The 57,671-nt window shown below is 39.1% G+C and carries 49 protein-coding genes, 5 tRNA genes and 1 other RNA gene (2 of these 55 running past the window's edge); 31 read left to right on the forward strand and 24 right to left on the reverse strand.

Going from position 1 to position 57,671, the window contains the following annotated elements; genetic code table 11:
* Positions 1 to 1,008: the 3' end of an outer membrane beta-barrel family protein gene (locus DQ356_RS03080; RefSeq protein ID WP_114302997.1), read on the forward strand. 1,191 nt of this gene lie to the left of the window's left edge; 1,008 of the gene's 2,199 nt are visible here — the last part of the coding sequence; its start codon lies beyond the left edge, outside the window; the stop codon is at positions 1,006 to 1,008.
* Between the two features lie 83 nt (positions 1,009 to 1,091).
* The gene (locus tag DQ356_RS03085) at positions 1,092 to 1,415 is read left to right on the forward strand and encodes an MGMT family protein (RefSeq protein ID WP_114302998.1); all 324 of its coding nucleotides are present in this window, start codon (positions 1,092 to 1,094) and stop codon (positions 1,413 to 1,415) included.
* A gap of 61 nt (positions 1,416 to 1,476) precedes the next feature.
* Here the strand turns inward: DQ356_RS03085 and htpG are convergent, their stop codons facing one another.
* The 7 genes from htpG to hutI form a co-directional block, all read right to left on the reverse strand.
* Complete coding sequence (htpG, locus tag DQ356_RS03090; protein WP_114302999.1) at positions 1,477 to 3,366, reverse strand: molecular chaperone HtpG; 1,890 nt, start codon at positions 3,364 to 3,366, stop codon at positions 1,477 to 1,479.
* A 194-nt stretch (positions 3,367 to 3,560) separates the two neighbouring features.
* A complete protein-coding gene (gene recA, locus DQ356_RS03095; RefSeq protein ID WP_114303000.1) occupies positions 3,561 to 4,562 on the reverse strand; it encodes a recombinase RecA in 1,002 nt (333 codons plus the stop codon).
* Between the two features lie 126 nt (positions 4,563 to 4,688).
* Positions 4,689 to 5,327: a hypothetical protein gene (locus DQ356_RS03100; protein ID WP_126723228.1), complete on the reverse strand. Its 639-nt coding sequence runs from the start codon at positions 5,325 to 5,327 to the stop codon at positions 4,689 to 4,691.
* Positions 5,328 to 5,360: 33 nt separating this feature from the next.
* Positions 5,361 to 6,170 (reverse strand): oxygenase MpaB family protein, encoded by an 810-nt coding sequence (locus tag DQ356_RS03105; RefSeq protein ID WP_394337243.1) that lies wholly within the window; start codon positions 6,168 to 6,170, stop codon positions 5,361 to 5,363.
* A 462-nt stretch (positions 6,171 to 6,632) separates the two neighbouring features.
* Positions 6,633 to 7,928 (reverse strand): aldehyde dehydrogenase family protein, encoded by a 1,296-nt coding sequence (locus DQ356_RS03110; protein WP_114303003.1) that lies wholly within the window; start codon positions 7,926 to 7,928, stop codon positions 6,633 to 6,635.
* A 76-nt stretch (positions 7,929 to 8,004) separates the two neighbouring features.
* Complete coding sequence (gene hutG, locus DQ356_RS03115) at positions 8,005 to 8,922, reverse strand: formimidoylglutamase (RefSeq protein ID WP_114303004.1); 918 nt, start codon at positions 8,920 to 8,922, stop codon at positions 8,005 to 8,007.
* A gap of 2 nt (positions 8,923 to 8,924) precedes the next feature.
* The gene (hutI, locus tag DQ356_RS03120; protein ID WP_114303005.1) at positions 8,925 to 10,169 is read right to left on the reverse strand and encodes an imidazolonepropionase; all 1,245 of its coding nucleotides are present in this window, start codon (positions 10,167 to 10,169) and stop codon (positions 8,925 to 8,927) included.
* Between the two features lie 118 nt (positions 10,170 to 10,287).
* Between hutI and ruvB the strand changes: the two genes are divergently transcribed.
* The 3 genes from ruvB to coaE all read left to right on the forward strand — a co-directional run bounded on the left by ruvB (position 10,288) and on the right by coaE (position 12,951).
* Positions 10,288 to 11,310 carry a Holliday junction branch migration DNA helicase RuvB gene (gene ruvB, locus DQ356_RS03125; protein WP_114303006.1) on the forward strand — a complete coding sequence of 341 codons (1,023 nt, stop codon included), beginning with the start codon at positions 10,288 to 10,290 and terminating at the stop codon, positions 11,308 to 11,310.
* Between the two features lie 43 nt (positions 11,311 to 11,353).
* On the forward strand, positions 11,354 to 12,220 hold the full coding sequence (locus DQ356_RS03130; protein ID WP_114303007.1) for an MBL fold metallo-hydrolase: 867 nt from the start codon (positions 11,354 to 11,356) through the stop codon (positions 12,218 to 12,220).
* A gap of 92 nt (positions 12,221 to 12,312) precedes the next feature.
* Positions 12,313 to 12,951: a dephospho-CoA kinase gene (gene coaE, locus DQ356_RS03135; protein WP_114303008.1), complete on the forward strand. Its 639-nt coding sequence runs from the start codon at positions 12,313 to 12,315 to the stop codon at positions 12,949 to 12,951.
* 53 nt (positions 12,952 to 13,004) lie between these two features.
* Here the strand turns inward: coaE and ssrA are convergent.
* Together ssrA and DQ356_RS03145 are read right to left on the reverse strand one after the other, a co-directional pair.
* Positions 13,005 to 13,405: a transfer-messenger RNA gene (gene ssrA, locus DQ356_RS03140) on the reverse strand.
* A gap of 92 nt (positions 13,406 to 13,497) precedes the next feature.
* The gene (locus DQ356_RS03145) at positions 13,498 to 17,184 is read right to left on the reverse strand and encodes a choice-of-anchor L domain-containing protein (RefSeq protein ID WP_114303009.1); all 3,687 of its coding nucleotides are present in this window, start codon (positions 17,182 to 17,184) and stop codon (positions 13,498 to 13,500) included.
* A 205-nt stretch (positions 17,185 to 17,389) separates the two neighbouring features.
* Here DQ356_RS03145 and rpsU point away from each other — a divergent pair, with 205 nt between their 5' ends.
* From rpsU to DQ356_RS03235, 18 genes are all read left to right on the forward strand, one after another.
* The gene (rpsU, locus tag DQ356_RS03150; protein ID WP_114303010.1) at positions 17,390 to 17,587 is read left to right on the forward strand and encodes a 30S ribosomal protein S21; all 198 of its coding nucleotides are present in this window, start codon (positions 17,390 to 17,392) and stop codon (positions 17,585 to 17,587) included.
* Positions 17,588 to 17,658: 71 nt separating this feature from the next.
* Positions 17,659 to 18,531 carry a tyrosine-type recombinase/integrase gene (locus DQ356_RS03155; protein ID WP_114303011.1) on the forward strand — a complete coding sequence of 291 codons (873 nt, stop codon included), beginning with the start codon at positions 17,659 to 17,661 and terminating at the stop codon, positions 18,529 to 18,531.
* 51 nt (positions 18,532 to 18,582) lie between these two features.
* Entirely contained in the window at positions 18,583 to 18,873 is a 291-nt protein-coding gene (locus tag DQ356_RS03160; RefSeq protein ID WP_114303012.1) for an HPF/RaiA family ribosome-associated protein, read from the forward strand.
* Between the two features lie 103 nt (positions 18,874 to 18,976).
* Positions 18,977 to 19,050: transfer RNA gene (locus DQ356_RS03165), tRNA-Thr, on the forward strand.
* 23 nt (positions 19,051 to 19,073) lie between these two features.
* Positions 19,074 to 19,154, forward strand: a tRNA-Tyr gene (locus DQ356_RS03170).
* An 85-nt stretch (positions 19,155 to 19,239) separates the two neighbouring features.
* A tRNA-Gly gene (locus tag DQ356_RS03175) sits at positions 19,240 to 19,312 on the forward strand.
* Positions 19,313 to 19,364: 52 nt separating this feature from the next.
* Positions 19,365 to 19,436 (forward strand) — tRNA-Thr (locus tag DQ356_RS03180).
* Between the two features lie 342 nt (positions 19,437 to 19,778).
* On the forward strand, positions 19,779 to 20,966 hold the full coding sequence (gene tuf / locus DQ356_RS03185; RefSeq protein WP_114303013.1) for an elongation factor Tu: 1,188 nt from the start codon (positions 19,779 to 19,781) through the stop codon (positions 20,964 to 20,966).
* Positions 20,967 to 21,018: 52 nt separating this feature from the next.
* A tRNA-Trp gene (locus DQ356_RS03190) sits at positions 21,019 to 21,089 on the forward strand.
* 12 nt (positions 21,090 to 21,101) lie between these two features.
* Positions 21,102 to 21,308 carry a preprotein translocase subunit SecE gene (secE, locus tag DQ356_RS03195; protein WP_114303014.1) on the forward strand — a complete coding sequence of 69 codons (207 nt, stop codon included), beginning with the start codon at positions 21,102 to 21,104 and terminating at the stop codon, positions 21,306 to 21,308.
* 14 nt (positions 21,309 to 21,322) lie between these two features.
* Entirely contained in the window at positions 21,323 to 21,865 is a 543-nt protein-coding gene (gene nusG, locus DQ356_RS03200; RefSeq protein WP_114303015.1) for a transcription termination/antitermination protein NusG, read from the forward strand.
* Positions 21,866 to 21,965: 100 nt separating this feature from the next.
* The gene (locus tag DQ356_RS03205; protein ID WP_114303016.1) at positions 21,966 to 23,243 is read left to right on the forward strand and encodes a Y-family DNA polymerase; all 1,278 of its coding nucleotides are present in this window, start codon (positions 21,966 to 21,968) and stop codon (positions 23,241 to 23,243) included.
* Between the two features lie 163 nt (positions 23,244 to 23,406).
* Positions 23,407 to 23,850, forward strand: coding sequence for a 50S ribosomal protein L11 (gene rplK / locus DQ356_RS03210; protein ID WP_114303017.1), 444 nt, complete (start codon positions 23,407 to 23,409; stop codon positions 23,848 to 23,850).
* 11 nt (positions 23,851 to 23,861) lie between these two features.
* Positions 23,862 to 24,554 (forward strand): 50S ribosomal protein L1, encoded by a 693-nt coding sequence (gene rplA, locus DQ356_RS03215; protein ID WP_114303018.1) that lies wholly within the window; start codon positions 23,862 to 23,864, stop codon positions 24,552 to 24,554.
* 12 nt (positions 24,555 to 24,566) lie between these two features.
* The gene (gene rplJ, locus DQ356_RS03220) at positions 24,567 to 25,160 is read left to right on the forward strand and encodes a 50S ribosomal protein L10 (protein WP_114303019.1); all 594 of its coding nucleotides are present in this window, start codon (positions 24,567 to 24,569) and stop codon (positions 25,158 to 25,160) included.
* Positions 25,161 to 25,208: 48 nt separating this feature from the next.
* The gene (gene rplL / locus DQ356_RS03225; protein ID WP_114303020.1) at positions 25,209 to 25,577 is read left to right on the forward strand and encodes a 50S ribosomal protein L7/L12; all 369 of its coding nucleotides are present in this window, start codon (positions 25,209 to 25,211) and stop codon (positions 25,575 to 25,577) included.
* Positions 25,578 to 25,675: 98 nt separating this feature from the next.
* Positions 25,676 to 26,761 carry a DNA polymerase IV gene (gene dinB / locus DQ356_RS03230; protein WP_114303021.1) on the forward strand — a complete coding sequence of 362 codons (1,086 nt, stop codon included), beginning with the start codon at positions 25,676 to 25,678 and terminating at the stop codon, positions 26,759 to 26,761.
* A gap of 91 nt (positions 26,762 to 26,852) precedes the next feature.
* On the forward strand, positions 26,853 to 27,269 hold the full coding sequence (locus DQ356_RS03235) for a type II 3-dehydroquinate dehydratase (RefSeq protein ID WP_114303022.1): 417 nt from the start codon (positions 26,853 to 26,855) through the stop codon (positions 27,267 to 27,269).
* A 70-nt stretch (positions 27,270 to 27,339) separates the two neighbouring features.
* Here DQ356_RS03235 and pckA read toward each other — a convergent pair whose 3' ends face one another.
* The 6 genes from pckA to DQ356_RS03265 all read right to left on the reverse strand — a co-directional run bounded on the left by pckA (position 27,340) and on the right by DQ356_RS03265 (position 36,147).
* Positions 27,340 to 28,944 (reverse strand): phosphoenolpyruvate carboxykinase (ATP), encoded by a 1,605-nt coding sequence (gene pckA / locus DQ356_RS03240; protein WP_114303023.1) that lies wholly within the window; start codon positions 28,942 to 28,944, stop codon positions 27,340 to 27,342.
* A gap of 120 nt (positions 28,945 to 29,064) precedes the next feature.
* Positions 29,065 to 29,967: a GYDIA family GHMP kinase gene (locus tag DQ356_RS03245; RefSeq protein WP_114303024.1), complete on the reverse strand. Its 903-nt coding sequence runs from the start codon at positions 29,965 to 29,967 to the stop codon at positions 29,065 to 29,067.
* Between the two features lie 11 nt (positions 29,968 to 29,978).
* Positions 29,979 to 30,845, reverse strand: a complete 867-nt coding sequence (gene fabD, locus DQ356_RS03250; RefSeq protein WP_114303025.1) for an ACP S-malonyltransferase — start codon at positions 30,843 to 30,845, stop codon at positions 29,979 to 29,981.
* A 79-nt stretch (positions 30,846 to 30,924) separates the two neighbouring features.
* Positions 30,925 to 32,577 carry a LysM peptidoglycan-binding domain-containing protein gene (locus DQ356_RS03255; protein WP_228420618.1) on the reverse strand — a complete coding sequence of 551 codons (1,653 nt, stop codon included), beginning with the start codon at positions 32,575 to 32,577 and terminating at the stop codon, positions 30,925 to 30,927.
* Between the two features lie 38 nt (positions 32,578 to 32,615).
* A complete protein-coding gene (gene bshC, locus DQ356_RS03260; protein ID WP_114303026.1) occupies positions 32,616 to 34,202 on the reverse strand; it encodes a bacillithiol biosynthesis cysteine-adding enzyme BshC in 1,587 nt (528 codons plus the stop codon).
* Positions 34,203 to 34,212: 10 nt separating this feature from the next.
* The gene (locus DQ356_RS03265; protein ID WP_114303027.1) at positions 34,213 to 36,147 is read right to left on the reverse strand and encodes a putative porin; all 1,935 of its coding nucleotides are present in this window, start codon (positions 36,145 to 36,147) and stop codon (positions 34,213 to 34,215) included.
* A 154-nt stretch (positions 36,148 to 36,301) separates the two neighbouring features.
* Between DQ356_RS03265 and DQ356_RS03270 the strand changes: the two genes are divergently transcribed.
* Entirely contained in the window at positions 36,302 to 36,952 is a 651-nt protein-coding gene (locus DQ356_RS03270; protein ID WP_114303028.1) for a hypothetical protein, read from the forward strand.
* Between the two features lie 298 nt (positions 36,953 to 37,250).
* Here the strand turns inward: DQ356_RS03270 and DQ356_RS03275 are convergent, their stop codons facing one another.
* The 7 genes from DQ356_RS03275 to rimP all read right to left on the reverse strand — a co-directional run bounded on the left by DQ356_RS03275 (position 37,251) and on the right by rimP (position 49,184).
* Positions 37,251 to 38,072, reverse strand: a complete 822-nt coding sequence (locus DQ356_RS03275; RefSeq protein WP_114303029.1) for a hypothetical protein — start codon at positions 38,070 to 38,072, stop codon at positions 37,251 to 37,253.
* A gap of 20 nt (positions 38,073 to 38,092) precedes the next feature.
* Positions 38,093 to 39,562 carry a RagB/SusD family nutrient uptake outer membrane protein gene (locus tag DQ356_RS03280; RefSeq protein ID WP_114303030.1) on the reverse strand — a complete coding sequence of 490 codons (1,470 nt, stop codon included), beginning with the start codon at positions 39,560 to 39,562 and terminating at the stop codon, positions 38,093 to 38,095.
* Between the two features lie 12 nt (positions 39,563 to 39,574).
* The gene (locus DQ356_RS03285; RefSeq protein ID WP_114303031.1) at positions 39,575 to 42,505 is read right to left on the reverse strand and encodes a SusC/RagA family TonB-linked outer membrane protein; all 2,931 of its coding nucleotides are present in this window, start codon (positions 42,503 to 42,505) and stop codon (positions 39,575 to 39,577) included.
* Positions 42,506 to 42,597: 92 nt separating this feature from the next.
* On the reverse strand, positions 42,598 to 44,499 hold the full coding sequence (locus DQ356_RS03290) for a S8 family serine peptidase (RefSeq protein WP_126723229.1): 1,902 nt from the start codon (positions 44,497 to 44,499) through the stop codon (positions 42,598 to 42,600).
* 65 nt (positions 44,500 to 44,564) lie between these two features.
* The gene (gene infB, locus DQ356_RS03295; protein ID WP_114303033.1) at positions 44,565 to 47,369 is read right to left on the reverse strand and encodes a translation initiation factor IF-2; all 2,805 of its coding nucleotides are present in this window, start codon (positions 47,367 to 47,369) and stop codon (positions 44,565 to 44,567) included.
* Between the two features lie 68 nt (positions 47,370 to 47,437).
* Positions 47,438 to 48,673, reverse strand: a complete 1,236-nt coding sequence (gene nusA / locus DQ356_RS03300) for a transcription termination factor NusA (RefSeq protein ID WP_114303034.1) — start codon at positions 48,671 to 48,673, stop codon at positions 47,438 to 47,440.
* 43 nt (positions 48,674 to 48,716) lie between these two features.
* Positions 48,717 to 49,184: a ribosome assembly cofactor RimP gene (gene rimP, locus DQ356_RS03305; RefSeq protein WP_114303035.1), complete on the reverse strand. Its 468-nt coding sequence runs from the start codon at positions 49,182 to 49,184 to the stop codon at positions 48,717 to 48,719.
* A gap of 228 nt (positions 49,185 to 49,412) precedes the next feature.
* Between rimP and DQ356_RS03310 the strand changes: the two genes are divergently transcribed.
* The 7 genes from DQ356_RS03310 to DQ356_RS03340 all read left to right on the forward strand — a co-directional run bounded on the left by DQ356_RS03310 (position 49,413) and on the right by DQ356_RS03340 (position 56,194).
* Positions 49,413 to 50,726, forward strand: coding sequence for a UDP-glucose dehydrogenase family protein (locus DQ356_RS03310; protein ID WP_114303036.1), 1,314 nt, complete (start codon positions 49,413 to 49,415; stop codon positions 50,724 to 50,726).
* Positions 50,727 to 50,728: 2 nt separating this feature from the next.
* Positions 50,729 to 51,811, forward strand: a complete 1,083-nt coding sequence (gene rfbB, locus DQ356_RS03315) for a dTDP-glucose 4,6-dehydratase (protein ID WP_114303037.1) — start codon at positions 50,729 to 50,731, stop codon at positions 51,809 to 51,811.
* Between the two features lie 3 nt (positions 51,812 to 51,814).
* Positions 51,815 to 52,675 carry a glucose-1-phosphate thymidylyltransferase RfbA gene (gene rfbA / locus DQ356_RS03320; protein ID WP_114303038.1) on the forward strand — a complete coding sequence of 287 codons (861 nt, stop codon included), beginning with the start codon at positions 51,815 to 51,817 and terminating at the stop codon, positions 52,673 to 52,675.
* 15 nt (positions 52,676 to 52,690) lie between these two features.
* Positions 52,691 to 53,371 (forward strand): carbonic anhydrase, encoded by a 681-nt coding sequence (locus DQ356_RS03325; protein WP_114303039.1) that lies wholly within the window; start codon positions 52,691 to 52,693, stop codon positions 53,369 to 53,371.
* 93 nt (positions 53,372 to 53,464) lie between these two features.
* A complete protein-coding gene (locus DQ356_RS03330; RefSeq protein ID WP_114303040.1) occupies positions 53,465 to 53,761 on the forward strand; it encodes a hypothetical protein in 297 nt (98 codons plus the stop codon).
* Between the two features lie 146 nt (positions 53,762 to 53,907).
* Positions 53,908 to 55,515, forward strand: coding sequence for a SulP family inorganic anion transporter (locus DQ356_RS03335; protein ID WP_114303041.1), 1,608 nt, complete (start codon positions 53,908 to 53,910; stop codon positions 55,513 to 55,515).
* A gap of 43 nt (positions 55,516 to 55,558) precedes the next feature.
* Positions 55,559 to 56,194 carry a carbonic anhydrase gene (locus DQ356_RS03340; protein WP_114303042.1) on the forward strand — a complete coding sequence of 212 codons (636 nt, stop codon included), beginning with the start codon at positions 55,559 to 55,561 and terminating at the stop codon, positions 56,192 to 56,194.
* 60 nt (positions 56,195 to 56,254) lie between these two features.
* Here DQ356_RS03340 and pth read toward each other — a convergent pair whose 3' ends face one another.
* The gene (pth, locus tag DQ356_RS03345; RefSeq protein ID WP_114303153.1) at positions 56,255 to 56,818 is read right to left on the reverse strand and encodes an aminoacyl-tRNA hydrolase; all 564 of its coding nucleotides are present in this window, start codon (positions 56,816 to 56,818) and stop codon (positions 56,255 to 56,257) included.
* An 87-nt stretch (positions 56,819 to 56,905) separates the two neighbouring features.
* On the reverse strand, positions 56,906 to 57,671 hold the 3' portion of the coding sequence (locus DQ356_RS03350; RefSeq protein WP_114303043.1) for a hypothetical protein. The gene runs 71 nt beyond the window's last position; only the last 766 of its 837 coding nucleotides appear in the window; the start codon falls outside the window, past its right edge; the stop codon is at positions 56,906 to 56,908.

Consider the following 57,671-nt stretch of genomic DNA (forward strand, 5'->3'; position numbering starts at 1 on the left):
TTTGTATACCACGAGAGAATTGCTGCTGCTTATTTTACCGTGGAAAAAACATTTTCAGATGCATTTTCTGCAAAAGTAGGAACGCGGTATGAAAACACCGATTCTACAGGAGAGACCCTAGATACACAGGAAACTTTAAAGAGAAACTATAATAATTTTCTTCCGTTTGCTAGTTTCAATTACCAATTGAATCCTGATAACAGTTTTTCCTTCGCATTTTCGAGTAGAGTGAAAAGGCCGTCCTTTTGGGAAATAAATCCAGTGAGAGTATATTTGACGCCTTCGAATTATATTCAGAATAATCCGTTTGTGAAGGCTTCCAATGTATATAATAACGAGTTGACCTATATGTACAAAAATTCATACTTTTTAATTCTAAGCCACACTCTTCTGAAAGATGACGCAACACAAATTCCATTGCAAAACGGAAATGAACTGCGGTATATCCGAACCAATTTCGGCGATAAAAATATGCTGAATGCTTTTGTGGGAATAAACAAAAATTTCTTTAAAGGCATTCTCAATTCCAACACCAACGCGGGCATACAAACCAATCAGGTAAAAGGTTTTCTGGATACCGATCCTATCACAGGAGATCTTTTTGATCCTTATGTTATGGACAGAACTACCACTTCTTTCCGTTTGCAGAGCAATAATAACATCAGGCTTTCTTCCAAAAAAGATTTATTTCTGGGGGTGAACTATTTTTATATCAGTTCACAAGTGATGAGTATCGGAATGCTGCAACCCATTTCGAGTCTGGATATTAATCTAAGGAAAATTTGGAACGACTGGACCTTTGTTCTACAGGCAAGAGACGTTTTTAACACCAATATTGCCATCATAGAAGACATCCAAGCCAATGGAAATTACAATTCGGTATATAATAAAGGATTTAACAGGAACATTGAACTTTCGGTAACGTATAATTTCGGCAACAGAAAATTGAAAAAAATGCGGGAAATAAACGATGCAACAAGCGAAATCAATTCCAGAACCGGATCTTAACACTAAAGGTTGCTTTTCTGAAGCAACCTTTTGTTTTTAGTTTCATTTTCGAAAAACTACCTGAATAGCTGTACCTTTGAGAAATGGATTCTTTGTTTAATGATCAGGTATATGAAATCATCCGCCTCATTCCCAATGGAAGAATGACGAGTTACGGTGCCATTGCAAAAGCGATCGGATATCCTAAACATGCACGACATGTTGGAAAAGCACTGCGATTTACAGAGGAAGATTTTCCCGCTCACAGGGTTTGCAATGCTTCAGGAAGAATTACCGCAAGCTGCACCCGCAATTTTATGGGAAAACTGAAAAAAGAAGGTGTAGAAGTAAAAGGGAACAAAATTCTGAATTTCAGGGAAGTTTTCTGGGATCCGATGATTGAAATCGATGTCAAAGAAAACGAATAAAAATTAAAAAACCTTGTCAACTGATAATATGACAAGGTTTCTGTTATTAAAATGATTTTTTCTAAACACTCAACTGCTGATAACTTCTTTTGATAAAATCCGAAAGGTCTTTTCCTTTCAGCAGGTTTTGTGAAAGCTTGGCAAGATCTAATGCATGCTTAATTTTAGAAGCTTTTTGCTCTTCATTTTCAGTCTTCAAAAGTTCAGAGGCCAGTTCACTGTTTGAGTTTACTACCAGGTTGTACATTTCGGGAAAACCATTCATCCCAAACATTCCTCCTCCGCCAGTTGCCTGCATATCTTTCATTCTACGCATAAATTCAGGTTGGGTAATGAGAAACGGCGCTTCAGAACTGTCCAGATCTTCCACCTGCACTGTAAAAGTCTTGTCGTTCACAGTTTCTTCTATACTTTTTTTCAACGATTCTTTTTCCGTTTCGTTCAGTTTAGAAATGGAAGTATCTTCTTTCTTAATCAGGTTGTTAATGTGATCGGCATCTACTCGTGCGAAAGAAATTTTCTCTTTGGAAGTTTCCAGTTTTTGAATTAAATGCGGAACAATGGGCGAATCCAACAGCAAGACTTCATATCCTTTTTCTTTCGCAGATTCTATATAACTGTGTTGTTCATCGGCATTTGTGGCATAAAGGATTACAAAGTTCCCGTTGGTGTCTGTTTGCATCGGTTTCAGTTTCTCCTCCAGCTCGTTCCACAGATAAAAATGTCCGTCCGTGTTGGGATACAGTGCAAACTTGTCAGATTTTTCATAGAATTTATCCTCAGAAATCATTCCATATTCAATGACGATTTTGATATCATTCCATTTTTTCTCGTAATCATCACGATTTTCATTGATGAGCGACACCATTTTATCCGCAACTTTTTTGGTGATGTAAGAAGAAATTTTCTTCACAGCACCGTCCGCCTGTAAATAAGAGCGGGAAACGTTCAAAGGAATATCGGGAGAATCAATCACTCCTCTTAGCAACATCAGGAAATCCGGAACAATCCCTTTTACTTCATCCGTTACAAATACCTGATTCTGATACAATTGTATTTTATCTTTCTCAATATTCAACGAATTGCTGAGTTTTGGAAAATATAAAATTCCCGTCATTTTGAAAGGATAATCTACATTCAGATGGATATTGAACAGCGGTTCCTCAAACTGCATCGGATACAACTCATGATAGAATTTTGTATAATCTTCTGCTGAAAGTTCGGAAGGCGTTTTCGTCCATGCAGGTGTTGGATTGTTGATGATATCATCTACCTCAACCGTTTCAGGTTTTGCATCCTCAGCTGCATCTTCCGGAAGCGGCAAAGTTTCTTTTTTTGTTCCAAATTTAATAGGAACCGGCATGAATTTATTGTACTTGGTAAGCAACTCGCGAATTCTGAATTCTTCCAGAAATTCTTCAGAACCATCAGCAATATGAAGGATTATTTCAGTTCCGCGTTCCGTTTTGTCGGTTTCTTCCAGCGTAAATTCCGGGCTGCCGTCACAAATCCAACGCACTGCTGGTTCGTCCTTATAAGATTTGGTAAGGATTTCCACTTTTTCTGCTACCATAAACGCAGAATAAAATCCGAGACCAAAATGGCCGATAATTCCTGAATCCTTGGCGGAATCTTTATACTTTTCCAGAAACTCCTCGGCTCCTGAAAACGCCACCTGATTGATGTATTTTTCCACCTCACCTGCCGTCATACCAATTCCCTGATCTATAATGTGAAGCGTGCGTTCCTCTTTATTGATTTTGATTTCAATCTGAGGATTTCCGTATTCCATATTTGCTTCTCCGATACTGATAAGATGTTTCAGTTTCAGTGTGGCATCGGTGGCATTAGAAACCAATTCGCGCAAAAAGATTTCATGATCGCTGTAGAGAAATTTCTTGATTAGTGGAAAAATATTATCCACGGATACATTAATATTTCCTTTTGTCATTTTGATAAGTTTTAAAATAATGTTTGATGATTCACAAAAAAAACACCATTCTCAAGAAGGTGACAGAGTGGCATTTTTCGGCTATAGAATAGAGAAATTCCTTCCTGATTTGAAGTAAAATTTTCTTTTTTAGAGAAAAAAAAACTTCGGTACACAAAACTGCACCGAAGCCTAAAAATTCTATCAGAAAAAAATTATTTATTCTTTAAAGCTTCTCTTACTTTATTCTCAATTTCTTCTGCCAGTTCGGGATTGTCTTTCAACACATCTTTTACAGCATCGCGGCCCTGCCCGAGTTTGGTTTCTTCATAGCTGAACCATGAACCGCTTTTCTTTACGATGCCCATTTCCACAGCAGTATCCAGAATTTCTCCCGTTTTAGAAACACCTTCGCCATACATAATGTCAAATTCTGCCATCTTGAAAGGAGGAGCTACTTTGTTTTTAACGATTTTTACTTTCACGCGGCTTCCTACAGCTTCGTCTCCCTGCTTTATGGGTGCACTGGCTTTTCTGATGTCAATTCGCACCGAAGCATAAAATTTCAAAGCGTTACCTCCGGTTGTCGTTTCAGGATTTCCGAACATCACTCCAATTTTTTCACGAAGTTGATTAATGAAAATCACGGTACATTTCGTTCTTGATATTGTGGCGGTCAGTTTCCTTAAAGCTTGGGACATTAGTCTGGCATGAAGTCCCATTTTGGAATCTCCCATCTCGCCTTCTATTTCCGCTTTCGGCGTTAATGCTGCTACAGAGTCGATCACCACGATGTCAATCGCTCCTGAACGGATCAAATTATCGGCGATCTCCAAGGCTTGTTCACCGTTATCTGGTTGGGAAATAATCAGATCATCCAGGTTGATTCCTAATTTCGAAGCATAGTGTCTGTCGAAAGCATGTTCCGCATCAATGAAAGCTGCAATTCCACCTTGTTTTTGGGCTTCGGCAATCGCATGCAATGTTAATGTTGTTTTACCGGAAGATTCAGGGCCATAAATTTCAATCACTCTTCCTTTCGGGTAACCGCCAACTCCCAGAGCAATATCTAAACCTAGCGAACCGGAAGGAATTACCTCAATGGAAGCATCTACAGAATCATCGCCAAGTGTCATCACGGTGCCTTTTCCGTAGGTTTTATCTAATTTTTCAAGCACTAAAGCGAGTGCTTTCTTTTTATCGTCTGCTGTACTCATTATTAATTTATTTTTTCAAAAATACGGAATTATAATCTCAAAATTTAGAAATGTTAATAAATATTCGGTTGCGATTTGAATTTAAAAATTCAATATGTTAAACAGTTTACTAAAGTCGGATCGACTTTAGTATCTGCGGTTTCTTAACATGAAATTTAAGAATTGATAAACTTGCTCCGGACTATGTTCACCGAGATAGGAAATATAACGGCCATCTTTCGAGATGATGGTAAAGTTACCATAAAGTGTTTCGGCAGGATAAAAGAGTTTTGAAAAAACAGCGTCTTTGTCTTTGATCCACTTTCGGAATTTATTATCGAATTTGCTGATTTTCGGAAAATTGCGTTCATCACTTACATAATAAAGCTCAGCATTATATTTCTTGGTTATATTTTTAAAATGGTCCTTTTGCAAAACATACCCTCTTAACCCTCTTTTTAATTGCTCCTTTGGCTTCGTGGTTAGGTAATGGATAACTGCAAAATCTTTATCAAGTACTTTATTGCCGTCTAAAGAAAGAAATTCTCTGACTGAATTTAATTGTTCGGCAGTTAAATATCCACTGCGAATTCTATTATAAAGTACTTTTGCAGGCTTTCCATCAATAAATTTTTCTAAATCAATATTTTTAGAATAATCTTTCGTTTCTAAAAATTGAATTAAACTGATTTTCTCTCCAGTTTCTAAATAAAAATCCATCGCGGTTTCATCTTCTTGCTGACTAAAAAACAAGAATGGGAACAAAAGAAAAAAAAGTGTTTTCACAAAAAGTTATTATTTGCTAAAGATAAAAATTTCTCAATAATGAAAATCTTTCGGGGTGTGTTTTATATAGTCATCTAACACCTTCATCTGTTCTTTATTGCCGAAATTCACCAGTTTTTGGTAGCCTTCAGGCGTATTTATTTTCCATATTTTTTCAGAAATCCTGTTCCCCTGAATGATCATTTTTGGGAACAAGGCCGGAAAAGAAACTTCCGGAATTTTCAATCTCTCGTTCAATTCCCTGTCCAGCAAAAACCAATTCATACTCTGGTGAAGTTTAAGCAACAGTTTTCTTTGAAATTTAAATTTGTAAATGGTATTGGTAAGGTTTTCGTCCAGCAAAGCCCGCGACAACTGCACAGAATCCTCATCCGCTTTGTCCTGAAGCGCACTCCATAAATAGAGCTGCTCTACGGCTTCTTGCCTGTTTTCGGGAAGATATTCTGCAGGAATTCCCAGCAGATAACCGATGTATTTCCAAAGATGAAAAACACCTTTCTTCTCTTCTTCGGAGATTTTAATTCCCAGTTTTTTCAGGCCTTGCATAAAAACCATTGAAAATCCGGTATAGGTAGCGATCATATCCCATGAATTGATGGGTTCGCCCCAGTTTTCGTAATCCCAGTTTTCAGCTTTCGCTTTGATGCTCAATCTCGCATAAGAATGCATCAGCCGGGTTCTGACAATCAATTGATACGCATCGGAATTAACTTTCAAAGCGTTTTCCCGTGTCACATGAACCCAGAATTCCAGTGTATCTTTTAAACGTTTCACCGCTCCTTTTTTTAAAGCTCCGGTGAAAATGAGCGGCTTGTTGAGATAGGCAAAATCGTAACCACCCATCAAGGTGAAATCACGGAGAATAATTAAAGCGTTCGTCCCGGTGCGCATGTTGAACCTTGCGCCAATATTGGCCAGTTCGGGATCGAACCACTCCGGAATCTGCTGCATTTGGAGAAACATTTTCTTCAGGCTTTCTGGTATTTCGTCATTTTCCGAGACAGGATTTTGGGAATATTTCTGTACCAACGCACTGGCTTCGTGATACGGCAATTTCAGATAAGTATCTTTTACCACCTGGTCACCCAATTCATCTACTTCGTAATATAAATGGGAATATTTTTCAAAATTTTGAATATCAATAGAGATGCCCGCCATTTCCAGAAGTTCCTTTCCGTTTCCGGAATTCCAGAAAGTTTGGAAATGTAGACTGTTATAAAACTTTGGTTGAACTTTCATGCACTATCCGGTGACAAATATCAAACCACATCAACTTAAATTTGACGACTGGAAAGAATCAGAAAGCTAAACTTCCCCAATAATCGATTTCATTACCGTAAATTCCCGCAATGCATAAAGAGAAAGTTCAACACCATAACCTGAATTTTTTCTTCCTCCGAAAGGCATTCTCCAGTCGGAACGGAAATTCTGATTGATGGCAACGCTTCCGCTTTCCAGATGAGTCGCAAAAAACATTGCTTTATCTCTGTCTTTTGTGTACACTGCATTGGCCAATCCGAACATCGTGCTATTGGCAATTGTTAAAGCTTCGTCGTCATTTTCAGCTTTAAATACCATTCCCAGCGGACCAAATAATTCCTCGTCCAATACCGGATTTCCGGCATTCATCTCCATCAGGCCGGGTTCGAAAGCCATCTCGCCGACTCTTTTCAAAGGCAACAGAATTTTCGCACCATTATCGATGGCTTTCTGATATTGATTTTCTAATTCGGAAGCGAGATCTTCCCTGGCCATAGATCCCAAAACAGTTTCCGGATCCTCAGGATTCCCCGGAATGTATTTTTGATATTCTTCTATAAATTTTGACAGAAATTCATCATAGATTTTATGGTGAATAATGAAACGTTTTCCTGCAACACAGGTTTGTCCGCAATTCTGCAACCTCGCTGAAGCAGCGTCTTCCGCAGCTTTGTTAATATCCGCATCTTCCAGAACAATGAATGCATCGCTGCCACCCAATTCGAGCACACATTTTTTCAGATTTTGTCCTGCCACGGCGGCCACTTTTCTTCCGGCTGCTTCACTTCCTGTTAGCGAAACTGCTTTAATAACAGGACTGGCAATCATTTCTTCAATCTCCGAATGCGAAGCTTTCACATGAGTAAAAGTTCCCACAGGAAATCCGGATTCTTCAAAAAGATGCTGAAGGGTATCGCCGGTTTCTTCACAAATGGAAGCATGTTTTAAAATCACCACATTTCCTGAAAGCATTGCCGGCACAGCAAACCTCAGCGCTTGCCAAAAAGGATAATTCCAGGGCATAATCCCAAGAATAACGCCCATCGGTTCATAATGAATTTCTGAAACGGCATGTTCTGTTTCCACTTTTTCTGTCATCAAAACATCCTTTGCTTCTGCATAATAAGCGCACATTCCAGCACTTTTTTTAATTTCTGAAATTGCCTGCGACACCGGCTTGTTCATTTCGCGGGTAATGATTTGCGCAAATTTTTCTTTATTTTCCAACAGTTTTTCTGAAAGAACCGTCAAAAGTTTTTGTCTTTCCTGAACCGAAGTTTTCTTCCACTCCATGAATGCTTTCTGTGAATTGTCCAGGATATTCTGTAGGTTATTTTCCATAGTGTAAAATTACTAAAAAAAGCATTCTTTGCCGAATGCTCTTTATTTATTGAATAACAAATCGATATTGACAAAGTCAATTTTTATCGCTGTACATCAGCCATTCGTTCACTAAACTGGCTGCCAGACGGGCCGTTTTTTCACCGGTATCCAAACTGGGATTTACTTCAGCCACATCCAGAGCGATCAATTTTTCATTTCGCAGAATATGACGGTACCAAAGCATAAAAACCGGATCAGCAAAAATTCCGTTGTAGGCTGTTGCCGAAACGCCGGGAGCCACAGCCGCATTGAAAACATCCATACAAACGGTGAGATACAACAAATCAATTTTTTCAGAAAGGCGGTCGATTTGTTCATAGATGAAAGGAAGATTTTCATAAAAAAGTTCATCAGCCAGAATATATTTCATTCCGAATTGGTGTGCTGTATCGAACAGTTTCAGGGTATTTGAATTCCTTTGAATACCAATATGCAACGAATGGATTTTTTCATCCTGAGCTATCTGCCAGAACCCTGTTCCCGAAGTTGCACCGACGCCTTCTTCCGGCATTCGGTTGTCAAAATGAGCATCGATATTAATGATTCCAATTCTTTTTTCCGGAAATGCTTTTTTCAGTCCGCGGTAATGGGCAAAAGTAACCTCATGGCCGCCTCCCAAAACCAAAGATCTCGCGCTTTTTACTACAACCTCAGCTACCGCATCAGCAAGTTTTTGTTGTGCAGTTTCCAAATCCTGATTTTCACAGAAAAGATTTCCAAAGTCTTTTAGTATTAAATTGGAATAAACCACTGGAAAATTAGCCATATTTCTTCGGATGCTATCGGGTGCATCCTTGGCTCCGGTTCTGCCTTTATTCCTTCTCACTCCTTCATCCACAGCGAAACCATGTAAAATGAAATCGTTGGGCGATATTTCTTTATCAAAACTGATCATTTGAAATAGCCTTTGATGTAAAGCATCATCTCCGTCATTTCTTCCGGTCCAAACCATGATTAGTATTTTTTTCCATTGATATACACAAAACAGGGCGATATGCTTCCCTGCATGTACAGAACGTTCTGATAGTTATCTGTTTTGTACGCCACGAAATCTGCCTTTTTTCCCGAAATTATTTTTCCCCGATCTTCCAACCCCAGAGCATGTGCGGCCCTAAAAGTAATTCCTGCAAGCACTTCGGCTGTAGACAGTTTTTCATAGGTGGCCAGAATACTGGCCTGTGTAATTAAATTTCCCATGGGTGCTGATCCCGGATTCCAGTCGCTCGCAATAGCCAAAATAGCTCCGGCATCCAGCAGTTTTCTGGCTGGTGTAAAAGGTTCGCCCAATCCGAGACTTGCTCCCGGAAGTGCGACCGCTACGGTATCCGAAGCCGCCAGAAAGGCGATATCTTCATCCACAGTGGCTTCAAGATGATCTGCAGATTTTGCTCCAACCTCCACGGCAACTCTTGAACTGCCCGGCGTGAACTGATCGGCATGTGCGGTGATATCAAAACCGAGAATTTTCGCTTTTTCTAAAAATATTTTGCTCTCCTCAGGCTGAAATGCAGATTTTTCAATAAAAATATCTACTCTGCTCGAAAGATTTTCTTCTTTCACTTTTGGCAAAACTTCTTCCAGAACATAATCCAGATAGCTATTGCTCCCATCACTATCTTCCACAAAATCCTTAGGTTTCATGTGTGCTGCAAGACAAGTGGAAATAAGAGTTGCCGGTGTCAAACCTTGAGCCTGACGAATCACTCGAAGCATTTTCAACTCCTGTGTTTCATTCAATCCGTATCCTGATTTTATTTCGATTGTCGTAATTCCTAAGGATAAAAGAAAATTAATCCGCTTTAAAAGCCCTTCCAGCAACTCTTCTTCCGTTGCTTTTCGCGTATGTTCCACCGAGCTCCAGATACCGCCGCCAGCTGCTGCAATTTCCAAATAAGTTTTTCCCGCATTGCGCATTGCAAAATCATGAGCACGGTTTCCGCCGAAGCAAATATGCGTGTGACAATCGGTAAAAGCAGGTAATAAAACAACATCTTCATCAATTACCTCAATATCACTTTCATAATTTTCTTTCAGAAAAAGTTCTTTTAATTCTTCGAAATTTCCGGCATTTACAATCTCATTATTGTGAATCAAAACACCTCCGTTTTCGATGATTTGAAGTTGTTCATCATTTATTTTTCCACGAAGCGGAAGATCTGCAAGAGTAACAATTTGCCTGAACGGCCCTATTAATTTCATAAGGTAAATGTAAACATTTGGACATAAAATAACAAGAAAGAAGGGTGAAAAAGATGTTCTGATTTTTTGTTTTTCATTTTAAAAATTTTACCTTTGGTAGCTACTGAAATAAAAAGAAATGTCAGATTTTTTACATGCGGACAAGGAAAATTATTCTCAAGATGAACTCCTGCAGGAAGAGAAAATCCGGCCGCAAAGTTTCGGAGATTTTGCCGGACAAAGGAAAACGCTGGACAATCTTGAAATTTTCGTAGCTGCGGCGAAAAACCGAAATGCAGCTCTGGATCATGTGTTGCTTCACGGTCCACCGGGATTGGGAAAGACCACTTTGGCACACATTATTGCCAATGAACTTGAAGTAAACTGCAAAATTACTTCCGGGCCAGTGTTGGATAAACCCGGAAGTCTGGCCGGACTGCTGACCAATCTGGAGGAAAATGACGTTCTTTTTATTGATGAAATTCACCGTTTGTCGCCTATCGTGGAAGAATATCTTTATTCCGCTATGGAGGATTATAAAATAGACATTATGCTGGAGACTGGTCCCAATGCGCGAAGTGTGCAAATAAACCTGAATCCATTCACACTGATAGGAGCCACCACCCGCAGCGGAATGCTCACCAAACCGATGCTCGCCAGATTTGGGATCCAAAGCCGGCTGGAATATTACACGGTGGAACTTCTCGGGATGATCATTGAAAGAAGCGCAAGAGTTTTAGGAGTAAAAATTTATGAAGATGCCGCACTCGAAATTGCCCGAAGAAGCCGCGGAACACCAAGAATTGCTAACGCATTATTGCGCAGAGTTCGGGATTTTGCGGAAATAAAAGGAAATGGCGAAATAGAAATCAACATTACAAAATTTGCATTAAACTCTTTGAATGTAGATGAATTCGGGCTGGATGACATGGACAATAAAATCATGCGGGTGATGATAGAAAACTTCAGGGGAAAACCGGTTGGAATTTCTGCGTTGGCAACCTCTATCGGAGAAAATCCGGAAACGCTGGAAGAAGTGTATGAACCGTTTCTTATTCAGGAAGGTTTTATTATCCGGACTCCACGAGGACGGGAAGCGACGGAAAAAGCGTATCAGCATTTAGGAATTTCAAGACCAAAAAGAACAGACGAACTTTTCTGAGAAAAAAACTTTACTCTGATCACAGATTTATTTTAATCAAAATATGAAACTATATCCTCTACAATGCGGTAAATTCAAATTAGACGGCGGTGCCATGTTCGGAGTGGTGCCAAAATCTATTTGGGAAAGAACCAATCCCGCAGACGAAAAAAATCTTATTGAACTGGGAACGCGTGCTCTTCTGGTGGAAGACGGAAAAAAACTCATTCTGATCGATTGCGGATTAGGCAATAAACAGGATGAAAAATTCTTTGGCCATTATTCACTTTGGGGAGAGGATTCTCTAGAGAAAAATCTTTCCAAGTATGGTTTTGTAAAAGAAGATATTACCGATGTTTTCCTTACCCATCTTCATTTCGATCATTGCGGAGGAGCGGTGGAATGGAACGATGAAAGAAATGGCTATCGTCCCGCATTCACCAATGCACAGTTCTGGACCAATGAAAATCACTGGCAATGGGCTACCGAACCTAATCCAAGAGAAAGAGCAAGTTTTTTGAAAGAAAATATTCTGCCAATGCAGGAAAGCGGACAGCTTAATTTTCTTCCACTTCCTGCAACCGGTAATTACGGTTTCGCTCCGGATTTGAAAATGGATGTCATTTTTGTAGACGGACATACCGAAAAACAAATGCTTCCTGTGTTGCAATATCAGGATAAAACCATTGTTTTCGCTGCCGATTTGATTCCTACCGCCGGCCACATTCCGCTGGTGTATGTCATGGGATATGATACGCGGCCACTTTTGACAGTAGAGGAAAAAGATAAATTCCTGAGGCAATGCATTGACAATGAATATCTTTTATTCTTCGAACACGATGCCCATCATGAACTTGCTAGCCTGAAAATGACGGAAAAGGGAGTGCGCCTGGACGAAACCTTTAGTTTTAATGAAGTATTTGGTTATTAAAAACTTCTTTACCTTTACCAATGAAAATTTTCCGAAATTTTGTAAATATTCATCTTCGTAAAAAATATTATCTTTGAATTTATTTGAAAATTATGGACACAACTGAGGGTGAGCCCCCACCGTCTGAACCCGAACCGAAGATTATCGGGCTTACCGGCGGCATAGGCTCCGGAAAAACTACTGCGGCACAGTTTATAGAAGAATCAGGATTTCCTGTTTATTATTCAGACATCCGTGCCAAAGAAATTGTGAATGAAAATGAGGTTCTGAAGCAAAGCATTCAGGAACTATTAAGCCCAGAATCATATGACGCTGAAGGGCTGTATAACAGAAAAACAGTTGCTGAAAAAGTTTTTGGAAATCCGGTATTGCTTCAGCAATTGAACAGCCTTATTCACCCTGCCGTCCGCGATGATTTTGAGTATTGGGTGCGTCGCCAGCATACTCCTTTCGTTTTTAAAGAAACCGCGTTACTTTTCGAACTTGGCTTAGAGAAAGAATCTTTTCGAACTATTTTGGTTACTGCCGAGGATAATCTTCGAATTAAACGGGTGATGGATCGCGACGGAAAAACTTATCGCGAGATAAAATCCGTTATGGAACAACAGATGCCGGAAAAAGACAAAATGAAAAGAGCCGACTTTATTATTCACAACAACAACGGGATAGAAACCCTGAAAAAGGAAATAGAACAAGTTCTGCAAGCTCTGAATGTGGTTGTAAAACAGTAAGTTACTCTACATAGCAAAAAAAATCCGACGGCATTCCGTCGGATTATCTTTATTAGTGGAGCTGGAGAGATTCGAACTCTCGTCCAAACAAGCAATACGCAAGCTTTCTACATGCTTATTCTGCTATTGATTTTCGACTGTAAACAGAGAGCAAACACCCAATTTACAGCTTATCTTCTGAAGTTTTCGTTCCGGAACCGAAGTTTTCCCGGACTTATTTTCGCTTTTTCTATGCCCCGGACTCAGACGCTGCGAAACAGAGCTTCTGCGGGACATCTTGTTTCCTTACTATACTTCGGGAAAAACGCTTATCCTACTATGATTCAGATTAAGCAGCAAGAGCATACTCTTGGTTGCCAGTTAAAAATGTGCAGCAAGGGATTTAAGAGATCGCGCTGCGGTTCTCTGCATGCTTACTTACCCATTGGTCTTGCTGTCGAAACCGGTCAGCCCCAATTTGTAAGTTTGCAAAGATATGAAAAAATATCCTAATTTCTTTCTCTGCAAAAATGACATTCAGTGCCTCCCCTAATTTGTTGCAAATTATCACTCTCTGTTTTTCACAAGAATCCAGCCTTTCCGTATGATTGTTTTTTTCGAAATGGGATCTATCCATGTTACCTGATACCAATAGGTTCCGGTACTTACCTGAGCATTGGCATACATTCCACCCCAGATAGTTCTGGCAGGAGCGGAACGGAAAACTTCTTTTCCATACCGGTCGTAAATGGTTGCGGTGAAATCTTTGTATTTGCTGGCAGCTGTGAAATCAACATAATCATTCACACCGTCACCATTTGGCGTGATGGCATTAGGAACAAAAAATGTAAGATATTCCACCGTCGCATAGCAATTCACTCCTTTATAACGAACCGAAACATAATACGTCGTATTGCCAAGGATATTTCCAAAAACATTTGAACTTTGCCAGTTTATTCCATTATCTATAGAATACTCCATTTCTGCCGTTACATCTTTAACATTTATCGTTAATCCGTTTCCTTCGTAGATAATTTCATCAATTTCAGGAATGGGAGTATAAGTAGCTTCTGCTGTCAACTGTACGGAACACACTCCATTGCTGATAGTGACTGTGTATGTACCTGCTGTATCCACTTGTAAAGTCTGTGAAGTTTCGCCCGTATTCCAAAGATAGGTATATCCAGGTCCTGCTCCCGCATCAAACGTACCGCTGTCGCCTTTACAAAATTGAATATCCTGAAGCGTAGAAACTATTGCTGGAACAACATTAATGGTAACAGAAGCCGTAGTTCCTTCACAACCATTTGCTCCTACCCCACTCACGCTATATGTTGTAGTAACCGAAGGTGATACCGTCTGGGTATTTCCTGAGCCAGTGAGCCCCACCCAAGTATATGTTTGTGCCCCGGAAGCTGTTAAAACTACGGATTCACCCTGACAAATAGTGAGACTGCCTGCCGTCAATCCAATTACAGGCGGTTGATTATTTTCAATAACTGTTACTGTCTGCTGTTGAGAACAAGAGTTCCCGAAAGTATTGGTAATCGTAAGCGTATAATTACCTCCCTGATTCACAACGGGAGTCAAAGTATTCGCTCCGGACACAATATTTCCTCCTCCAGAAGCTGTCCAAAGTATATTGACCTGTCCTTGTGAAAAAGTGGAAGCAGAGGCATTCAAAGTTACGGAAGTATTGATACAGGTAATTTGTGCGGGTTGCGCAATCACAATATTAATCGGCGCATCCATCGTAACAGTGGCAGAAGCAGTGTATTGACATCCTGCCGGTGTTGTAACCGTTACGGAATAAGTTCCGGCTGCATTCACCGAAGTTGTTTGTGCATTGGAACCGTTAGACCATGCAAATGTATATCCTGTTCCGGTAACAACAGCGGTAAGCGTTGTTGATGATCCTTGACAAATAACTGTGTTTCCGTTAATAGACAAATTAGGATTGTTATTTTGAGCAATATTTACCGAAACTGAGGGACTGACGCAGTTACCATTAGAAACGGTCAATGAATAATTTCCCGGCGTTGTGACAGTGATGCTTTGCGTTGTTTCTCCAGTAGACCAAAGGTTTCCAGTTGCATAATTGGAAGTCAGAATAACAGGATCTGTTCCACAAATAGCGGGTGCAGATTGTGTAATAACCGGCGCAGGAGTTGATGTTACTATTAGTTGCAATTCTGCGATCTGGAAGCAATTTCCATTGCTCACCCGGACATAAATTATGGTATTCCCGGAGTTATAAGTTGCCGGAGTGGTAATATTATTTGTATTTCCTGCATTGGCATCTGCAAGGTTGGTATAATAGGTAAAAGTAACACCCGGAGTTGTACTGATATTTGGCTCTGCCGAGGTAAGGTCGAACGTAAAAGTATTCGTTACGGAACATTCATTCATCAAATAATTCTGCACGGCAGGAACCGGATTTTCTGTAACGATAGCAGATTGCTGAAACTGACATCCCGCTGGCGTTGTTACAGTCACGGTATAAGTCCCCGGTGCTGTTACGGTTATTTGCGAGCCCGCAACACCATTAGACCATAAAAATGTATTTCCGGTTCCGCCTGCTGTGGCTGTGAGGATGGTAGAATCTCCAGCACAGAAGGACATATTCCCGCTAATTTGAAGATTCGGGTCTGCACTTCCGGTAATGGTAATGGTGGCGGAAACACTGGCGCACAAACCAACGGTATTGGTAAGTGCATAAACTCCAGGAGTTGTAACATTGATCGATTGGGTCGTTTCTCCGGTAGACCATAAGTTTCCATTGGTGTAATTAGAAGTGAGCGTAATGCTTCCTGTTCCACAAATCACTGTTCCGGATGCGGTAATCACCGGTGTTGCAGGCTGAGCTTCCACCGTAAGCTGCAGTTCGGCAATATCGCTACACTGCGTACCGATTACTCTTACAAAAAGAGTAGTATTTCCAGAAACGTACGCTGTTGGATTAGTAATAAAATTATTGTTTCCCGCAGTCGCATCTGCCAGATTGGTATAATATCGAAAAGTAACACCCGGAGTTGTACTGATGGAATTTTGTGCTGAAGTAAGATTAAAAGTGGCTGTATTGCTGGCTGAACAGACGCTCAAAGAAGCATCTAAAGCCTGAGGAAATGGCAATGTCGTTACTGTAATTGAAGCATTTCCCGGGCAAGTTGTATTGGGAACATGCACTTCGACAGAATAAACTCCAGGCTGGCTAACCGTGTAAGAAACACTGGTAGCTCCGGGGATAAGATTATTATTGAAAAACCACTGATACGTAGCACCTGGAACTGCAACAGAAGCGTTGAGCGTTTGCGAACTTCCCTCACAAATGCTGATGCTGGAAGGTAAATTATTTCCGGAAGGATCAGTCAATTGTACGCCGATATTGAAAGAACCTGCCTGAAGAAATACGCCGGTATCAAACTGCCTGTCCGTGTAATCTGCCAACACCATTTTGAAACGGTAGGTTTCTCCAGGAACTACTGTCGCTGTCGCTGTTAGGGGAATCGTTCGGCCTGCGAAATTCGTTTCTATGTTGGTCGAATTATATCCTCCGAAATACTGCTGATTGATCGCAGGACAGGATGGGGAGACATACGGATGAATATTGGTTACTCTTACCGGTGTTCCATTCGGCAAAACAGCAATATTGGTATAGGTAGGATCAGTTACTTTTTTTAACAGCAATGCAAAACCATCACTGAAATCACACTGATAATTCCCGTCATATTCTTCTGAAGCAAAAATATAATTGAATTTTATCTCACTGGTGACCGGAGTAAAATCAAACTGGATATAAGTAGCATCAAATAGTTCGCTATTCGCCACGCCTAATGCGTTTGCCAAATCAAGATCACCTGCCGTTGATAAATTTCCAGAAAGATTAGGAATAAAGGAATTTCCCGCAGTATTTGCCGGGCCTGTCATAAGTACTACTCCATCGTTAAAGGGAAAATTGGTAGTCCCCTTATTAAAATAACCCCATGAGCGATTGGTATTGGTTGCCGTAAGATTAGGAGAAACAATTACATTTGTTACATTCGCTGTACAATTTGAACCACCGGTAATCAAAACATTTTTTATCAAATCCTGAATACTATAGGCACTCTGAGGATATGCTGGCGTATTAACATTAATAAAAGCTCCTGCTTTCATCGTGGCTGCTGTTGCAACTTTAGGCTTATTTTGAGTTCTTTGCGCCACAACAAATGAGCAGAAAAAGAAAAACAAAATCAGTACTATTGTTTTTTTCATTATATCAATTTATTAGGAATCATTATGTATAATACTGACTTGGAGACTATTATCCGTATCCCTATTATCACTATGTTCCTTGTTTTTCAAAAATTAAAAGTGGTTAAAAATAGTAATTATTTTTTTATAGCTCCTTACAAGATTTTAATATTTGGTGGCTTCAAAAAAAAATTTTACTTTTGCAAACCAAAATGAGATGTAATATATGTTAATAATTCCAGTAAAAGACGGAGAGTCTATCGACAGAGCCCTCAAAAAGTACAAAAGAAAATTCGACAAAACAGGCGTAATACGCAAGTTAAGATCGAGACAGCAGTTTATAAAACCTTCTGTTATCAAAAGACAGAAGATTCAAAAAGCCGCTCATAAGCAAAGAGAGGCCAGCTTAGAAGAGCAGTCGTAAGATTTCCTTACACACATACCATATCACTTTCCGAATCGTTATATTTGGAAAGTGATTTTTTATTTCTACCCATGACTGAAAAATTCATAGAACATATCATCGTAGAAAAACGCTATTCCGCACACACCATCACCAGCTACCGCAAAGACCTGGCGGATTTTCTGCACTTTTATTTAGAGACAGAAGGTTCAGAAAATTATCTTCAGGCCGATAAAAAAATCATCAGAAACTTCATCGCTTATCTCGGAGAAAAGAAACTAGCGAAAAGAACCATTAACCGCAAACTTTCCACCCTCCGAAGTTTTTACCTTTTTCTTTTAAAAATAGGTGAAATCAAAGCCACGCCGATGGAAAACATCTCAACCTTAAAATATTATCCCGAAATTCAAATCCCTTTTTCCCGGGATGAAATGGCAAATCTACAGATGCTTTTATCTGATTCTGAACAATTTTTTGAAATGCTCATCATCGAAACGCTGTACCAGACCGGAATGCGGAAAGCCGAACTGTGCAATCTCCTTTATCAGGATGTGAATTTGAAAGGAAATGAAATGAAAGTGACCGGAAAAGGCAACAAGCAAAGAATCATCCCTTTCTCCGATGAACTGAAGCAGCAACTGGAGTTTTACGCAGTCCAAAGAAAACCATTGAAAGACAACGAAAAATGGTTTTTCCTCCATCCCAAAGGCAAAAAACTGGGAGAAAAATTTGTCTATTCCATCGTAAACAAGTACCTTAGTCTTGTCACTTCAAAGAAGAAAAAGAGTCCCCATATTTTAAGGCACAGTTTTGCTACTCACGTCTTAGAAAATGGGGCTGAAATTTCTAAAGTAAAAAAAATAATGGGCCATTCGTCCTTGGCATCCACACAAATGTACACGCATGCCAATATTGAAAAGTTGAAAAAAGTATTCGGCGAGGCTCACCCCAGAGCAAAGAAATAAACGAAGGTGCAACAGGCACAAATTTTTAACCTTTAATTAAATAATGCAGTTATGAAAATCACAGTACAATCCCTTGGAGTTACTCCTCATGCGCCACTGGAAGAACATCTGAACAAAAAAATATCGAAACTCTCCACTTTTTACGATAAAATTTTGGAATGCCAGGTAGTCCTGAGAGTGGAAAATACCAACGAGAAGGAAAATAAAACTGCCGAGATAAGATTAGTAGTTCCCGGAGATGATATTATAGTAAAAAAGACTTCTGAGAGTTTTGAAGAAAGCGTGGATCAATGCGTGGAAGCCGCTAAGAGGTTGCTAATCAAGAAAAAGGAAACCGCTTGATTTTTTTTCTAAAAAAATACTAAAGTAAATTTGTAGATTTCAAAAAAACAATCATATATTTGCACTCGCAAAAAGAGATCAGCGTTCTTTTGAAATCTATTTTGCCTCCTTAGCTCAGTTGGCCAGAGCACGTGATTTGTAATCTCGGGGTCGTGGGTTCGAATCCCTCAGGAGGCTCTTGCAACATTTATCTTAAAATTGGGGAGATTCCAGAGCGGTCAAATGGGACTGACTGTAACTCAGTTGCTTCGGCTTCGCAGGTTCGAATCCTGCTCTCCCCACATTTTTTGATAAAAAACTTTTGCAGATTTCAGAAATTAAATTAAATTTGCACACCGTTTACCAACAGATTTGTAAACACAAATTGCGGAAGTAGCTCAGTTGGTAGAGCGTCAGCCTTCCAAGCTGAATGTCGCGAGTTCGACCCTCGTCTTCCGCTCAAAGAATCACAACCAAGAAACGGCTTGTGATTTTTTTTTAAAATTATAATTGCCGACGTAGCTCAGGGGTAGAGCGTTTCCTTGGTAAGGAAGAGGTCGTGAGTTCAAATCTCATCGTTGGCTCTACAGAATCACAATCTTTTTGGTTGTGATTTTTTTCATTTTTAAGGTAAGCAAGTAGACGGGAATTCCCGTCTGCTTTCAGAAAGAAAATTACATCTTATATCCAGAAAATCTCAGCATTACAGGAATTCTTTCATGACAACACTATAAAAACTGCAAAGTATTTTTAAAAAAGAGATAATTTTATTACCTTCGCAGTCTCATTTTTATGTGGGTTCCACTATCGCAAACTGCTGATTTTGAATATTTAGACTTTTTTTAGCAAAAAGGAGCTTGATTTTCAAAATTTCACTATATTTGCGCACTGAAATTTTAAAAGTAATAAATTAAATATTTAAAATCATGGCAAAGGAAACGTTTAATCGTAACAAACCACACTTGAACATTGGTACCATCGGTCACGTAGACCATGGTAAAACTACACTTACTGCAGCAATCAGTAAAGTATTATCTGACAAAGGATTGGGTACTGCAAGAGACTTCTCTTCTATTGACTCTGCACCAGAAGAAAAAGAAAGAGGTATTACTATCAATACTTCACACATTGAATACGAAACTGCAAACAGACACTACGCTCACGTAGACTGTCCTGGTCACGCCGACTATGTGAAAAACATGGTAACAGGTGCTGCTCAGATGGACGGTGCTATCCTTGTATGTGCTGCAACAGACGGACCGATGCCTCAAACAAGAGAGCACATCCTTCTTTGCCGTCAGGTAAACGTACCTAAGGTAGTAGTTTTCATGAACAAAGTTGACATGGTAGATGATGCTGAGCTTCTTGAACTTGTAGAACTTGAATTGAGAGATCTTCTTTCATCTTACGAATATGACGGAGACAACTCTCCTGTAATCCAAGGATCGGCTCTTGGTGCACTTAATGGTGAGCCAAAGTGGGTTGCGACTGTTGAAGAATTAATGGAAGCTGTTGATACTTGGATCGAACTTCCAGTAAGAGATCAGGACAAGCCATTCCTTATGCCAATTGAAGACGTATTCTCTATTACAGGTAGAGGTACTGTAGCAACTGGTAGAATCGAGGCTGGTGTTATCAACACTGGTGATCCAGTTGATATCGTAGGTATGGGTGATGAAAAACTTACTTCTACTATTACAGGTGTTGAGATGTTCCGTAAAATCCTTGACAGAGGTGAAGCTGGTGATAACGTAGGTCTATTGTTGAGAGGTATTGAAAAAACCGACATCAAGAGAGGTATGGTAATCGCTAAGAAAGATTCTGTGAAGCCACACAAAAAATTCAAAGCGGAGGTTTATATCCTTTCTAAAGAAGAAGGTGGCCGTCACACTCCATTCCACAACAAATACCGTCCACAGTTCTATGTAAGAACTACTGACGTTACTGGTGAGATCTTCTTGCCAGAAGGAGTAGAGATGGTAATGCCAGGTGATAACATCACTATTACTGTAGAATTGCTTCAACCAATCGCTCTTAACGTGGGTCTTAGATTTGCGATCAGAGAAGGTGGTAGAACAGTTGGTGCTGGTCAGGTAACTGAAATTTTAGATTAATATCTAACTCAATATAAAGTTCTGTAAGGAAACTTACGGAACTTTTTAATCTACGGGCATCGTCCAATGGTAGGATACCGGTCTCCAAAACCGTTGATCTGGGTTCGAATCCTAGTGCCCGTGCAAATAAAAATTATGAGTTCATTTGTAGATTTTATTAAAGGTTCCTACACCGAATTTAAAGATAAAGTAGAATGGCCAAAATGGCCTGAACTACAATCCTCCACGATTGTAGTAACCGTAGCTACCATCATTCTCGCTTTATTTACATTCGGCGTGGATGAGTTGTTCTCCAAATCGATTAGAAATATTATCGATTTGCTGACAAGCTTGTTTAATTAAAGTATTTCCTGAAAATGAGTGAATTGAAATGGTATGTGCTGAAAGCCATCAGCGGACAGGAAAATAAGGTGAAAACTTACATCGAGAATGAGATGAAGCGCTTGAACTTCGAGTCTTACGTCACTCAAGTAGTTATTCCTATGGAAAAAGTTATCGTGATGAGAAACGGTAAAAAAGTTCCAAAAGAAAGACCTTATTATCCCGGCTACCTAATGGTTGAGGCTAACCTGATGGGAGAAATACCACACATTATAAAAAATATTCCGGGAGTAATCTCGTTTCTAAGCCTTACCAAAGGCGGCGATCCTGTCCCTATGCGAAAAGCTGAAGTCAACAGGATGTTAGGCAAAATGGATGAACTCTCGGAGTTTGCTACCGAACTGGAGATTCCTTTTGTAATAGGAGAAAGCGTGAAGGTGACCGATGGTCCTTTCAATGGTTTCACGGGTACAGTAGAAAAAATTCTGGAAGACAAAAAGAAACTGGAAGTTTCGGTACTCATCTTCGGACGAAAAACACCTATGGAACTCAGCTTCATGCAAGTGGAAAAAGTATAACGATCAAAATAGAATCGTCTCTTTTCAGAGACGATTTTTTTATCCACAATATTCTCCTATTTCCATTTTATCCCTATAACTTTGTTGAAAATTTTCAGCAATGTTTGCCCTTATCGACTGCAATAATTTCTTTGTAAGCTGCGAGAGAACTTTAGATAAAAGTCTCATTGGCAAACCTGTAACTGTACTTTCCAATAACGACGGCTGTTTTATATCCCGAAGTCAGGAAGCCAAAGATCTTGGTATTGCGATGGGTGCCCCGCTTTTTAAATATAAAAAGATAATTGAAACTCATAACATCCAGTGTCTTTCCCCCAAATTCGAGCTGTACAATTATAAAAGCCAACAAGTAATCCGTACTGTTTCCAGCCTCATTCCGGAATATGAAGTGTACAGTATAGATGAAATATTTTTCAGTTTAAAAGGTTTTGAACGGTTTTTCGATATCAAAAATTATTGTCAGATAATTCGTCGTACAGTAGCTTCCGAAACGGGCATTCCCACATGTATCGGCATTGCACCTACGAAAACTCTCGCCAAATTAGCCAATAAAATCGCAAAGAAATTTCCCGATACGTTCAATGGTGTCTATCTGATGGATACCCAAGAGAAAATCGAAAAAGCCTTGAAGTGGTTGCCTGTGGAAGACCTTTGGGGAATCGGCAGAAAACTGGCTGCTAAAATGCATGATGCAGGCGTTTATAAAGCCCATGATTTGACTCAAAAACCTGAAATGTGGCTTCGTAAAGTGATGGGAATTCACGGCGTGCGGATGATGAGAGAACTTCAGGGCATTCCTCAGCTCCCTTTGGAAGAGCCTTCCATTGCAAAACAGTCCATCGCTACCACCCGAAGTTTTATCGAGATGATTGCTGAGAAAGAGCAACTCCGGGAGCGCATCAAAACATTTTCATTCGTTTGTGCCGAAAAATTAAGGAAGCAGAATTCCTGCTGCAAAAGGATCACTGTTTTCATCCAGACCAACCGATTTCATAAAACTTCAGGCGTGTATAACGGCGTACTTTCCTATACCTTTCCCAATCCCAGCAGTTCATCCGTTACGATTTCTAAAGCTGCCGACATTTTGTTTGAAGCACTGTATAAAGAAGGATTCCGCTACAAGAAAGCCGGCGTAATCGTTACAGATCTGATTCCGGATAACGAAAGACTTATCAATCTTTTTGAAAAAGATATAGAACAAAAACATATTCCCGTAATGAAAGTAATGGATTTTCTCAATAGGAAATATGGGAAAGACAAAATCCGTCTGGCTTCCCAAAGCGGAAAACCCACCTACGAAAGGAGAAACCTGCCGCCGGAATATGAAGAATTCTTAAAAAGCAATACCCTTCCGGAAGCCAGTTTCAGGTTTCATTGAAAAAAGTACATCTCTTTTGATTTTTAATCATTTACTTGTTTGTCGTTTCAAAAAATATCCATACTTTTGCAAACTCAAATACCGCTTTGTGAGGTGAGATAAGCAATCGGTAGAATAATAATGCTTCCAAATTCATTAATTATTCATAATTAAAAAACAAAAAATGGCTAAAAAAGTCTTTAAAATGGTAAAACTTCAGGTGAAGGGTGGCGCTGCCAACCCGTCTCCTCCAGTAGGTCCGGCATTAGGATCTGCAGGGGTGAACATCATGGAGTTTTGTAAACAATTTAACGGAAGAACCCAAGACAAACCCGGACAAGTTTTGCCTGTAGTAATTACAGTGTACGAAGACAAATCTTTTGAATTCATAATCAAAACTCCTCCTGCTGCCGTCCAACTGATGGATGCAGCGAAGTTGAAAAGTGGCTCCGGAGAACCCAACAGAAACAAGGTAGGGTCTGTATCATGGGATCAGGTTAAAAAAATTGCTGAGGATAAAATGAGCGATCTAAATTGCTTCACCCTAGACTCTGCATTGACTATGGTAGCAGGTACTGCAAGATCAATGGGAATCAGAGTGACAGGAACTAAACCCGCTAACGCTTAAAACGTATTGAAATGGCAAAACTGACGAAGAAACAAAAAGAAGCTTTAAGCAAATTAGAAAAGGGGAGAATTTATAATCTGCAAGAAGGCTCTGCCCTTGTAAAAGAAGTAAATACAGCAAAATTCGACGCTTCCGTAGATATCGCAGTAAGACTGGGTGTAGATCCCAGAAAAGCGAATCAAATGGTGAGAGGTGTAGTTTCTCTTCCGCATGGTACTGGTAAGGACGTAAAAGTTCTCGCACTGGTAACTCCGGATAAAGAAGCCGAAGCCAAAGCTGCAGGTGCAGATTATGTAGGATTAGACGAATATCTGGATAAAATCAAAAGCGGATGGACAGATGTTGACGTAATCGTTACCATGCCTGCCGTTATGGGTAAATTAGGCCCGTTAGGTAGAATATTAGGTCCAAGAGGACTGATGCCGAATCCAAAATCGGGGACAGTAACTATGGAAATCGGGAAAGCCGTTTCTGAAGTGAAAGCCGGTAAAATTGATTTCAAAGTAGATAAATACGGTATCGTTCACGCTGCTGTAGGAAAAGTTTCCTTTGATGCTGATAAAATCAAAGAAAACGCTGCAGAATTAATTCAAACATTGGTTAAGCTGAAGCCTACTGCTGCGAAAGGAGTTTATGTGAGATCTATTTATCTTTCTTCTACCATGAGTCCTGGAATTGCAATTGATACCAAATCTGTAAACTAAAATCTGAATACAATGACTAAAGAAGATAAAGTACTGGTAATACAAGAAATAAGAGACCTGTTACAAGACGCGAAAGTGGTATATGTGGCAGATCTTGAAGGCTTGAATGCTGCGAAGTCATCAGATTTCAGAAGACAGGCATTTAAAAACAATATCAAGGTAAAAGTAGTAAAAAACACACTTTTACAGAAAGCAATGGAACAGATGGACGTAGATTTCTCTGAAATGTTCGTCTCTTTCAAAGGAAACTCTGCCCTGATGATCTCCGAAACAGCTAATGCTCCGGCAAAACTGATAAAAGATTTCAGAAAAAAAGAAGAAAAGCCAGCCCTAAAATCTGCCTATCTTCAGGAAACCATCTATGTAGGTGACGAAAATCTGGAAACTTTGGCCAACATCAAATCGAAAGATGAAATGCTTGGAGAAATCATCGGATTACTTCAGTCTCCAATTCAAAGACTTGTTTCTGCTCTTCAGAACAGATCTGAAAGCGAAGAAGCAACTACAGAAGAAACGGCTCCGGCTGAAGAAACAAAAGCTGAGGAAACTCCAGCCGCAGAAGCTCCTGAAGCTGCTGCAGAAGGCGAAACCCCAGCTGCTGAATAATACACACTCAAAAAATCATAATCGTTCAACATTTAAAACATTATCACAATGTCAGATTTAAAAAACTTAGCGGAAACGCTTGTAAACCTTACAGTAAAAGACGTAAATGAATTAGCTGCTATCCTTAAGGATGAGTACGGAATCGAACCTGCTGCTGCTGCAGTAGTAGTATCTGGCGGAGGTGCCGGAGAAGCTGTTGAAGAAAAAACAGAATTCGACGTAATCCTGAAAGCTGCCGGTGCTTCTAAACTTGCTGTAGTTAAATTGGTAAAAGATTTAACTGGCGCAGGACTTAAAGAAGCTAAAGATATGGTAGACAGCGCTCCTGCTCCAATCAAGCAAGGAATTTCCAAAGATGAAGCAGAAGCTCTCAAGAAGCAACTTGAAGAAGCTGGTGCTGAGGTAGAATTGAAATAATTCTGATCTTTTATACTATATAAATCCGCTCCAACGAGCGGATTTTTTATTGTTATTTTCTGAATCTTTGGTTCCAAAATAAGCCATAAATTTGCATGATGGATTTTCCGCAGCGCAAAATTATACATGTTGATATGGATGCATTTTATGCGTCAGTAGAACAGCACGACCATCCCGAACTTCGCGGAAAGCCCGTTTGTGTAGGCGGCGGAAAATACGGCGTGGTAGCTGCAGCCAGCTATGAAGCCAGAAAATTCGGGATTCGTTCTGCAATGCCGGGAAAACTGGCTTTGGAAAAATGTCCGGAATTGATTGTGATAAAACCGCGCTTTCAACGGTATAAAGAAATTTCGCAACAAATTCGCCAGATTTTCCATGAATATACTGATCTGGTGGAACCGCTCTCTTTGGACGAAGCTTATCTGGACGTTACCGAAAATAAAAAGGGAATCGAATCGGCAAATCAAATTGCAAGGGAAATCAGAGAAACGATTTTCGAGGAAACCGGGCTTACGGCTTCCGCAGGAATTTCCGTTAATAAATTTTTGGCTAAAGTCGCCTCGGATTATAACAAGCCGAACGGCCAGAAAACCATTCATCCCATCCAAATATTGGAATTTATGGAAGAACTTCCCATCGAAAAGTTCTATGGAATCGGGAAAGTTACAGCCAACAAAATGCATCAAATGCACATCTTCAAAGGGTCAGACCTGAAGAAAAAATCTCTGGAAGAACTGGTCCGAATTTTTGGAAAGTCAGGAAATTATTATTATCACGTGGTTCGCGGAATTCACCGGAGCGAAGTGAAACCACACCGCATTCAGAAAAGTGTAGGTGTAGAAGAAACCTATTGGGAAAATCTTCTGGACGAAGAATCGGTTTTCAAACAGTTAAAACTTATCAGTGAAGATTTAGAAGAAAGGCTGCGCCGAAAAGAAATCCGCGGCAAATCGCTTACCCTGAAAATAAAATACCGGGATTTTTCTGTTTATACCCGAAGTAAAACTCAGGAAATGTACTATGAAAACTTGGAAGATTTTTACAAAACTGCTAAAAAACTCTGGGAACTGCGGCCTTTTGATAAACCTGTACGCTTGCTTGGATTGTCGCTTTCCAATCTCAATACACAGGAAAAAAAACAGGTTTCGGTACAACTGAAAATTCCTTTTCCGGAATTGGATTAGTTTTAAATGATTTTGTCCTATTTTAATCTCAGTATATTTCTCAATCTATTGTCCTTGTTTCCTTATCTTTGATTAAATTTCAAAAAAATACATGAGAATATTAATAGTAAACGGCCCTAATCTGAACCTGCTGGGAACTCGCGAACCGGAAATTTACGGAACAGTGAGCATGCAGGAATTTCTGGATCGGCTAAGAGATAATTTTCCTGAAAATGATATTGCTTTTTTCCAGTCTAACCATGAAGGTGAAATTATAGATCATTTGCAGGACAGTAGTTTTGATGCTTTAATTATCAATCCCGGAGCTTTTTCGCATTATTCTTATGCGATTGCCGACTGTTTGAAAAACATTCAAAAACCCAAAATTGAAGTTCATATTTCTAACATTTACCAACGGGAAGAATTTCGCCAGAAATCTGTCACAGCCAGGTACACCGATGCTGTGCTTTCGGGCTTTGGTTTGAATGGATACCGGCTCGCAATACTAAGTTTACTGAATCAACAATAATTCATTTTTAGAATCAAAAAATCCTCAAACTTCAATGCTTGAGGATTTTATTTAAGTTTAAAATAGGCTATTATAACTGAGGCCCTGCTGCGATCAGTTTTTTGGCTTCTTCGTTATCGCAATATTGCTCAAAATTCTTGATATACCTTCCGGCCAAATCTTTTGCTTTGGTCTCCCATTCAGCAACATCCGAATAAGTTTCTCTCGGATCCAGAATTCCTTCAGATACTTTTGGAAGTGAAGTAGGAATTTCAAGATTCATGATAGGAATTACCGTTTTAGGTGCATTTTCAATAGATCCGTCGATGATGGCATCAATAATGGCACGGGTATCTTTCAATGAAATTCTTTTGCCAGTTCCATTCCAACCGGTGTTTACCAGATAAGCTTTGGCTCCATGTTCTTTCATTTTCCCGATCAGTGTTTTCGAATACATCGTGGGATGCAATGTAAGAAACGCCTCACCGAATGCAGGTGAAAATGAAGGTTGTGGTTCCGTAATTCCTCTTTCAGTTCCCGCCAGTTTGGAGGTATAGCCGCAAAGGAAATGGTACTGTGCCTGATCTTCATTCAAAACAGAAACCGGAGGCAAAACTCCGAAAGCATCAGCTGAAAGATAAACGATCTTTTTGGCGTGACCCGCTTTTGATGGAAGTACAATTTTATTAATGTGATAAATAGGATAAGAAACCCTAGTGTTTTCGGTGATGGAATTGTCCGTATAATCTATTTCTCCATTTTCTTTTACCACCACATTTTCGAGAAGTGCATCTCTTTTAATGGCTCTAAAAATATCCGGTTCTTTTTCCTCTGATAAGTCAATAACTTTTGCGTAACAACCACCTTCATAGTTGAACACACCATTATCATCCCATCCATGCTCATCATCTCCGATTAAATAACGTTTCGGGTCTGCAGAAAGTGTAGTTTTCCCGGTTCCGGAAAGTCCGAAGAACAGTGCAACATCGCCGTCCTCGCCAACGTTGGCAGAACAATGCATAGAAGCCATTCCTTTCAGCGGAAGGTAATAATTCATGATGGCGAACATTCCTTTCTTCATTTCTCCGCCATACCAAGTTCCGCCGATAATCTGCATTTTTTCAGTAAGATCAAACATGATGAAGTTTTCAGAATTCAATCCTTGTTCTTCCCAGTTTTTGTTGGTTGTTTTGGAACCATTGATTACTGTAAAATCCGGAGTTCCGAAATTTTCCAGTTCATAATGAGATGGACGAATAAACATATTGGTCACAAAATGAGCCTGCCACGCAACTTCCATAATGAAACGGACTTTAAGTCTCGTATCCGGATTGGTACCGCAAAAAGCATCTACTACATAAAGTTTCTCTGCTTTAGAAAGCTGATCGAGAACCTGCTGTTTACAATCTGTAAAAATTTCAGGCGTTGTCGGCAAATTCACTTTTCCATCCCAATTGATGGTTTCTTTGGTAACATCATCTAAAACGATATATCTATCCTTAGGCGAACGTCCTGTAAAGATGCCTGTTTCCACTGCGATAGCACCAGAATCTGTAAGAATACCTTTTTCAAAACCTTCATTAGTTTCTGCTACTTCATCCTGGTATAATTGCTCAAAACTTGGGTTGTACACCACTTCATGGTCACCATTAATTCCCATGTTTTTCAGATCCTGGATAATCTTGAAATTTCTCATATTTGAAAGGGTTTATTTTTTAGTTTGAAGATTTCCAAATTTAAATAAAAAAATGGCATTTTACTGAGAAAAGCATACTGATTTAAATCAGGATAAAAACCCAACTGAATGAACTGATTGTCAGAGTACTAAATCCCGCCATTCGAAAATGCGGGTAAAATTTCTATCTGAAAAATATTTTTTGTAATCCCCGAATTTGGAAGCCAATACAAAATCTCCGCCCCAAGCTCCCAGACTTTTTATGAATCCTCCGTATTGTGGGAAATATTTTTCTTTGGCTGTTTCTATTCCTAAAAAAGAAGAAATCAACAATTCGTGACGATTCATGTAGAGTGTAAGTTCATCTATGGTTTTTGCCAAGAAAACAGCTTTGGTAATTTCAGAAAGTTCATGAATAAGTTCGTTATTCCTCGGTTTGGAACGGTACAACGCAATCCCGTCCCTGCTGTCCTGTTTTTGGTTAAGATGAATAAAAATAAGTTCATTCTTAAAACCGGGATCAAATTCAATCCTCATAATTTTATTTTCCGGCAAAGTCTGATACAAAATCGGGGATTTTTCTTGTGCTACTGCGATATCGTATCCGCTGCCTCCCAAAGCCAATCCATTAAGTAGAAATGGATCAATTTCTGCCCATTCTGCAAGATTATTCATTAATGTAGAACTGCTTCCCAAGCCAAAATCGGGAGGAAACTGAAGATTGGTTTTCAAAAAATAAGAATTTTCTTTATGAAATCTTATATTAGAAAGATCCTGAACATGTTGAAGGACACTTACCACAAATTTGGCAGGAGTTTCCATATTGGTATCCAGAATCGTCCAGTTTCTGTAATTTATTTTGATGCTGAGCCACAATTTTTCCTGATGGTAGGCTTGCCAAATGATCTCAGAATTGCGATCGTGAATTTCTTCAAAAAAAAACTCTTGTCCTGGCTTTGTAGGTATAGCCAAGGCAAGAGCTCCGTCTAAAACGAAATATTCTGAAGTTAGTAATAATTTTCCGGGTGAAAAAATGCGGCCCACTTTCTCTGTTTTTACGATACCGCTACTTCGGCATTAATTTTTCTGATCAGGCCCTGAAGCGTTTTTCCTGGTCCAACTTCTACGAATTGTGTCGCTCCGTTTTTAATCATATTTTGTACACTTTGTGTCCATTTCACAGGGCCGGTGAGTTGTGCCATCAGATTTTGTTTAATCTCTTCAGGATCAGTAACCGCAGTTGTAGTAATGTTTTGGTACACCGGAATCATTGCTTTCCGGAATTTCGTTTCTTCGATAGCGTTGGATAAACGATCCTGAGCCGGCTGCATTAAAGGTGAATGGAATGCGCCGTTAACGGGTAATATTAACGCTCTTTTAGCTCCTGCTTCTTTCAACAATTGACAGGCTTTTTCTACTGCTGAAGTTTCTCCGGAAATTACCAGTTGTCCGGGACAATTATAATTCGCAGGAACTACAATCCCTTCTACAGATTCGCAAATTTCCTCTACTTTATGATCTTCCAGCCCCAAAATAGCGGCCATTGAACTTGGATTGGAATTGCACGCTTCTTGCATTGCCTTCGCTCTTTCGGAGACCAATTTCAGGCCATCTTCAAATGAAAGAACTCCGTTGGCTACCAGAGCAGAGAATTCACCTAAGGAATGTCCCGCTACCATTTCTGCGCCAATAGTATTGGTTGCTTTCAGTTCAGCTAAAGAATGTATGAATATAGAAGGTTGAGTAATTTCAGTTTTCTTCAGATCTTCTTCTGTTCCGCTAAACATAACGGACAAAATATCGAAACCAAGGATATCATTGGCAGATTCCATGAGATCTTTAATGTCTTTCCGGGAATCATAGAGTTCTTTTCCCATCCCGACAAACTGAGATCCCTGCCCAGGAAATACAAGTGCTTTCATTAGTTTTATTTAAATTGACAGCAAATTTAAGCAAAAAATATTTCCTGAAACATGACGGCGGTCATCAACAGAAATAAGACTAACGAAGGAGACGGACTATTCGGTACCCGGTATTGACGTATGCTCCGTTTCTTTGAATTCTGGAAAATTCAAATTTTGTGGCCAACTGAGTCTGTGGTTTGCTAATCTGTTTGAAGATTTCTCCCTTTGTATTTTCGCGCATCAGCATATCATTCACCACATCAAACCCGATAACTGCGTATTTAGAAGGTGTTTTACAATATTTGTCTTTGTATTCAGCTAAAATTTCATTCTCAAAACGGCCCTCAGTGTTTATTTTTCTGTCCATCAAATACACCAAACTGGTTGCACTGAGTTCATCTATATTTTTTTCGAAAGCCGGCACATAATACATGCTGAATGCTTTGATTCCCTGAACTTCCTGAGACAAGGTGATCATTTTATTCGCAAATACTTCGCCAACACTGTCATTATTATTGGCCAAAACTGCGATTACTGGTGCTTTCTGCCCTGTCATCATGTTGGTATCCGCCTGAATTTCGTTGGCTGAATTTACGATGATGATTTGAGGCGTTTTAAGAGTTTTCATCAAACCTGATCTGATATAATTAGCTTTGGACTTATCAGAATCAGCTACAATATAAATTCTTTGATCCGAGTATACCGCTTTTACTTCGTCCATAATGCGGTCTGCATACACCTGATCATTGGTTTCCATGATGATCAGATTGCTGAATCCATACAAATCTTCTGAATTGGCAAACGGCGCAACAATGGGAATTTTAGATGTTTTCACGTAATCCAAAACTTCCAGAACGCTGGATTTAAAAAACGGACCGATGATAAGATCGGTATTGTCCTTATTGATTTGGGTAAGTGAGTTTTTGAAGGTGGCTTCATTTCCGGCATCAATGATTTTCACATTCAGTTTTTGTCCTTTTTTTGCATTTCGTTCTATGGCAAGCTTGGCTCCAGAAAGGAAATCAAGAGAAACGTTACGGTATTTGCTATCATTGGAATCATAACCGAATGGCAACATGATGGCAACATTCAGTTCGTCTCCGGATTTTTTAACATACGCAGGATCTGCTTTTCGGATTTTAAGTGTAATACCTGGTTTCAGTCCGGAGGATAAGGCAGGATTCAGTTGGATCAGTTCATCCAGCGCAATTCCAAATTTATTGACAATTCCAAAAGTGGTATCGCCACTCTGAACAGTATAAGTCACGAAATCATCTGAGGAAACACCGGTTGTAGTGTAAGTATTGGATGAAACAGGAATATTAGCTTGTGATTTGGGTGAAGTAACTTCTTCCAAAAGTTCGCCGTTTCCGTATTTTTTAATATTTTCCAGAGGAAGAATAATCCGCGAACCTGCTTTCATCTGGTTGTTAAGATCAGGATTCAGTGCTTTAAGATCAGTTTCTGAAATACGATATTGTTTTGAAATACCATAAATGGTTTCCTTTGGTTTCAGGATAATATAACCCAGCTGTTTTGAACTGCCCTTTCCGTCAAGGCGAAGCACCTCTCCAATTTTAATATTTCCATCTTTGGATTCGGGGTTCAGACGCAAGAGATCGTCCACAGAAATATTGTATTTTCTGGAAATACCAAACAAAGTATCCCCTTTTTCTACGGTGTGAGTTTTTTGGGCAAACAGGCTTACAAAAAAAAGCAATCCTGAAAATATGAATAATTTCTTTATCATGTACAGTATAGAATATTTGCAAAATTACCTTTTTCAACTCAATTCACAAGAACAAGCAAATTGGGTTGCAAAACGTCCATCTCTTCTAAACAAGTTTCAAGCCAAGCCCGGCCTTCGTCTGCATAAAAGACACTAAAGTTGAGTACTCTTTCCTGCCAGATTCCGGAAGGATTTACGGTGAGATAAAGTTGCTGAAGACGGGAAACCAACTCGTGCTGTTTTCTTTTTTCGGCCCGCAGCAATCTTTTTTTCATTCTTTGGAAAGATTTCAGCTGCCTGATTTCTTCTGCTTTCACGAGATTTCCGAAAGATTTCTCAGTCAGTTCGGACACGTTTTTTAGCTCTGAAAAACTGGAAACCAAAAGGCTCTCAAGGCGTTGAATATTATCCAATATCTTTTGATTTTCTAAAACTTTCTGATCTGTAATCTTTTGAAAATTATTCAAAAAATCGCGAGGCGAAAGTTCCAGTTTTTTTATTTTATTTAAAGTTTTTTCAGTAATCCACAGCATTGAATTTCTGGGAACCAGCACGGGAAATGGCAATTGTATGGATTTAAAATAATCTTTCAGCTGCAGCCAGTACATGATTTCCGCATTTCCCCCAATATACATAATGTTCGGCAACACTGTTTCCTGATATACCGGCCGCATGAGGGCATTGGGGCTGAATTTTTCAGGATTGGAATGCAGCTCCTGCTCTATTTCATTTTTTGTGAAAGTGATATCAGTATCTACAATATTAAATTTTTCTCCGTCAAATTCAATTCGGTTTCGCGTTTTAGAAAGATAAAAAAGGTTGATTTCCCTCGGGTTTACCTGAGCTTTTCCGTAATTTTCAATCAGAAAATCTACATTTTTTTTGGATTCCTTCAGCAAAGAATTATTATTGAGTTCCTCTTTAAAAACAGGAATCATCAGTCGTTTCAAATCCATTTCATTTCCGTCGAGAATCAAAAGACCAAATTCTGAAAAAAGCCGGTTCACCAAAATTCGGGTCGCTTCCGCCAATTTATTTCCCGTTCTGTAAGCTTCCTTCATCATCAAAATCAACTCGGTGCCAAAAACAGAATTTTCAAATTCGCTTTCAAAATTCTTTATGAAATCCGTATCGCTGATGGAAATTTCACCGACAGCGCCTCCATTCTTTTCATTAATTTCATATTGCCTGCCGAAGGTTTTAAAATGATTGATTTCTTCAAAATCATGATCTTCTGTTGCCATCCAAAATACAGGTACGAACTGATACTTCGGAAATTTTTTCTTCAAAAACTGACTGGTTTTTATGGTTTGCAGGATTTTATAAATAAAGAAAACCGGCCCTGTGAAGAGGTTCAGCTGATGTCCTGTAGTGACAGTAAATGTATTTTCATCACGAATTATGTTCAGGTGATTTTCCTGCTTTTCGGAAAGAACCACCGTTCTCATTTGTTTCTCGAAAATCTGAGAAAGTACGCTGCGTTTTTCGGAAGAAAAATATTCTTTTCTGGCCTGAATTTTTTGCTCAATATTCTGTAGACTAAAATTTTCGCTTCGGAAATCCTCTATACTTCCTGCCAAAAAATCTTTGATAAGTTGGGGAATATTGTCAAGATCTGCGAATTGTATTTTCTCAAGTAATTTCAAAACTCTCAGTTTAATTAATCATATACCAAACGATTCCGATATTGATGCGGAAATCATAAAACGGATAATGAGGAGCGGTGTAGGTAGTATTATTGGCAAGAATAGTATTCAAATGCTGACCTTCGACAAAGAAAAACATTCGCTTCACTTTCATGTTGATATAGGCATCCACAATGGGTTTTCCACCAATAGAAAAAGGATTCGCGTTCTGAAGTGTGAATTCATTCAACACCGGAAAATAGTCTCTTGATTCAAATTTCGTGAAATAATGAACTTTGATTCCACCTTGTAATTCCGCGGCATTTTTAAAGGCTTTCGTTTGATAAAAAAGATTTGCCCTTCCTATGACATTCGGAGCTGGAAAAAGCTCTTTATTGGTGAGTGTATTCTGGAACAGAAGTCTGGTATTAAGCCTGAATTTGTTATAATGAAATGTAGCTTCACCTCCGATTTGTGAAATATTGACCGAGGTGTTGCTTTGCGCAGGCTGGCCTTCTGCATTGAAATAAGTAAAATTATCAATCCTGAAATATTGCGCGAACAACTGAGAGTTAAACCATTTCAAATTCATATTTCCTCCAATTTCGAGAATATTCTGATTCTTAAAATCCATGAAATTGTAATTCATTTTTCTATAAGGAGAAGTATTCAGAAGATAATTAAATGAAGGCGCAGAAGACTGAAAATTCACTTTTGCATCGATAAAATATCCAGTAAAGGGTTCAAAATGAAGAGTGTTGGCGGTCCGGATAAAATTACCGAAATGTTCGCCTCGGGAGATTTCAAGATCTGCATTCAGAGCTATTTTGTTCCAGAGATTTATTTTTAAATTTCCTACTGCTCCAATTCTGTCTTCACGGATTTCCTGTGGGACATTCAATTGTCCTATTTCCAAGGGTTCATACACGCCAAAAGCAATATTCTGATGACGAATTCCTGCATTCAACTGAAATTTTTCATAATGAAAAATCAAAGCGACTGTATTGCTCAAATTATTAGAATATTTACCGGTGGACAATGGGAAACCGCTAATAATTTGCGTTGGTTGATCATAGAAAAAAGGCTGAAGTCCTGTCTGACTGAAAAAATATTTATTTCCCTGATGAGAAATGGTATGTTGAAGTTTGAAGGGAAAACGTTCCGGATTAAAGGGAGAAAACTGATGGCCAAGATAATATCGACGGTAAGAAAACCGAGAGTCGACGCCCTGTAAATTGACTTCAACATTGGCCCGGTTGCTATACGCTTCTGCCCCGCTGAGAAAAAGACTGTCATTCACGATACCTCCATTTTCCTCACTATTTACATTTTGGTGAATAAAATGCGCAAAAGCTTCATATTTATTGTTTCTGGATTTAAAATGCCCTGAAAAAACAGTGTTATTATTCACTGCAAGGTTGTTGCTGTAATTTCCCAGTGATCGCAGTCCCATATATTCTATTGCGAAATTGAAAGTTTTACCAATGTTTTGGGTATAAGTACTGTTCAGTGCTACACCATTTCGCATGGCATTATGATAAACAAAAATCGCAGTGGGAGTTTTAACGTCATAATACCTGATATCTCTAATTCCTAAAATATTGTGTGCTTTATTGGAAGGAAGCAATGTGAGGTTCTGCTCAGGATCATACTCATAAACCAGCGGATTAAACCCTGTTCCGATATTGGCAAACTGAATTTTTCCGAAATTATCTCGGTTATTATATTGCGTGAAAATATAAGTTTTATCATAAGAAAGCACAGTGTCCAAAATTCTCTTCTCTGAAAACTGAGTGTAAAACTTATAATCCTGAATAGTTGGTTTAAAAATAATAAGGGAATCCTTCGTACCGGAATCCACTATGACAGAATCCTGAGTCTGGATCCGGTTAGAATCCGTTTTGTTAACAATCTGAGCGTTAACAATAAGACCGGTAAAAAAAAATACTAAAAGTAGATATTTCATGGACAGGTGTGTGGCCACAAAAATAGGAAAAAAGAAAGACAAACAAGACCTACAGAGCAACAAGACACAGTTAAAAATAAGACGAATAAAACCAATGATTTTGGGTACTTAAATCGAAAAAAAATCATTAAATTAGCAGCATAAGTGAAAAATCATGAAAAAAACAATTACCTCAATTTTTTTGCTACTTTCTTTATCGCAAATACATGCTCAAACTGACCTTAATTTCAACGGTTTCAGACTTGTCGAAGACATATGGTTTAAAGGGGTTTTCCAAGAAAGTATGACCGACATTGCTGGCTCACCATATTATGATTCAAATTTTCAGGCTGCTAAATTAGTAGGTACAGAAGAATATTTGCCTATACGTTATAATGTATTGCATGACAATCTAGAATTCATCAGGGACGAAAAAATAATGGTAGTACCTCGAGAAGAAATTTATAAAAGTTTTAAATTTACCCATAATAGTGAACAGATAGATTTAATTGATAACACTTATTATATTAAATTCTATCAAGGCAAAAATGTAAGTGCTTACAGTAAACCAAAGGTGAGATTTCAAAAATCAGAAAAGGCTGCTTCCGGCTACCAAGATGACAAACCAGCGAAATTTATTAATCAACCTACAGATTACTTTCTTCAGATTAATGGTTCCCTAACTCCCGTACCAAAAAAACATAAAGACTTTATACAGTTGTTTCCTGACCGAAAGGATGAACTTCAGAAATATTTAAAAGCTCACCGGCCAAAGTTGACTGACAAAAACGATCTAAAAAAAATTTTACAGTTCATAAACATATAAAATTTATAGCGATGCGCTGAGCATCGTCTATACGCGAAAGTTCGCGATAAAATAAAAAAAAAAGCTGTCTACATAAGTTGTGGGACAGCTTTTTTTATAGACTAATTAAAAAATAGCGTGATGATTTTTAACCGATTAATTGACATTTATAGTCAAAATGATTGAGCATCAGCAATCTCTTACAACTCTAAGAATCACTCTTAACACATATTGTATGTTTTACATTTTCTAAATCAAATTATCAATCATAAAAATGCCCCTCAATTGAGGGGCATTCAAATGTATTATTTTACGTTGATTAGAATCCAGTGAAGTTCTCAACTTGATTCAAGAACCCTGCGTTTGTCCCCTCTAACATAAAATTAGCTTGTATCACTAACTTTTTACTACACATATCTATAGATGATGCTTTACCAGGGATTGGGGTCACGATTGCCTCCAGCCCTGCATAAGGAGCACTCTGATAAACATAACCTGACTTCTGTGGCTCATATGTTACCACGCCTTCGTCATTATATCTGAATATAAAATTTGTACCAGGCTCTGGATAATCCAAAATCCTTAACGTGTTAGTTGATCCAGGAACTTCTTCAATGGTGTAAACACCAGTACCATTCCATGTTCCAGCATAAGTGAACGGCGCAGAAGTTCCTCCGCTTAAGAAATCACTAACTAAGCACTGAAGCTTCCAGTTCAGGATGAACTCATTATCAAAAACAGCATTAGCAATCGTAGAAGATTCCAGTTTAAATACCGCTTTCTTCAAATCACTCGGGCTAGCCGGTTCCAAAAGTCTTATTGAGAAAGCACCACCCGTTTCCCCATTTGCTAATTCATCTGTTGGATTTAATATCACGAAATCTACACCTTCAACAGCAGTAGATGAAGGATCCACTACTAATTTTACTTGATGAGATCCTGTTACTGGCTGGATTACACCGTACTTTACTTGAATGTCTTTACTTGCACTTCCAATTGTAACTACTTCGTTTGTTGCAATTCCAAAATTGAAATGCAGGTAAGGAGATCCAGTATATCCTGGCTCTGTATGGTCTTCGCGACAAGCTGTGACCAAGAACAATAGCGAGAAAATCGCTAATAAATATTTGATACTTTTCATATTGTTAAAAGAATATAAAATTAATAATTAGGATTTTGAACGATAGTTGCGTTCCCTGCTATTTCTGCTGCAGGAATTGGGAAAGTCCATCTGTAGTCACCAATAGGCAAAGTCAATGGAGCATTTAAACCAGCACCACCATCATCCAATGGGCTTCTGTCTATACTTACTCCAGCCTTTGCACCAAGACGACGTAAGTCAACATATCTATGACCTTCAAATGCTAATTCAGCTCTCCGTTCCTTCAATATATCCGCATATGCCTGCGCTTGGCTTGTGTATACGGGCACTGGAATAGTAACATTCATAAATCTTCTGGCCATTCTCACATTATGGATAATTGTTGCAGCGGTGGTAAAATCGTTATTATATGCTGCCGCTTCCGCACGAATAAAATGTAATTCAGTCGTTCTGAAAACTTTTATATCATTCCTAAGTGGAGTATTCCCTTTACCTGGATACTTATTTAAGATCTTTACTGTTGCTGATGAAGTTTCATCTACAAACGCAGCGTGTCTAATATCGTAATCAGGATTCCATAATGCATAGAGATTCATTCCTATTTTCAGCAATGGCGATCCAGTAATACTTGTCGTGTTTGTAGTCCAGAATCTCGCTATTTCACCCCATGTACCCGCAGAAGGTCTACTAAGAGCAAAAATAATTTCTCCCTGACTTGTATCAGCCCACATAGCTCTGTAAGGATTAGAGGCCGTATTACTTGCTGCGCCTAACATAGCAGGAGCGGTAGCCAAAGCTGCTTGAGCATATTGATCCGCAAGAGTGTAGTTTTCTCTGTAAGTATACATCCGGGCTCTTAGCGCATTAATTAAAGTCTTCGTTACTTTCTTATAAGTAAGGGGATTAGCAGTATCTGTATCCCAAAGATTAGCCTCTGCAAAATTCAGATCAGACTCAATCTGAGCGTAGATTTCGGCATTAGTTGCCCGAGGAATCTGTGCATATAAATCTGGTACACCCTCTAATAAAATCACACCTAGTGCGCTATCATCAGTCATATCTTTGGTAAAATAAGACTGGAGTTGCAAATACGCAAACGCTCGTGCTGCCCTTGCTTCTGCAAGAATCGAATTATATCTTTGGGTTTCTACTCCAGCCTCAGGAGTGATTCTCTCTGCTGCTTTAAGCAATCTGTTTACTCTATTAATAGCTCTATAATGACTTCCCCAAGTTCCAGCTACGTATCCATTATCACTTGTAAGGATATATCTGAATTCAGAAAAATACCATCCAGAATTACTTGGAGCTATCCCTGTTTCATCTGTGAAGACAGAAGTGAGAGAAATTTCATTAGTAGTATCAAGAGCTCCATACACATTTCCGTTGAGGAAACCTCTTAAATCTGACACGTTCTGGAGAGCAACTTCTTCAGTAAGTTCACCCTCTTGAATGATGTCTACAGCATCCCTACAGGACAAAACTGTAAGTGAGGCCATAATAACATATGCAAATAACTTTATTTTTTTCATTGTATAAAAATTTTAAAATTCAACGTTCATTCCAAAACTAACCGTTTTCATATTAGGATAAACGGAGAGAGAATAAGAGAAATTCGGCTCTGGGTCATATCCTCTCCATTTGGTCCATGTATATAAATTTTCTGCTTGCACAAAAACTTTCATACTCTTAACAAAAGTACCGGATAAGGCAGATTTTGGAATATTATATCCTATAGATACGTTTTTTAGTCTGATAAAAGAAGCATCTTTCAGGAATCTGTCGGAATATCCATCATAAGTAAGGTTCGTAGCAGAAAGGGACGGCTGTGTTCCCCCTAGATTGGATGGCGACCATGCATCTAACATATCAGAAGACTGGTTCCATTCACCAATACTCGTGGGATCATACAACCACGCCATAGCATTATCATATTTCCATGCTCCCTGTTGGAAAGAAAAGTGCGCATCCAAGAAAAACCCTTTATACTCACTATTAAAACCAAAACCTCCACTCCATACAGGATACATATTTTTACCGGTAGCAATCTGATCAGTGTCTGGATTCAATATTTCAGTTGGATTACCGTTTGCATCTAAAAATAATGCGTTACCATTATCTGGGTTTACACCAATATAGGGTGCTAAGAACCACTGGAAAGCAGGCCCGCCTACAACATTTCTTACAGTTCCGTTACGATCTTCCACTTCAAGACTAAGGATTTTATTCTTGTTATAAGATGCATTTGCATACACTGACACCCTGGCATCCTGAGTTCTCACTGCAGTATATTTCAACAACCCTTCAATACCTCTGTTTTGCAACTCACCGTTATTCCCCTTAATGATATAACTTCCTGTAACTGCAGAGAGATTAATATCATTATATAGTTTATCGGTCGTTTTATCGTAGACATCAATATTACCTTCTAATCTTCTGTTAAGGAGCGAAAAATCTAATCCAATATTTGCCTGATTAATTACTTCCCATTGCACATAAGGATTGGTAAGACCACCAAAACCTATAGATCCAGGAAGATTATCATAGCCATTACCTGTTAAATAAACCTCTCTTACTAAATTTGTCCCAGCAAGCATCGGGTTATTCCCAGCGGTAACTGCAATGATATTCTGGTTACCCATGCTTCCGTAAGAAGCACGTAGTTTCAACATATCAAATCCAGATTCACTCATGAAATCTTCTTTATCAATATTCCAACGTCCTGCAATAGACCAGAATGTCGCCCACTTATTGTCATCTAAGAATCTATAAGAGCCGTCTCTTCTAATCAAGCCGTTCAAACCATACTTATCATCGAAGTCATAATCTAGAGTTGCAAAGTACGCTAATGCTCCAGCAGTAACTTTGTTGGCACCTGCAGATGGAATGTAGTAAGTAATTGGAGCACCCTGAGCCACAGTTGGATGAGGAGAATACAAAGGAGCTAAGTATCCTGTTCCTGCTCCAAACACCCAAGTTCTGTCATCTAAACCAGTTCGTCTTTGAGAAGTTGAGCTGTAATGCACTTTTAAGTAGTCCATATATAACCCCGCACTTACAGTATGTTTTTCTCCGAATAATTTACTGTACTGCAAGCTGGTAATAGAGTTAAAGTTGAACTCATTATTTTTTGCCATGTCCTCAATACCCGGTTTTGGTGTAAATGATACTGCCTGGTCATTTTGCCATATGGTTGCAGTTTGACCTGATGCCGTGGCAATCGCTAGATAATTCCATGGAGCACGGGCGAAGTTAGTTTCAGAGTATTTGTAATCAATACCCGATTTATTGGTTAACACTAAATCATCTGTTAATTTATAACTTAGATTTATATTTGTTAAAATACCAGTCTCGTTTCTTCTGTTTGGAATTGTATTCTTAAGAATATCCTCTAACACGAAAATGTTATTTCCGCCATCAAAATTAGTTCCTATAGCATTGAAGAGATCCCATCCACTATTATACCGTCCAGGTTCGATATAAGGTAAACCAGCGTTAGCACCATGTAACGGGTTTTGAATAGAGTTGTTTCTAATAGCCGTATTGGTTTCTTCATCAAGCTGATGTCTTCTTGAATAAGAAAGTGCAACTTGTGCTCCATAAGTGAAGCGGTCGTTATCACTTTTACCGTTCAAGTTATTTCTGAACGTAAATCTTTTGAAATCAGAAGTTGCAGGTACATTACCCGTAACGTCTAAGTAACCCAAGGAAGAGTATAAGTTAACTTTTTCTCCCCCAACGGATAAAGACAAATCATGTCTTTGTGTAAATCCAGGATTATAGAAAACTTTTCTCCAATTCGTGTCCGGACCTGCATAGTTAGCAATATCAGCATCACTCATTCCCGCTCCTATACCTTTCCCTGCCATTTGCTCTAGACGTAATGCTTGTCTCGCATCATTCAATCTGTAATCATTTTCCGGCAATAGATTAATACCTGTAGACATGTTATAAGAGAACTTCATAGGAGAATTATATCTCCCGGTCTTTGTTCTAATAACAACTACACCATTTGCAGCTCTATTACCATAAATAGAGGTTGCCGCTGCATCCCGAAGAATAGAAGCGGATTCAATATCACTATCATTTAGATTTCGGAACTGAGTAGCATTAGAAATAATACCATCAATAACGTACAACGGCTCTGTACCGGCAGATAATGACCCTACCCCTCTAATGATCATGTCAATTTTTCCAGACCCTGGCTGACCAGATGAAGCATTAACAGTAAGCCCCGGAGCTTCCCCTTGTAAGGAATTCAGAAATGACGTCGTAGGACGATTTTCAAACTTCTCCGCAGAGATCGTCGTAGAAGCTGTCACGTCTTTTGGTTTAGTAGCAGTTCTGTTATAACCCAAAACTACCACCTCCTTAATTTCAGTGGCAGTTGTATCAGACGCTGTTTGCTGGGCTGTTACAGCTTGTCCTAAGAAAAAAAGGACACCCGTACTTAGTACTCGTAATTTAACATTCATATTAACAAATTTTAATATTAATTTTTTACAAATATGTTAATTAAAATTAACATATACAACTTATTTTTTATAGTGATCAAAAATAAAATAAATTATTCTTTTATAAACTTAGAAGTGAATTCTGTGCCCTTATTATCTTTGTAGATTAACATATAAGTGCCTTTAGAGAGTTGGCCAATGAATATTTTATTATCTTTAAGCGTTTCCTGATGAATTATTCTTCCTGTAAGATCTAAAATAGAAATTTTCGCTCCACTATTTTTATTTATATATAATACGTTCTTAGCTGGATTGGGATACAGCTTTATCTCCTCACTTTTATCAGTATCCTGCACAGATAAAGATGCTACATTATCGCCTGTAACAATTAAACTATAATTCTGATTTCCATTAAACAAAGTTCCTTTATGTGTAACAGTAATGGTATATTGTCCTACAGGGTTTGGAATGTCCACTCGTTCAAAATTATCTACATCGTTGGTTGAATTATTGGTGGCCAAACCGGAAGGATTCGTCATTCCTTGTAGTTTCCAAGGATAAAAAACAGTACCTGTGCTTGAAGTTACTTTCACATCTAAATCGTTTACCAGATATTTTGTAGTTGGATCGACAACACCATTATTTTGACCTAAGAAGGCTGGATCTGTCCATGAAATAGAAACTTTCAATGGCTGAGTACCATTAGAAGTGATAACTTTGGTGAATACTGCTCCATTATTGAGAGTGTTCTCTTCTATTATACTTCTATTAGCGCTCATGTTTTTATTAGCAATTGCCATGGCAGCACGTTGTGCGTTGACTAATCCCCAACCAGCCTCATAATCTGGTCCATCTGCAAAACCATATTCGTCTGCGGTATGCAAAATCAAACCTTTCGCTGTGGAAGATTTCATAAAAGACGAATAAAGCTGATTATAATATTGCTGAAGCAACAAAACAACTCCTGTTATACCAGGAGAAGCCATTGATGTCCCTTGTAGGGTTGCATACCATGTATCACTATTACTATAAGTTGATCTGACCCCTACACCTTTCGTTGCAATATCAGGCTTTATTCTTCCGTCATCTGAAGGCCCCCAACTGCTGAAATTAGACATTACCACGCTACCGGGACCATTATAATTTAACACTTCATTTACTGCGGCCACCGTCAAAATGTTCTTTGCATTTCCATGGCCAAAGATCATATCATAGCCCCCTTTATTTGCAATCTGAGTGGACCCTGGTGCTGTGTTTTCATTTCTGTCATTGCCGGCAGAAAAAACCGGTAAATAGTAAGGATTATTAAAAGTAATCTGATCAACTTGTCTTGCTCTACTGTCATAAGCCCCATAAAACCAAAGTGAGCCAAGAGCTCCCATTCCATAGGAATGATTAGAGGCTAGCATACTTGTAGCTTCATCTAACATTTCGTTTAAATCATCCGCCCAATCGTATGCTACGACATTTGAGTTAAAAGCAATTCCCCGAGCCGTCGCATCGATTCCTTGTGCCGCAACGGTTCCTGCAACATGGGTTGCATGACTGGAAACTCCAGTCAAATCCATATTAAGAATTTTACTAAAACCTCCAACCATAAATTCCTGATGTGTTGCACGCACAGTACCTCCGTCCCACACTCCGCCAATCATACCTTGCCCTTGAATATTAAGTCCTAAACTTCCGCCACTATATAAAGTGTTAGCTCGTGCCGTTATCGCTGCACCAAAATTATGGGTTTTAGCATATATTTTCTCGCCATTAGGGAGCACGTCCATCAGTTCTTTTTTTCCGAAACCGTCATCGGTAGTTTCGACTTTTGAAATTTGAGGATTGCTTTTCAGATAGGCGTCTAATCTTAACTTTCTTTGCTGTTCTTCTTTTTGTAATTCTTTTGCTAAGACTGCATTCGCTTCTTTGTTGGAAAAAGAAGCCAATTTTCGTTTTTCCTCAGCAGTCTGAGAAAATGCGAAGAAAGGGAGTAACAGCAAAAGTGGTAAAACTTTAATTTTCATTTCTTTAAAATTGCATTTTTTTTTCAATTATCTATTTTAGCAGGTAAATATATAAAAAAAATGAATTACTTCAATTTTTTCTTTACTGCTACTTCTTCGTACACTTCCAGAATATCGCCGATCTGAATATCATTATATCCTTTAATGTTCAGGCCACATTCGTATCCTTTTGTTACTTCTTTGACATCATCTTTGAAACGTTTCAAACTTTCTAGTTCTCCATCATGTTTCACAATACCGTCGCGCAGAAGCCTGATTTTTGAATTTCTCGTCACTTTTCCTGTAAGAACCATACATCCTGCAATAGATCCGATTTTGGAAATTTTAAATACCTCACGGATTTCTACATTACCAATCACCTGTTCTTTGATTTCCGGAGAAAGCATTCCTTCCATTGCTTCTTTTACTTCTTCAATGGCGGCATAAATTACAGAATAAGTTCTGATTTCAATCTCTTCTTTATCTGCAAGATCTTTTGCATTCGCACCCGCTCTTACATTAAATCCGATAATAATAGCATCTGATGCAGTGGCAAGGTTAACATCGGATTCGGTAATCGGCCCTACACCCTGATGTAGAATATTCACACTGATTTCTTCTGTAGAAAGCCTTTGCAGCTGATCTGACAATGCTTCTACGGAACCATCCACGTCGCCTTTCAAGATAATATTCAGTTCTTTAAATTCTCCTAATGCAATTCTTCTTCCCAGTTCTTCGAGAGTTGTATGCTTCTTAGTTCTAATGGAAAGTTCACGTTGAAGTTGGCCTCTCTTCACCGCTATGGCTTTTGCCTCGCTTTCTTCTCCAAAAACACGGAATTTGTCTCCGGCTGTTGGCGCACCGTCCAATCCAAGAATAGTAACGGGAATTGAAGGACCGGCTTCTTTCAGGTTTTTCCCTCTTTCATCCAGCATTGCTTTCACTTTTCCGTGGTTTTTACCTGCAAGCAGATAATCGCCAACACGAAGGGTTCCGTTTTGAACTAACAACGTAGTAACATATCCTCTGCCTTTATCAAGGGATGCTTCAATTACAGTACCCACTGCATCTCGATCAGGATTGGCTTTCAGTTCGAGCATTTCTGCCTGAAGAAGTACTTTCTCCAAAAGCTGATCAACATTATTACCAAATTTTGCGGAAATTTCCTGAGACTGGACATTTCCTCCCCACTCCTCTACCAGAACGTTCATCGCAGAAAGCTGCTCTCTGATTTTGTCAGGATTCGCTGTAGGCTTATCGACTTTATTTAATGCAATAATCATGGGAACACCTGCAGCCTGAGCGTGAGCAATCGCTTCTTTGGTTTGTGGCATCACATCATCGTCGGCTGCAATTACAATAATTACAATATCTGTGATCTGGGCACCTCTGGCTCTCATCGCTGTAAAGGCTTCGTGACCCGGAGTATCTAAGAAAGTGATTCTTTGCCCTTTTTCTAGTTTAACATTATAGGCACCAATATGCTGAGTAATTCCTCCGGATTCTCCTGCTATGACATTGGTTTTTCTGATATAATCCAGCAAAGATGTTTTACCATGATCCACGTGTCCCATTACCGTTACAATAGGTGCTCGAGGTTCTAAATCTTCTGCTGCATCTTCTGTTTCTTCCAGTTCTTCTTCAAGATCTGCATCCTGAAACTCAATTTTATACCCGAATTCATCTGCGACTAATAATAATGTATCGGCTTCCAGACGTTGGTTCATAGTAACCATAACGCCAAGTGAGAAACATACGGAAATCACTTCGGTAGGGTTCACGTTCATCAAACTGGCCAATTCTCCAACGGTAATAAACTCGGTGACTTTCAGCGTTCTATCCTGAGCATCTATTTCTTGTTGGATTTCGTCTTGTTCTCTGCGGTATACTCTTTTTTCTTTTCTGTATTTAGCACCTTTGGATTTTCCACCTTTACTGGTCAGTTTTTCCAGCGTTTCGCGGATTTGGTTTTTCACCTGCTCATCAGTCAGTTCCACAGGCATTACCCTTTCTCCTCTTCTGCCAACAGGTTTTTTGTTGCCCCGGTTGCCACCCTGATTGTTTCCTGCACCTTGTGGGCGCGGGCCACCTTGTCCCTGTTGCGGACGTTGGCCACCTTGTTGGTTTCCACTGCCTGCTTGTCCGGTAGCTGGTTTTTCGATCCTTTTCCTTTTCTTCTTTTTATCTGCAGCAGATTTAGATTTATCCTTAAACTGAGACAAATCCACTGTTTGCTTTAGAATTTTTGGCCCGTCGAGTTTCTGATAAACTGTTTTTAGAACATCTGGATCTGGCTTGTCAAATTCCACTTGGGTTATTTCATCAGATTTCGGCTTTGCCGGTTCAGCTTTTGGTTGTTCAGGAGCGGGCTTTGGTTTTTCTTCCACTTTTTTGGTTTCGGGCTGTGGTTTTTGTTTTTTAGGAGCCGGCTTGGGCTTGTTGGTTTCGAGTTGGGAAAGGTCTATTTTGTCCAGAACTTTCAGTTCGGGTTTTTCCTCAGCTTCAGCTTTTATGATCTCAGGTTCTTTCGGAAGCTCCTGCACTGGCGCGGCGGGTTCTTCCATTACCGGCTCTGGTTTTTTAGGTTCCAAATCAATTTTTCCTAAAATTTTAGTTTCAGGTCTTTCTGATTTGGCTTTTATTACTTCTGGTTTGTTGTCTTCTATCACTAGTTTTTCTTCCGGTACTTTTGTGATAACAACTTCCTGTGAAGCTTTCCTTTGTTCGCCATCTTTGGCAAACTCGGCTTCCAGGACATCATATGCCGCTGCTTCCAGTTGAGCGTTGGGGTTTGCATCTACTTCAAATCCTTTGCTCTGCAGAAATTCTACGAGTCTGGACATTGAAATATTAAATTCCTTTACCGCTTTATTTAATCTAATTTTTGGCATGTAAAATAGTTGCTTTTTAAAAATATTAATTTTATATCAGGATTTGGTTTTTTGGTTTAATGAGGATATTATGATTCCAATTCTTCTTTTAAAATCTGTTTTACTTCATCAATTTGTTCTTCTTCCAAATCAACAAGATTCAGAAGGGCTTCGGTATCTTTATCCAATACACTTCTTGCCGTATTCAATCCTACTTTTTTGAATTCTTCGATGACCCACTCTTCGATTTCATCTTTGAATTCGTTCAATTCGACATCGTCATCTTCGCTGGTTTCTCTGTACACGTCTATTTCAAGACCGGTAAGCCAGGAAGCAAGTTTGATGTTCTGCCCTTGTTTACCGATCACCTTTGAAATTTCCTCTACCGGAGTATACACCATGGCGTACTGCTGCTCTGTATTCAGATCTATTTTATTAATCGTCACATTACCCAAAGCTCTTTTTACTAAAATTTCGGGGTTTTTGGACCACTGAATAACATCGATATTTTCATTTCTCAATTCTCTTACTACACCGTGAATCCGCGAACCTTTCACGCCTACGCAGGCTCCTACCGGATCGATACGGTCATCATACGCATCTACTGCAATTTTCGCTTTTTCGCCCGGAATACGGACTACTTTCTTCAGCATAATGGTTCCATCCTGAATTTCAGGAATTTCCAGCTCCAACAATTTTTCCAAAAATCTTGGCGAAGTTCTGGAAACAATAATCTGCGGTTTGGCTCCTTTAAAATCAACAGAATCCACAATAGCTCTGATGCTTTCTCCTTTTTTAAAAAAATCTGATGGAATCTGATTTTCTTTCGGCAGAATAAATTCGTTGTCATCATCATCCAGCAAAATTGCATGTTGCTTTCTAATATGGTGAACTTCTCCGATTACTATTTCTCCAATTTTATCGCGAAACTGATCATACAACATTGCGTTGTTATGTTCCTGAAGTTTTGTTGCCAAAATCTGCTTCAAGGTAAGAACATTTCTTCTTCCCAACTGTGCGATCGGAATTTCTACGGTATAATCTTCTCCCACTTCAAAGGTAGGGTCTATTTTCTTGGCTTCTGCTATTTCAATTTCCAGATCATCATCTTCGGACATGCCGTCTTCTACAATGGTTTTATTCAGAAATATCTGAAAATCACCTTTATCAGGGTTTACAATCACATCAAAATGATCGTCGGAATCGTATCTTTTTCTTAAAAGCGTTTTAAGCGAGTCTTCTATGATTGCCATTAAATCAATCTTACTGATGCTTTTCTCGTCTTTAAAATCGCCAAACGCTTCTATTAACGCTAAACTGTCCATTCGTTATTTATGTATTAAATTATCTTTTTAAACCGTAGTAGGCTTAAAATTTTATTGTTACTAATGCTTTCTTTATATCTTGGAATTGGATGATTTTCTCTTCCTCGACATCTATTTTTCCTTTTCCTATTTCTTTTGGCTTGCGGTAGCGTAATAGTAAAGTAATACTATCCTCCTCCACTTTTGTAAGTTCACCTTCTATTCTGGTATCATTCTGCAACAAAATATCCAAAGATCTTCCAATGTTTTTTTTGAATTGTCTCGGCATCGAAAGTGGCTCACTGAGTCCTGCCGACATTACCTGTAGACTGAAATCATGCGCTTCTCTGTCCATATTGAATTCAACAGCTCTGCTGGCATCCAGACAATCCTGCAGTGTAACGCCTTCATCTCCGTCCAGTATTATCGTTACATCATCGTTAGCAGAAATCTTCAGATCTATGAGGAACAAATCTTCCCTGTTTTTCAGAAAATCCTCCAGCAATCGTTCTATTTTATTTTTGAATTCCATATCCACCTCAAATATTGTTACGAAAAAAGGCTTTCTTGCGAAGCCTTTTCATTTATCCCGTAATCAGCTGCAAATATACGATAATTTTTCTGCCATCAAAAAAATCGAGGGTTTAACTGCTGTTTTACATGCAGATTATCCGAACATTAGTCCAATTTACCTGAAAACCGGCATAAGTTGTAATTCATTTTTTAGTAATTTTGCGCCTTTAAAGTTAGGTTTGTAAAAATGAATATCACCATCGTAGGAACAGGATATGTAGGTCTGGTTACGGGAACTACCTTAGCAGAATTGGGAAATTCGGTGTATTGTGTGGATGTAGATGCGTCCAAAATCGCAAAAATGAAAAACGGCATTGTTCCCATTTATGAACCCGGCCTCGAAGAAATGTTTCTGAGGAATATTCAGGCAGACAGGCTTCATTTCACCACCGAACTTTCCGAAGCCATCGATAAAAGTGAGGTTATTTACCTTGCTCTTCCTACACCTCCGGGCGAAGATGGTTCTGCAGATCTTTCTTATGTGTTAGGTGTAGCGGAGCAAATTGGATCACTGATGACCAATTACAAAGTGATTGTTAATAAATCAACGGTTCCAGTGGGAACCGCAGATAAAGTTCGGGAAGTTCTCCTCTCAAAGACAAATTCACCCTTCGATGTGGTATCGAATCCCGAATTTCTGCGCGAAGGTTTTGCTGTGGAAGACGCGATGAATCCTGCTCGTGTTGTAGTAGGCAGCACTTCCGAAAGAGCAAAAGAAATTATGTCCAAAATTTATCAACCGTTTACCAATACGGGCATTCCGATTATTTTCATGGATGAAAAATCATCTGAACTCACTAAATATGCTGCTAATTCTTTTCTTGCCGTGAAAATTACGTTCATGAATGAAATTGCAAATTATTGTGAAAAAGTGGGTGCAGATGTAGATCATGTTCGACTTGGAATGGGAAGTGACGACAGAATCGGGCATCGGTTTTTATTTCCGGGAATAGGATATGGAGGAAGTTGCTTTCCGAAAGATGTGAAAGCATTGATAAAATCAGGCAAAAATGAAAATTATGATTTTAAAATTCTGGAAGCAACAGAAAAAGTAAATCAAAAACAGAAAGTTATTCTGGCAGAAGAAATCGATGATTATTTTGATGGCCAACTTCAAGACCTTAAAATTGCAGTTTGGGGATTAGCTTTCAAAGCGAGTACTGATGATATTCGGGAAGCTTCTTCTTTGGACAATATTCGTATTTTTCTGGAAAGAGGAGCTAAAGTAATTGCCTATGACACAGTGGCGGAAGAAAATGTACGCAAAATTTTAGGCGATCAAATTGAATATGCAAAGGATATGTACACTGCACTGGAAGGTGCCGATTGTTTGTTAATCGCCACAGAATGGCCGGAATTCAAAAATCCGAATTTTAAACTGATGGCAGAAAAGTTAAAAAACAAAGTTATATTTGACGGCAGAAATATGTTTCCGTTAGAACTTGCGGAACAAAACGGATTCTATTATAAATCTATCGGAAGAAAAACTATAACACCTTGATTATGAGAAACATCATCATCACCGGCGGTGCCGGATTTATTGGCTCGCACGTGGTGAGGGAGTTTGTAAAAAATCTCCCCCAAACCAATATTATCAATCTGGATGCGCTTACCTACGCAGGAAATCTGGAAAACCTGAAGGATATCGAAAACGAACCCAATTATTTTTTCGAAAAAGCCGATATCACCAAACCGGAAGAATTAAAAGCCATTTTTGAAAAATATCAGCCCGAAGCTATTGTTCATCTGGCAGCAGAATCGCACGTTGACAGAAGTATTACTGATCCCAACGCATTCATCAACACGAATGTAAACGGAACTGCGAATCTTCTGAATCTTTGCAGAGAATTCTGGCCGCTGAATCCTGAGCATCAACACGGGAATTTCCCCAATGAAAAACGGACAAATCTTTTTTATCATGTTTCCACGGATGAAGTGTACGGAGCTTTGGGCGAAACGGGATTCTTTACAGAGGAAACTCCGTACGATCCGAAATCACCGTATTCCGCAAGTAAAGCTGCTTCCGATCATTTGGTGAGAGCTTACGGAAATACGTACGGAATGCCTTTCATCATTTCCAATTGCTCCAATAATTACGGACCAAATCATTTTCCGGAAAAACTGATTCCGCTTTGTATTCATAATATTCTGAACGAAAAACCACTTCCCATTTACGGCGACGGAAAATATACCCGTGATTGGCTGTATGTCATTGACCACGCCAAAGCGATTTTCCAGATTTTCCATGAAGCAAAAACCGGAGAAACCTACAACATCGGAGGTTGGAATGAATGGCAGAATATCAATCTGGTGAAAGAACTCATCAAGCAAGTTGATGAAAAAACCGGGAAACCGGCAGGTTATTCTGAGAAACTCATTACCTTCGTGAAAGACCGCCCAGGCCATGACAAACGTTACGCTATTGATGCATCTAAATTAGCAGATGATTTAGGCTGGAAGCCTTCTGTAACTTTTGAGGAAGGACTTTCCAAAACAATTGATTGGTTTCTGGAGAACAAAGGTTGGCTGGAGAATGTGACGTCCGGCGACTACCAAAAATATTACCATGAACAATATCAAGCTTAAAATATGAAAGGAATTATTTTAGCAGGCGGTTCCGGAACAAGGCTTTTTCCACTTACAATTGCAGTCAGCAAACAGCTGATGCCTGTGTACGATAAACCGATGATTTATTATCCGCTTTCCGTGCTTCTGTTGGCAGGAATTCGCGAAATATTGATCATCACAACACCGCATGATCAGGAGGCTTTTAAAAAATTACTCGGTACTGGTTCACAGATCGGCTGCCGAATTGAATACAAAGCCCAACCTTCACCGGACGGCCTAGCTCAAGCTTTTATTTTGGGCGAAGAGTTTATTGGTACTGACTCAGTAGCGTTGGTATTGGGAGATAATATTTTTTATGGAGCCGGCTTGCCACAGTTATTGGAAAGCAAAACCCATGTTCAGGGTGGTTGCGTATTTGCGTATCAGGTTTCAGATCCGGAAAGGTATGGCGTGGTTGAATTTGATGAAAATTTCAAAGCCATTTCCATCGAAGAAAAACCTTCTAAACCGAAATCCAATTATGCGGTTCCCGGGTTATATTTTTATGACAATTCTGTAGTGGAATATGCCAAAAATTTAGAGCCATCTCCTCGCGGTGAATTGGAGATTACGGATATCAACAAAATATATCTGGAAAAAGGAAATCTGGAGGTGGGCGTCATGTCACGCGGAACAGCCTGGCTGGACACCGGAACTTTCGATTCGCTGCACGAAGCTTCAGAATTTGTAAAAGTTCTGGAAAAAAGACAAGGTTTTAAAATTTCATGTATCGAAGAAATCGCGTGGCAAAAGGGTTTCATCAACAATGAAGAATTGCTGACGGCCGCAGAAAAATACGGAAAAAGTGGATACGGGGAATATCTCCGCAAACTTATGGATTAAAAAAAACAACCGGAAATGAGCAAATCTTACGAAACAATTTTTATAAATAATAAAAAATGGATCCAGGAAAAACTGGGTCAGGATGCAGATTTTTTTAAAAAACTTGCCGACGGACAGCATCCTGAATATCTCTACATTGGCTGTTCCGACAGCCGCGCGACTGCGGAAGAACTGATGGGAATGAAACCCGGAGAAGTTTTTGTTCACCGGAATATCGCCAATGTGGTGAATACTCTGGATATGAGTTCCACTGCGGTAATACAGTACGCCGTAGAACATCTGAAAGTAAAACACATTATCATTTGCGGACATTATGGTTGCGGTGGCGTGAAAGCAGCAATGACACCTGCAGACCTGGGATTGTTAAATCCATGGCTCAGAACTATCCGGGATGTATACAGAACACATCAGGCCGAACTGGACGCCATTTCCTGCGATCAAATGAAGTATCGAAGATTGGTTGAACTGAATGTTCAGGAACAATGCATCAATGTAATTAAAATGGCCTGCGTGCAGCAGAGATACATTTTAGATGATTATCCTATTGTTCACGGTTGGGTATTTGATATTGCCACGGGTGAGCTGATAGATCTCAATATTGATTTTGAAGAAATTCTGACAGACATCCAGAAAGTCTATGATTTAACTAATTCTCACTGGCTTATGAGCAAAAAAAATAATAAAAACCTTCTATGATTATAGATTTACAGTATTAAATTTTATTAATATTTAGATAAAATCTATAAAATACTGGATTTTTTGGCTGTTAATTTTTATATTTGCAGCGAAATGAAACGATTTGTGAACATATTGGTTTTGGCAGTATTTGTCAATTTCATGGTTCTTCCTACAATTGCCGGTTTAATGGATATAGAGATTCCCCAGACAGCCATCGTGATGTCGGAAGAAGAGAATCATTCTTCATCGGCTTCGTTCTTCGAAAAAACAATTCCCAATCAGTTGAATGTTCATGATTTTTTGAAATTCTTTTCAGCTGCTATATTCAGAAAATTGCATTTTATTACAGATGATAATTTTCATCTGTCTCCCTACCTTTCTATTTTTTCACCGCCTCCCGAAGTTTAATTTGAAAATTAAAAAAGAACGCTTTTAATATATTAAGAGCTTATTCTTTTGGCATTTAATTCAAATTTTCACCTGTCGGACCATTGTTTTACAATAGCCGGAATAGCGGCATTGTACTATGGTACGCGCATCAAAACTTAAAAAAAATGAAAAAAGCAAAAAGTATATTTGGCGGGCTGAAAGATAACCTGCCCTCCGGAATCGTGGTATTTCTGGTAGCATTACCATTATGTTTAGGAATTGCTCTGGCATCGGGTGCGCCGCCTCTTTCAGGAATTATCGCCGGGATTATCGGTGGAATTGTCATCGGGTATTTTTCAAATTCCAACATTTCAGTTTCAGGACCCGCAGCGGGATTGGCGGCCATTGTTCTCGCAGCCATTACTGAACTTCAAGCCTTCGAATTATTTTTATGTGCAGGCCTTATTGCCGGATTCATTCAACTATTACTAGGATTTATGAAAGCCGGCAGTATTTCGAATTATTTCCCCAACAGTGTAATAGAGGGAATGCTCGCCGGTATAGGCATCATCATTATTTTAAAACAGATTCCTCACGCATTAGGTTATGACGCTAGGCCTTTCAGCAGCGAAGTTGTCTTTGAAAATGGCTACAGCTGGGCGAGTATTTCCAGCTATCTCTCCACCTTACTTTCATCCATGCATTTGGGGGCAGTCATTGTGACACTTATATCTCTTTCTATCCTAATACTATGGGACAAGATTCCCTCTTTAAAGAAATTTAAGCTCATGCCGGGTGCTTTAGTTGCAGTAGTAGTAGGAATACTAATAAATAAACTTTTTAAAATGAGTGGAAACTCTTTAGCCATTAGTTCAGAACATTTGGTGACGTTACCCGTGCCGGAAAGTGCTGCAGATTTGGCAGCATTAGTTACAATGCCAGATTTCTCAGGATTCTTAAATCCTCAGGTTTGGATCATCGGAGCTACCATCGCCATCGTCGCATCTATAGAAACGTTGCTCTGTATAGAAGCATCCGATAGACTGGATAGTCAAAGAAGAATTACAGATACCAATCAGGAACTCCGAGCACAGGGCATCGGAAATATCTTAAGTTCCATGATCGGCGGGCTTCCTATAACTTCGGTGGTGGTGCGCAGTTCTGCCAATGCCAATGCGGGTGCTACTTCAAAACTGTCTACTATTATACACGGAGTTTTACTGTTAATTTCAGTGTTGTCTATTCCGGTTTTGCTCAATAAAATCCCCTTAGCAACGCTGGCAGCGGTATTACTTTTAGTAGGATACAAATTGGCAAGTCCCGAAAAAATACGTCATTTTCTGAAAAAAGGTAAATTCCAGTACTTGCCTTTTCTTGCTACCATCATTGCTGTAGTGTTTACAGATTTGCTCACAGGAGTAGGAATAGGGTTGGTTATTGCCGTCATTTTCATTTTACAGGGAAATATGAAAAGAGCTTATTATTTTAGTAGAGAAGAACTGGAAGAAGCCGATGAAATAACCCTGAAGCTGGCGGAAGAAGTTTCTTTTCTGAACAAAGCTGCCATTAAAAAAACCCTGAAGAACGTTCAGCCATATTCAAAAATTACTATTGATGCCAAAGGTACTTCCTACATTACTTTAGATGTGTTAGAACTGATTCAGGATTTTGCCAACATTCGGGCTAAGGAGGAAAATATTCAGGTGCAACTGATTGGTTTTCGTACAGATTATAATGATTACGAAACAGATCAACATTCTCATATTACCATCAACCACAGAAGAGCCATGTAATTAAAAAAATTTTAATCAATCATCAACTAACAATATAAAACAAATGAAAGCACATACATCTGAAACTCAGGCCACAATAACCCCTGAAAAGGCTCTGGAATTTCTGAAAGAAGGAAATGAAAGATTCGTGAAAAATCTAAAAATGAACAGAAATCTTCTGGAGCAAGTAAATGATACGCGCGAAGGGCAATGGCCTTTTGCAGTGATACTGAGCTGCATAGACAGCCGAACTTCTGCAGAATTGATTTTCGACCAAGGTCTCGGGGATATTTTCAGCATCCGGATTGCGGGGAATTTTGTTAATCGGGATATTCTCGGTTCCATGGAGTTTGGTTGCAAAATAGCAGGATCCAAACTTATAGTAGTTTTGGGACACAGTAAATGCGGAGCATTAAAGGGCGGATTAGATGCGGCTGCAGTACAAGAACTTGGAATGGACAACCTGAACCAACTAATTTATCACTTTGATTCCTGTATTCAGGAGGTGATACATGAAGGCGAAGAGAGATCTTCCAAAAATGAAAATCTGCTGGAACGTCTCAATATTTGCAATATCAGGAGAACTATCGAAGACATCAGAAACCAAAGCCACACCTTGAAAACGATGGAAGAAAAAGGCGAAATAAAAATAGTGGGAGCGAATTATTGCGTGGAAAGTGGTACTGTAAACTGGATTTAACGATTGATTTAGTATTTTGAAAAGCTGCTGCAATCGCGGGCAGCTTTTCTATTTTTAAACCTATTTCCCGTTGAAGGCAGACATGGTATTCTGGATGCCTGCAAAAACAAAAGATAAAATCGCTTTGGAAAACATTTCAATTCGTTCAGGAAGCTGCTCGTTCTCTGTTGTATTCCAGGTTCCCAGAACATAATCTATCTGGCGGCCTTCGGTAAAATCCGCAGAAATCCCAAAACGAAGCCTCGGATATTGTTGCGTTTGAAGTTCTTCCTGAATGCTTTTCAGTCCGTTATGACCTGCGTCTGAGCCTTTCGATTTCATTCTTAATGTTCCAAAAGGCAAGGCAAGATCGTCAGTTATCACCATTAAATTTTCCAATGGAATATTTTCCTTCTGCATCCAGTATTTGACGGCTTTTCCGGAAAGATTCATATACGTGTCAGGTTTCAAAATAAAGATTTTGCGGCCTTTGTATTTTCCTTCGGCAATCCATCCAAAATTGGCTGTTTTAAAAGGCGCATCAATAACCTTCGCCAAATGTTCCGCTACTTTAAAACCGACATTGTGACGGGTTTCGGTATACACTACTCCTTTATTTCCCAAACCGACAATCAGATACTTCATTTTTTTAAAATAATTTTTCAATTCAATCTTGGCAAAAATAGGAAAATCCCAACACAAGGCCGGGATTTTCACTTGATGTATACTTTGTTAGTAGGGAATATAGTCAAAATGTAACGTGGTATCAGCCTGCTTTGAAGTTTCAAGAAAACCTTCAGAATTATACGTGAGTACCACATTTTCTGTGTGAGAACCGGCGCTGCTTTGCACCGTCATCGTTTTATAATTGCTGATGGAAAGCGCGGAAATTCCCACCAGATGGCCTTCATGATGAACATTGGAAAGAATAAGCGGAACCGGAAGTGTCCTGAATGGATTCTGATGCGTGTCATAATCTGAATAATTCGTTGTGGTGACCACAGGTGATCCCGGTATAGAAGCGTCATCAATAGTATACACCCATTTCGAAATATTAAATCCGGAATAGCTAAGTTCGCTTTTTAAGGTTCTTATTGCTGAGGCATTTCCAGGCAGATAATATGCTGTGGTGATGATCGCCGGTTGATCGCCATTATAGGTAATTTCGGTAACAAAAGTTTCAAGAATAACTCCTGACTGACTAACTGTTCCGGAAATTTCTGCAACTTGTGTACCGCTATACTGAAGCTCAGAAGTAACAATTAAAGGTTGTGATAGAGTATTATCTTTCTTCGTAATTTTTTTGATTTGGTTTCCATCATATTCGATGGTTTCAACAACCTGATTATTCCCTTTTGTCACCGACATCAATCTGCTTCCTGCATGCATATAATGGACATCGTAAGGTGCAGCAGAAGTTTTCTGAACATGCACTTTGCTGAGCACTCGGTTATGAACATAATTTGGCAACAAATCATTTAATCCACCTAAATCGCCT

It is taken from the genome of Chryseobacterium lacus (genome assembly GCF_003336205.1).
GTDB lineage: Bacteria > Bacteroidota > Bacteroidia > Flavobacteriales > Weeksellaceae > Chryseobacterium_A > Chryseobacterium_A lacus.

What these genes read in the sequence shown, in the direction of transcription:
- DQ356_RS03085 (WP_114302998.1), top strand. Translation starts at nt 1,092, where the DNA reads ATGGATTCTTTGTTTAATGATCAGGTATATGAAATCATCCGCCTCATT.
- htpG (WP_114302999.1), bottom strand. Translation starts at nt 3,366, where the DNA reads ATGACAAAAGGAAATATTAATGTATCCGTGGATAATATTTTTCCACTA.
- recA (WP_114303000.1), bottom strand. Translation starts at nt 4,562, where the DNA reads ATGAGTACAGCAGACGATAAAAAGAAAGCACTCGCTTTAGTGCTTGAA.
- DQ356_RS03105 (WP_394337243.1), bottom strand. Translation starts at nt 6,170, where the DNA reads ATGGGTGGTTACGATTTTGCCTATCTCAACAAGCCGCTCATTTTCACC.
- DQ356_RS03110 (WP_114303003.1), bottom strand. Translation starts at nt 7,928, where the DNA reads ATGGAAAATAACCTACAGAATATCCTGGACAATTCACAGAAAGCATTC.
- hutG (WP_114303004.1), bottom strand. Translation starts at nt 8,922, where the DNA reads ATGGTTTGGACCGGAAGAAATGACGGAGATGATGCTTTACATCAAAGG.
- hutI (WP_114303005.1), bottom strand. Translation starts at nt 10,169, where the DNA reads ATGAAATTAATAGGGCCGTTCAGGCAAATTGTTACTCTTGCAGATCTT.
- ruvB (WP_114303006.1), top strand. Translation starts at nt 10,288, where the DNA reads ATGTCAGATTTTTTACATGCGGACAAGGAAAATTATTCTCAAGATGAA.
- DQ356_RS03130 (WP_114303007.1), top strand. Translation starts at nt 11,354, where the DNA reads ATGAAACTATATCCTCTACAATGCGGTAAATTCAAATTAGACGGCGGT.
- coaE (WP_114303008.1), top strand. Translation starts at nt 12,313, where the DNA reads ATGGACACAACTGAGGGTGAGCCCCCACCGTCTGAACCCGAACCGAAG.
- DQ356_RS03145 (WP_114303009.1), bottom strand. Translation starts at nt 17,184, where the DNA reads ATGAAAAAAACAATAGTACTGATTTTGTTTTTCTTTTTCTGCTCATTT.
- rpsU (WP_114303010.1), top strand. Translation starts at nt 17,390, where the DNA reads ATGTTAATAATTCCAGTAAAAGACGGAGAGTCTATCGACAGAGCCCTC.
- DQ356_RS03155 (WP_114303011.1), top strand. Translation starts at nt 17,659, where the DNA reads ATGACTGAAAAATTCATAGAACATATCATCGTAGAAAAACGCTATTCC.
- DQ356_RS03160 (WP_114303012.1), top strand. Translation starts at nt 18,583, where the DNA reads ATGAAAATCACAGTACAATCCCTTGGAGTTACTCCTCATGCGCCACTG.
- tuf (WP_114303013.1), top strand. Translation starts at nt 19,779, where the DNA reads ATGGCAAAGGAAACGTTTAATCGTAACAAACCACACTTGAACATTGGT.
- secE (WP_114303014.1), top strand. Translation starts at nt 21,102, where the DNA reads ATGAGTTCATTTGTAGATTTTATTAAAGGTTCCTACACCGAATTTAAA.
- nusG (WP_114303015.1), top strand. Translation starts at nt 21,323, where the DNA reads ATGAGTGAATTGAAATGGTATGTGCTGAAAGCCATCAGCGGACAGGAA.
- DQ356_RS03205 (WP_114303016.1), top strand. Translation starts at nt 21,966, where the DNA reads ATGTTTGCCCTTATCGACTGCAATAATTTCTTTGTAAGCTGCGAGAGA.
- rplK (WP_114303017.1), top strand. Translation starts at nt 23,407, where the DNA reads ATGGCTAAAAAAGTCTTTAAAATGGTAAAACTTCAGGTGAAGGGTGGC.
- rplA (WP_114303018.1), top strand. Translation starts at nt 23,862, where the DNA reads ATGGCAAAACTGACGAAGAAACAAAAAGAAGCTTTAAGCAAATTAGAA.
- rplJ (WP_114303019.1), top strand. Translation starts at nt 24,567, where the DNA reads ATGACTAAAGAAGATAAAGTACTGGTAATACAAGAAATAAGAGACCTG.
- rplL (WP_114303020.1), top strand. Translation starts at nt 25,209, where the DNA reads ATGTCAGATTTAAAAAACTTAGCGGAAACGCTTGTAAACCTTACAGTA.
- dinB (WP_114303021.1), top strand. Translation starts at nt 25,676, where the DNA reads ATGGATTTTCCGCAGCGCAAAATTATACATGTTGATATGGATGCATTT.
- DQ356_RS03235 (WP_114303022.1), top strand. Translation starts at nt 26,853, where the DNA reads ATGAGAATATTAATAGTAAACGGCCCTAATCTGAACCTGCTGGGAACT.
- pckA (WP_114303023.1), bottom strand. Translation starts at nt 28,944, where the DNA reads ATGAGAAATTTCAAGATTATCCAGGATCTGAAAAACATGGGAATTAAT.
- fabD (WP_114303025.1), bottom strand. Translation starts at nt 30,845, where the DNA reads ATGAAAGCACTTGTATTTCCTGGGCAGGGATCTCAGTTTGTCGGGATG.
- DQ356_RS03255 (WP_228420618.1), bottom strand. Translation starts at nt 32,577, where the DNA reads ATGATAAAGAAATTATTCATATTTTCAGGATTGCTTTTTTTTGTAAGC.
- DQ356_RS03265 (WP_114303027.1), bottom strand. Translation starts at nt 36,147, where the DNA reads ATGAAATATCTACTTTTAGTATTTTTTTTTACCGGTCTTATTGTTAAC.
- DQ356_RS03270 (WP_114303028.1), top strand. Translation starts at nt 36,302, where the DNA reads ATGAAAAAAACAATTACCTCAATTTTTTTGCTACTTTCTTTATCGCAA.
- DQ356_RS03275 (WP_114303029.1), bottom strand. Translation starts at nt 38,072, where the DNA reads ATGAAAAGTATCAAATATTTATTAGCGATTTTCTCGCTATTGTTCTTG.
- DQ356_RS03280 (WP_114303030.1), bottom strand. Translation starts at nt 39,562, where the DNA reads ATGAAAAAAATAAAGTTATTTGCATATGTTATTATGGCCTCACTTACA.
- DQ356_RS03285 (WP_114303031.1), bottom strand. Translation starts at nt 42,505, where the DNA reads ATGAATGTTAAATTACGAGTACTAAGTACGGGTGTCCTTTTTTTCTTA.
- DQ356_RS03290 (WP_126723229.1), bottom strand. Translation starts at nt 44,499, where the DNA reads ATGAAAATTAAAGTTTTACCACTTTTGCTGTTACTCCCTTTCTTCGCA.
- infB (WP_114303033.1), bottom strand. Translation starts at nt 47,369, where the DNA reads ATGCCAAAAATTAGATTAAATAAAGCGGTAAAGGAATTTAATATTTCA.
- nusA (WP_114303034.1), bottom strand. Translation starts at nt 48,673, where the DNA reads ATGGACAGTTTAGCGTTAATAGAAGCGTTTGGCGATTTTAAAGACGAG.
- rimP (WP_114303035.1), bottom strand. Translation starts at nt 49,184, where the DNA reads ATGGAATTCAAAAATAAAATAGAACGATTGCTGGAGGATTTTCTGAAA.
- DQ356_RS03310 (WP_114303036.1), top strand. Translation starts at nt 49,413, where the DNA reads ATGAATATCACCATCGTAGGAACAGGATATGTAGGTCTGGTTACGGGA.
- rfbB (WP_114303037.1), top strand. Translation starts at nt 50,729, where the DNA reads ATGAGAAACATCATCATCACCGGCGGTGCCGGATTTATTGGCTCGCAC.
- rfbA (WP_114303038.1), top strand. Translation starts at nt 51,815, where the DNA reads ATGAAAGGAATTATTTTAGCAGGCGGTTCCGGAACAAGGCTTTTTCCA.
- DQ356_RS03325 (WP_114303039.1), top strand. Translation starts at nt 52,691, where the DNA reads ATGAGCAAATCTTACGAAACAATTTTTATAAATAATAAAAAATGGATC.
- DQ356_RS03330 (WP_114303040.1), top strand. Translation starts at nt 53,465, where the DNA reads ATGAAACGATTTGTGAACATATTGGTTTTGGCAGTATTTGTCAATTTC.
- DQ356_RS03335 (WP_114303041.1), top strand. Translation starts at nt 53,908, where the DNA reads ATGAAAAAAGCAAAAAGTATATTTGGCGGGCTGAAAGATAACCTGCCC.
- DQ356_RS03340 (WP_114303042.1), top strand. Translation starts at nt 55,559, where the DNA reads ATGAAAGCACATACATCTGAAACTCAGGCCACAATAACCCCTGAAAAG.
- pth (WP_114303153.1), bottom strand. Translation starts at nt 56,818, where the DNA reads ATGAAGTATCTGATTGTCGGTTTGGGAAATAAAGGAGTAGTGTATACC.